The organism is Sediminispirochaeta bajacaliforniensis DSM 16054 (assembly GCF_000378205.1).
Lineage (GTDB): Bacteria > Spirochaetota > Spirochaetia > DSM-16054 > Sediminispirochaetaceae > Sediminispirochaeta > Sediminispirochaeta bajacaliforniensis.
The window spans coordinates 93,195-150,865 of sequence record NZ_KB899410.1 but is presented as its reverse complement, the minus strand read 5'-3'; the positions used below and the strand labels follow the sequence as shown (position 1 = coordinate 150,865).

Here is a 57,671-nt window from a genome sequence, read left to right as displayed (position 1 = left end):
AATTCCACCACCTGTCGATCGATCCCCGCCTTATCAGCCGATGCCGAAAGCCGCTCGGCAAAACGCCGACGTTCATCCCTTCCAATATAACGAATTGTTCCCGGATAAACCGCCCCCAAAGCCTCGGCAAGGTGCCGATTCTGTTCAGAGGCAGAGGCATCTTGATTATCATCGCATATAAGAAAAGGAATTTTTCGGTCGGCAAAGGCCGACGAAGTGATTCGACTCTCGAGCCACGGCCGTAGCGTCTCAGGCCCCCGTGCAGTCACCACCGCCGCCGTCAGCGCTGCCTCTCCCGGTTTTGCAGAAGCCGCTGCAGAAGGATAGTGCAAAAGCTTCTCGGGGCGCAGAAGCCCTGCGGCAATCCAGCACCTAAACCGATCGGCCACGGCAGAAACGGGAAAGCGTTCCCCGGTGCTTCGAACCAGAAAACCAATATGCTCCTCCACACTCCGGCAGCCCCGCAAGGCAAAGAAGAGCCTCGATTCGAAGGGCGAGGCCCGATACACGGAATTATCATTGAGATTGAGAAGCATCACCGTCGAAGAGGAGGCAGGAAATGCCTTACAGTGCGCAGGGAAATAGCGATCGCTCATAAGCAGGCCCGTCCTTTCCAGATCTCAGGCCAGGCACTAAGCAGTTCGCCACAGGAGCCTGCAAATCGTTGAAAGGCTGATTCGCCTTCATCTCCCAGGTGCTGGAATTCACGGGGAAGGCTGGGTGCAGAGGCGGGAAGCTCGTCGAGATAGCGGTCAAGGAAGGATCGAAGATCCTTCGCCCAGAACCCGGGGCTTCCACCGGAACGATCGAGGTCGGCCTCAAGTCTTGCGACCATGGCCCCCTCATGTTTCAGGTGAAGCTCCAAAAGGAGACGTTTCCATTGTCGCAACGAAAGGGACGCCGCCCCGGAAAGCCGAGAGCCCAGGGCCACAAGCCGCTCGCCAGCCTCGGGAGCCTTTAGTTCATCGGCAAAAAAAGAAAGCAAACGCTGCAAGACCGTTCCCGCTCCAATACCGGAAGCTCGGTGTTCCATCCGAAAGGAGGGATGGATTCCCCTCTTATGTTCGAAAGCGAAGGGGAGATGGGCAATGGGAGCATCGGGATAAGAGGCGCGAAGAAGGAAAGCCCATACCCCATCCTCATTTCGGATATGAGGGAAAAAGGGAGGCAGGATATCCGAGGCATCGAAACCGTAACACGAGGCAATAAAAAAGGGATGGGAGGTGTAGGAAAGCTCCGGAGCAAGAAGAAGGGCGACGGGATCGATAGCCGCCCTCCGATAACTGCGCCTGTTGGGCCATGCCCGTTTTCGAAGAAATGGCTGGGTATCGAAGATCGCAAGGGGAGATGAAAACCACCTGTCCCCGCAAATGCCGGCCATGGCCGCACGAACCGGGCCCTTCAGGTCCGCTGCTGACTCGCCATCCCCTTCCGCCATACCATCACCCCATTGAGGCGTCCGTCCCAAGACGTGGTCGAACAGTTCGAAACAGCGGGCCGCTCCGGAAACAAGCGGCCTCGAGACAGCATCGGGAAACGACTCTGTTCCCGAAGCGGCAAAGGCAAAGGGAAGCGGTGATGTTTCTTCCATAGTAAAACGAGGCTCTCGCAGTAAAAATCGAATATCATCGTCGAAAGAGAGGACTTTTTTTCCGACAGAGGAAAGGAGAATCGCATTACGGGCGGCCCCAGGCATTGCAGGAGCATGATGAAAGGGGCGAAGGCCGAGGGCAAAGGCTGATTGCTTCTGTACCGACCCTTCCGGGGAGAGATTTTGAGTCGTCTCATAGGAAAGCACAAGACCGCTTTGGGCGGCAAAGGAGTGAACAATCGATTCGTTGACACTCCGGATAGAAGCCTCCCGGCTATCGTCGTAGACGGTGATTGGGCCTATAGGAACACCTTCCGTCTCCGCCGATAGAGAGTCGAGTGCCCCGCGTAAAACCTCGGGACGCCCGCAGGTTAGCATGGCAAGGCTCTGATGGCTATGTGACGAAGATCCCATTGCTCTTATTAACACGGAGAATGGTAGGGGAAGTCAAGGGGAAAATAGTTATCCCTTCTATTAAAGTTTAGATAAGCTGTTTCTTCAATTCTTCGATTAGCGTTGTAGCATTATCTATTTATCTTTTTCTCACTCAATTACACCACCCGAATAAGTGCACCTTCTTTTTTTATTTGGCTTGAGAAATCCGTATGATAATCCAATCCAACCATATCCACTGGTCGTTTCACGCAGCTGAGGAGTTCACCGTACACCTGAAAAAACTTTTTCTTCTCAAGACCAATTATCGCTATATCCAAGTCAGATTCTTCTGTATAGCGCCCTGAAGCAATCGATATAACCAGATCACCACCAGGATTCAAAACACTATGGGAAAGCATGCTATTGAACCGAAGCCGTTAATAATGCAACAGAAACAGGTGTGGTTTCACCGGAATTCACTATAAAGGCATCGGAAATTCCAGCCCTTTCAATGACGAGGGGCTCAGCCTCTCCTGTTTCAGAGTAGCGACATTGCTCAAGCAGAAGCCGGTAGCGTTTGGGGGCAAGGGAAGACACGGTAAAGGACCCCTCAGATGGAACTGGATCATTAGTACCCCCAATAAAATTGGTATAGCGCACTAAAGGGCTTGGTAAAAGGGAGGAGTCATAGTAGATAGAGCCGCCATTCGCATCATCAGTAGTGATAGTTCCATTGTAAAGTAGCCCATCCATCACGTTCTCATCATAAAATTCCGCCCTAAAATAATACCCCGCTCCCGAATCACCAACATCCCCCTTGCTGCTGATTATCAGGGTCACCGAGCCATCACTTGTTACCGTCTCCGAATAGCATCCGCTGAAGATAAGGATAAGCAACGGGACCAGAAGCGGTATTAGATATCTATTTATTTTCATCAGCTTTCATTATTGCTCCTTTTTTCACATCCCCGACCGTAACTCCGGTAGTTCATAAAATCGGTGCACTCTTGCTACAGCCTAAGGCAACAGTCGGTCCGAATAGGGACCTCACATCTTTTTTATATAAACGCGGGTACCCTGATAAAAAGCCGGAGCACCCGCAAAACAGACGGAAAATACACAATTATTAGGAATAAAATAATAGCTCAACAGAAACTGATGATGTTTCCCCAGCATTGACCGTGAAAGCATCCGAAACACCGGCAGCATCTATGGAAGGAGACTCGCCTTCATAGTAAATATAGTATTCAAGAAGTAATCGATACTTTTTAGGCGCAAGAAAAGGCACCGTAAAAGAACCGGAACTTGCCTCGACTGCAAGATAATCGGCATAGATCATCGAAGGATTCGGTAAGGAGGAATTATATTTTATATAATATCCATATCCATCGTCAGAGATGGTTTCATTGGTAATAAGCTCGTCCATCACATCGGCATCGTAGAATTTTGCCACCAGATAATAGCCGTCTCCCGAATCACCGATATCACCTTTACTCGAGACCGTCAGGCTCACCGAGCCGTCGCTTGTTGTCGCTTCCGAATAGCATCCGCTAAGAAAAAGGATAAGCAGAGAGGCCAGAAGCGGTATCAGATATCTATAGCGTTTCATATTCGCTCCTTTTTCAGTTGCTTATTGAGGACTACTATAGGTCCAGTTAATCGTAACGCTTCCTGTCGTGTCTGCCGCGGGCAGGAGGTTCACCAAATCTTCGATCTGCGATGTGTTGATGGAAACATTGAACATCTGCTCCAGGGCTTCGACACCTTCGGGAGGAAGGGTGAAACCGTCGGTGGAGGAATTTTCACCGGCTGCCACACGGGCAACCTGATTGAGGCTGTTGGTGAGGGCCACAAGACCGGTAAAAACTTGAAGGTTTGAACCGTCGAAGGAGAAGCTCGTGCCTCTTACCGCAGCGGTGGAGACGGGGCTTCTCAGACGGAAATCCTGCTGGAGCCCCTCGGTGTGTTTTACCTCGGTTCTGACCCGACCGACCCGAAGGAAAAGATCGGTTTTGACTACACCCTCTTTTTCAATGAGCTCGTCGAGACGCATACGGGTAAGCTGCTTTACCTCGAGGGTCGCCGTGCCAACCTGTAAAAGTGCTTCGGAACGAAAGCCGGTAGAGATGGTCGCCCCCAGGGGAATCTCATCTCCGGCGGAAACAGCCTCCCAGCTTCCTCCATTCTTTTGCAGTTCGACCTTTCCGGAAACCTTTTCGACGACAGCGTTCTCCGCGGAGAAGGCCGTTACCGTAAAAAGCAACATAGAGAGCGAAAGTAGAATAATACGAACGATGGATTTCATCGATACCTCCTTTGTTACAGGCCGAGTGAACATTCGACGCGAAGAAGGGCCCGGGTATCCCCTTCATCGGGAACCCAGAGTCCGCCGGTAAACGACATGCCGAAATCCGAAGTGGGGCGAATGGTGAGACCACCCTCCAACTCGGTTCCTGTGTAGCTGTAGTCGTCGCTGGGAACAAGGTAGAATCGCCCCGCTGCAAGGAACTGAAGATTCTTTAAGGCCGGCGAGAATACATCCTGCCAGGGACGTATGGAATAGCCGATATCAAGCCTCAATAGATCCGCCTCATCCGGCGAATAGATCAGGCCGAGGGTCGGCTCGGAAACGGTAAAAAAATCCTCACCGGTGTACATCATACCAGCCGATATCCTTGAATTAAGAAGCTGCCGTGCATAGTAGTTCAGATCGGCAAGAACCATCATACCATCGAGATCGTCGGAGGTATTCCAGGCTTCAGTGGCGGAAAGGGTATAGTAGAGGTTGCCCACGATCGCACCGTCGGCTTTCGCCGTAGCGTGGATGCTGTTGAGTTTATCTTCATCGTCACTACGCACATCCTGCTGAAAAAGCCCTTCAACGGTTAGGTTCTGGCGAGGCAGGTAAGAAGGAAGCGAGGCAGTGACGATCTCGAACAAACGCTTCGGGGCGAAGTGGATATCGTCGTCATCGTCGTCGGAGACATCGGCACTGCTCATATTTACACTTGAGACGGGCTTCAGACGAAATCCTGTGTAGCCCATCCCTGTTTTTACGATATACTTTGAAAGGTCGAGGCCTGCGGAAAAGCCGTCGGCTACATGCGAAAGCACAAGACTCGTCGAATCGGAAAAGGGGAATCTGCCGGCCGAGAGATCAAGGACCTCGTTCCCGCCGAACAGCTGAGGCCGTTTCATCTTGAACACAAGAAGATCGCTTTCAAAGAGATAATCGACATCATCGCTGCTCTCTTCATCACTGTAGAGATAGTAACCGTTGAAAAGAAACGAATAACGGCTATTGTCCTCCCCGGACCAGAATTCCTCCATCCAAAAAGAAAGCTTCTCCCGTTTCTGCCACTGGTTATCTTCGTCCCCGCCGAATTCGTATCCTAGGCGGCTATAAGAGGTGACTCCCCAGTCGAAAGCGAAAAGTGAAGTGGTAAAGGGCAACAGAAATAGCATAGCAAAGAATGTACAACGGACAAAACGCTTCATGAACGCACCTCCAGCTTTTCAAGGGCGCGGCCGAGAATCCGCAGAGCTCCTTCACCGGAAAGCGGGGTTGCGGGATGTGCCTTCATTTGAATGATGCCGAGGAACCGAAGATCCCGTAGGGCATATCTGGGAGACGGATAGACCAAAGAGCCAAGACCTCTTGGAAGGTCAAGATTCTCCTGCAGGAGAAGGGCGAACTCCCCTACACTGATACTCTCTCCCACATCGACGAATTGACCCGATAGCGATGCCAGAGCCTCTTCCATAGTAGCAGGGGCCTGATTCCCGTCGGAAAGGCTTGCAAGAAGATAGGCGGCAGCGGCCGGGCTAAGTTGCGGTTCGGCAAGAATTTCGTCGATAATTTCATTCGACTGGCCGAAAAGCGCTGCCGCAGCGAAAAAAAACACAACGGCAAGAAAATGCTTCATAGCTCCTCCTAAGATGACAATTCTGGATATTATGGATATTCAAGAGATAAAAGAACAGTAACTCGTTACCAAGTATACTATTACCCTGCTTAGTATAGTACATTTATTGCATTGATTCCAAGCAAAATGAGCAAAATCAGTCTATACTTAGAGCCGATTATCCCTGTCTCGGAGGTCCATTCATGCGAAAGAATAGCGTCTTTCGACTTTACTATCTTATTCCGCTTATCGTTGCCGCTCTGGTAACATCTGTGATGTTACTGCCGCAGATGCAGAACGGCGACAGGCGCATTTTCGATCTTTTCATGCATCTCAAACCAGCTGTGAAAGAGGATAATTCGATTTTGCTCCTCGATATCGATGATCTCGCCATTGCCCAGGTGGGAACCTGGCCATGGAGCAGAAGTGTGGTAGCAGACGGGCTGATCCTTCTCAGCGAATTCGATGCCGAAGCGGCGGTTTTCGATATCGAGTATGTGGACAAAAGCCCCCTGGGAATCGACTCCCGCTATCTCGAGCAGAAGATTCCCGCCCTGTTTCAGGAAAACTTCTCGGTTCTCGGAGAAAACGTCACTGCCTTTTTTACGGCCCTGGTCAACGGCGATATTCCCCTCAATGGGGCCGAGAGCTATATCTCCGATCTGAAGGGCATCAACCAACAGGTCATGAAACTGCTGCTGGATGCGGTTCGTTCCATCTCCCGGGACAACGACGCATACCTCGGCCAGGCCCTCAACTTTTTTGGGAACGGCTGGATAACGGTAAATATGCTGCCCAACGAGGTTGAGCTGGCAAAGGTCAGCGACGACCTGAAAAACTATGTAAAAGAGCATGTGAGCCTGAAAAACATCCGTATAGAAGGAGCCTATACCCCCTCTTTGCAGGGCCCTTCAGTCCAGCCGGCGATTATGAAACTTCTATCGAAAGCGGCAGGGGCCGGTTTTCCCAATGTTGTGGTCGACAATGATGGTGTACGGCGGAGAATCGATCTCCTGGCGGAATACGATGGGAAGTATTTCGGTCAGCTCGCCTTTGTCCCCCTGCTGAAGCGGCTTGGAAATCCGCAGATCATCGCGAAGCCGGGAAGCATCACCCTCAAGGGGGAGAAAGAAAGTGTCACGATCCCCCTTGATGGCAAGGGAAGGATGCTTATTAATTGGCCGCCGAAAATTTTCGACGACAGTTTTCGACATCTCTCCTATAACAACCTGGTGGTACACGGCCGGCTGGAAGAGCAGATTGTTGCGAATCTGAAGATTATGGAAGAGGCGGGATATCTCGATTTCTACAAGGGCCAGGCGCCCCCCATGGATCTTTATCGCTATGCGGAACAGCTGAAGGAAGATCTGCTCGCCGAAGCGGGCAAGGAGGGTATACAAGACCGCTCAAAGGTCGACGAATATCGTGAAGTTCGCAAGCAGTTCTTTGAGGAATGTACGGCCCTCATAGCCGGAGACACAGAGCGTGCCATCATAGGTGAAATCGATCGGCTCCTTTCCTCCGGCCAGCTGAACGAAGAGCAGAAAAAGGAATACGAGGCGATCAAGGCGGAAGTTACGGACTCCTTTGCCGCAATAGCAACCGATATTTCAAAGCTATCGGCGATACGGGAGAGCCTTTCGAAAGAGCTTTCCGGGGCCTTCGTCATCATCGGTCACACCGGAATATCAACCACCGATATCGGCGTAAATCCCTTTGCGAAGGAATATATGAACGTCGGAACCCACGCGGCCGTCGTCAATACGATTCTTCAGAAGGATTTCCTTCGGGAGCTGCCTCTGTCCGCAGGGGTGGCCATAGCACTGCTTTTCACCCTGCTGCTTTCCCTTCTCATCAGGCGTCTCTCGCCGCTGCCTTCCATTCTCGTGGGGATCGCCTTCATACTCGGAACCTTCGGTGCGGGACTCATCCTCTTTCTTAGCCTCGGCTGGTATCTTCCGCTCCTAACGCCCTTGTTGATGATTTCCATCACCTTCCTCTCCATTTCCCTTATCAAGTTTTTGAAAACCGAGGGCGAAAAGAGCTTCTTGCGAACGGCCTTCGGTCATTACCTGTCGAACGAAGTAATCAATCAGCTGATTGATGAACCGGAACGGCTCAACCTCGGAGGAGAAAAGAAACGGCTCACTGCCATGTTCACCGATATCAGAGGATTTTCCACGATCAGCGAACAGCTTGATCCGACCGAACTGGTAACCCTGCTCAACAACTATCTGACCGGTATGAGCGATATTATTTTGGAACAGTTCGGAACCATTGACAAATACGAAGGAGACGCCATCATCGCCTTTTTCGGAGCGCCTGTTGATTATCAGGACCATGCGTGGAGGGCCTGTCACTCGGCGATACGGATGAAGCGGGTGGAAAAGGAGTTGAATAAACGTTTTCTTGATGAGAAGATGGCTCCAGGCCCCCTTATGACGAGGATCGGCATCAACACCGGAGAGATGGTTGTGGGTAATATGGGGACTCTCCAGAAAATGGACTACACCATCATGGGAAATGCCGTAAACCTTGCCGCGCGACTCGAAGGGGTAAACAAAAGATACGGTACATGGATTCTTATCAGCGAAGAAACGAGAAAGGGATTCAGAGAGGAATTTGTCGTCCGTAAACTCGACAGGGTACGGGTGGTCGGAATCAACACCCCGGTACGTCTCTACGAATTGGTTGAAGAAACAAGCCATATCGACGACAACATAGGAGAAGGGCTTGAACTATTCGACAGGGGGATGAACCTTTTCGAGGCCTGGGACTGGGAAGGGGCTAAAAACATGTTTTCCCGGGTTTTAAAGATGATTCCAGGCGACGGTCCTTCCCTCTTTTTTATCGATCGTGCGGAGAAATTCATGAAGACACCACCTCCGAAGGAGTGGGACGGGGTCTTTAATCTTACCCTGAAATAAGTGAGCATTATTGTGAAGCAGGAAAGTAAGGCATTACAGGAGGCGGCTAAACTGCTTAGTCGCCAGGTGGACAGTATGGCATTCAGCCGTCCCCCTGGGGCGGTGATCTACAATCCCCTCGACTATGCATGGGAGCCCTTTGCCGCCTATATCGACCGCTACGGAGGCGGGAAAAAAAAGACACTCTTTCTCGGAATGAATCCGGGTCCATGGGGAATGGCCCAGACCGGAGTACCCTTTGGAGAGGTTGAAACCGTTAAAAACTGGCTCGGCATCGACGGCAGGATAAAGAAACCGAGGGAGCAACATCCCAAACGGCCGATTGAGGGATTCGACTGCAGGCGAAGTGAGGTAAGCGGCCTCAGGCTCTGGGGTCTTATGAAAGAACGATTTAACGGTCCCGACGACTTCTTTCGGGATCATCTTATTGTAAACTACTGCCCGCTTATCTTTTTGGAGCCCTCAGGAAGAAATAAGACCCCGGACAAACTGCCGAAAGAGGAACGGAATCGGCTGCAGGAGGCGTGCGATATTCACCTGAAGCGGGTTATCGAGATTACCGGTGCCGAATATCTGATCGGCATCGGTAAATACGCGGAAAAGGCTTTCATACGAGTAGCAGGTGCAATGGGTAAAACGATAGCCTCGGTCCTTCATCCAAGCCCGGCAAGTCCCGCGGCAAATCGTGGCTGGGCCGGTCAGGCTAGCAAACACTTGGAGGCCATAGGGGTCTGGGTCTGTGAATAAGTAAGGAAATAGCGTATAGTGATGCACAATGAAATTCGAAGAGTTTAACTTACACGAAGATGTCCTTGCGGGCATCAAAGACGCGGGCTTTGAAGCATGTATGCCCGTACAGGAAGCAACCCTGAAAGAGACACTTCAGGGAAAAGACGTTACGGTCCAGTCGCAAACAGGATCGGGAAAAACCGCAGCCTTTCTCGTTACCATTTTTCAGCGGTGGTGCACCACAAAACCGGAAGAACGGCGGAGTACGATGATCATCTCCCCCACCAGGGAACTTGCCGTCCAGATTGAGGATGAGGCAAAACTTCTCGGAGCCCATATGGGTATGAATATCGGCTGTTTCTACGGCGGTGTCGGTTATAAACAACAGGAAGAGGCCCTGCAAAAGGGGGTCGATCTTTATATCGGGACCCCCGGACGGCTTATCGATTTCGGGCAAAACAGGAAGATTGATTTTACCACCATCGGAACCGTCGTGATCGATGAAGCCGATCGGCTGTTTGATATGGGATTCTACCCCGATATTCGCCGTATGCTGAAGATGATGGGCCCCCGGGAGAAGAGGATGACCCTGCTTTTCAGTGCTACCCTCGGAACCAAGGTGCTTAATGTTGCCTGGGAGCATATGAATATGCCGGTAGAAGTTTCCATCGAACCCGAGCATATTACGGTTCGGGAGATCACTCAGGAACTCTACCATGTGGAAGGGGGAAAGAAATTCTCTCTTATGTTGGGGTTGCTGAAAAAGTACGACCCGCCCAACGCCATCATTTTTACCAACATGAAGGTGACTGCCGTTGAGGTGGCAAAGCGTCTCTCGCGAAATGGTTATGCCGCCAAATTTCTCATGGGTGATCTGCCGCAGAAAAAACGGCTTTCCACCATAGACCGTGTCAAACATGGTGAAATCCGTTTTCTGGTGGCAACGGACGTTGCGGCAAGGGGCCTGCATGTGGACGACCTTGCAATGGTGATCAACTACGATATCCCCGAAGACCCCGAAAGCTATGTACATCGAATTGGAAGGACCGCACGGGCGGGAAAAAGCGGAAGGGCCATAACCCTGGCTTGCGAACGCTACGTCTATGGTCTCGAGCCCATAGAACAGCTGCTCGAACAAAAGATCCCTGTCGAATGGGCCGACGATACACTCTTTCTCGAGGACAAAAGTGCGGGGACTGATTTCCGATCCGAATACAGAAGAGCATCTTCTTCAGGGGCAAGGAGCAAGGGACGCACGTTCCAGCAGGGTACAAAGGGAAGGAGAAAGGAATCAGGAGGCCGCGATGCCCATCGAGGTCAGGAACCCTCGGCTCCCCGCCGAAATTCAGCCTCTCCGCAACGCAGTAACGAGGCCGGACGGCGAAGCAATCAGCCGAAGAAAAATAGTGGGTCCAAAAGCAGACCGAACACTCGAAAACCGGCCACGGCAGGCCGCCCCTCATCAGCCCCGTCGGAGAGAAAAGAGAGAAAGCCGCAGTACAAGAATCCGGACAGAAAGGCCCCGGTCGAAAAGCGGTTGGAAATGTACCGTCAGAAGTACGGAGAGGATTTCAAGGTAGTTTCTTCGACGTCGAACAGCAAAGAGGCTGGTAAAAAGAAGCAAAAAAAGAGCATCATCTCCCGCATTAAGCGGAAGCTCTTCAAAAAATAGCCGGGGGTGGTGGATGCGCTACAAGGTCATACTGAATCCGGTTGCAGGCAAGGGCCGGGCCCTTACTCTTGAGCCGGAGGTGGAAAAGGCCTTGAAGCGGCTTGGGTTTGACTTTTCCGTCTCCCTGACAGCGGGAGTTATGGACGCGGCATATCTTGCCGAATGCGCCTATGAGGAAGGCTTCGATGTCGTGATAGCGGCGGGAGGCGATGGGACCTGTAACGAGGTGATAAACGGTCTGATGAGGATCGTCGACCGAGGAGAAACGCCTCCGGCCTTCGGGGTCCTCCCTGTCGGACGGGGAAACGATTTTTCCTATGGTGCCGGTGTACCCGCCGATTTTCACGAGGCCTGTACAATGATTGCGACGCTTCCCCCCCGCCCCCTCGATGTGGGATGCATAGAAGGCGGGTTCTATCCCGAGGGGCGCTACTTCGGAAACGGTATCGGGATTGGGTTCGACACCATGGTCGGACTGGAAGCGGCCAAGCTAAAGCATGTCCACGGATTTGCCGCGTATGTAATCGGCGCCGTAAAGACCTTTCTTCGATTCCCCCCTCCTCCGAAGATTCGCCTCCTTTTTAACGATCAAGAAATCCAGACGCAGGCGAACCAGATAAGTATTCTCAATGGGAAACGAATGGGCGGGACCTTTTTTATGGCGCCGGACGGCATGAGCGATGATGGGCTTCTGGATCTTTGCATGACCAGCAAAGCGCTGACACGACTCGAAATGGCAGGTTTGATTATCAGATACATCAAAGGGACGCAAGCCGGCCACAGGGCGATCACGACCGAACGTTCAGCGGCATTTTCCATCACGGCACAGGAGGGAGGACTTGTATGTCATGCCGACGGCGAAACGATCTGCACCGACGGCCGTCATTTGGAAATTAAGCTCTTTCCCGGGGCCCTTTCCATCTTTGCTCCCCCTTCCTGCTTAGGAGAGCATCGGTGACAAAAGCGGCTCGAATTGTAGACCCTGTTCTTAAGACGATTCTTCGAGGATTATGCAGGATCGATGCAAGCCAGCTGGATATGGTGCCCTCGGCCGGTCCCCTTATCATCATGGTAAACCATATTAATTTTCTTGAAGTTCCGCTCATGCATCTCTATACCACTCCCCGCCCGGCCCTTGGGCTCGTCAAAAAAGAGACCTGGGATACCCCTTTCTTAGGATTTCTTGCGCGAATATGGGAGGCAATTCCAATCGATCGATCGGGAGTGGATCTGTCGGCATTAAAACAGGCAAGCGAGCACCTTAAAAACGGAGGAATCATCATGCTTGCCCCGGAGGGAACCAGAAGCAGCGACGGAGTGCTTCAAGAGGCCCATGCGGGAGTTATCTCTCTGGCGGTCAGGAACAAAAGTCCGATTCTTCCTGTGGCCCATTTTGGAGGCGAAGCCTTTTGGGATAACTGGAAACATCTTCGAAGAACGGATGTGACCTTCAAGGTCGGTGTACCGATCAAGGTCGATTTTCACGGACAGACCGTGACGGGAAGCAAACGGAAGGCAGCACTTAACGAACTCATGGCCAGCCTCGCTATGATGATGCCGGAGCACTACCACGGCTATTACGCCGAAGCGGTTACGCAATGCCGCCGCGACGGCTTTCATTGGCTCAGGGAGGTTCCCGCCAGTGAGTGAGCGGCAAAAGGAAGCGGCTATCTTTGATGTCGACCATACCCTTCTTCGCGGCTCCACCGGTGCCGCATTCCTCCTTGAGGCATTCAAGGCAGGAATCATTCCCCTTTCGCTTGTATTCCGGGTCCCAATTGAAATAGTGAAATATCGTTTCGGGATCTTTTCCTTTCAGGATATTGGGAAAAAAATGCTTCCGATTCGCGGTATGGCTATCGAAAAACTTGAACATATAGCTCGAGGACGTTATCGGCAACTCATACAGGCCCGGATCTTCTCACAGGCACTTCAAAGAATCGAGGAAGAACGCAATAAGGGTAGGATTATTATCCTTGCATCCAGCAGCCTCGACATACTGATTGCTCCCATCGTCGAGGCCACGAAGGCCGATCATTTCGTGGCGACAAGGCTCCAGGCCGATGAATCCGGTCTCTGCACCGGTGATTTTATCGAAGGACCGGCCTTCGGCAAAGGAAAACTTCACAAGGTGGACCGCTTGCTCCGGGAACTTGAGATACCGGTCGGTATCTGCTCCTTCTACAGCGACAGCATGTACGATCTCCCTTTACTGGACAAGGTAAAGGACCCCCAGGTCGTCAATCCGGACAGGGCCCTCAGAAGGATCGCCCGAAAGCGCTCCTGGCGAATCCATCGTTTTCGGGTATAATACGAAGATGGATAGCGAACAACGATTTCTTCTTGCTTTCGACGCAGGAGGAACGACGATACGGGCAATTATCTATAAAGAAAATGGGGATGAGCTTGCCAGAGCCTTCCGAACAACCAGCGAGATACGGAGTGAGCAAGGTGCTGTCGAGCACGATCCCGAGGAACTTTTCCAGGCCCTGCTGGCTGCCGGGCGGGAGGCCCTTAGCAAGGCTGCGATCCCTCCCGAAAAGATAGCGGGGGCAGGTATTACCGTTCAACGGGCCACCTTTTGCCTCTGGGATAAAAAAAGCGGAAAGCCGCAATGTAACTTTATCAGCTGGTCGGATGTCCGCGCCGGAGATAAGGCCTTCAAAATGAACCGATCATGCATCTGGAGCGGCATGAAAATTGCCGCTGCCGTTGGCGGGTTCATTACCAGAAGCCCAATGCTTACGGCAACCGGCATGCTCTCTTTCGTTACCGACCATGTTCTGGTGAGGCTCTGCTGGCTTTTTGAACAGCGTCCGGAACTGAGGCAGGCGGCAAAACGAGGTGACCTGCTTTTCGGGACCATCGAAACCTGGTTTCTCTATCGTCTTACCGGAAACAGGGTGCATGCCACCGATACCAGCAACGCTGCGGCGACCAGTCTCTACAACCCCTTTGAGATGAAATGGAACGCCATTTTCTGTAAGCTTTTTTCCATTCCTATGAGGATGCTGCCTGAAGTCAAAAACTCGGCGGACCAATTCGGCCTTACCGATCCATCCTGCTTCGGTGCGTCCATTCCCATAACCGCGCTTATAGGCGATCAAATGGCGGCCCTTTTCGGTCACGGGTGCTTCACCCCCGGCGATGTAAAAATCAGCCAGGGAAGCGGCAGCTTCGTGGATATCAACGTAGGCAGGCAGGGCAAGGTATCCCGCAGAGGGCTTTTTCCCCTGATCGCCTGGACCCTAAGGGGAAAACCGGTATATATGCTCGAAGGATCGGTAGCGACGGCGGGAAGGTTGATCGACTGGCTGGGAAACGGGATAGGGCTCTCCGACACACCCGCGGTGCTCAACGATTATGCCTCCCAGTGTGATGATACCGAAGGGGTTATCTTTGTGCCCACCGCTGCAGGCATTCGGTTTCCCTACTTTAATCCGAAGGCACGGGGGACCATCTTCGGGCTCTCCTTGTCGACACACCGCCGTCATGTTGCAAGGGCCGTACTAGAGGGAATCGCACACAGGGTTGTCGATATTCTCGAAGGAATCGAAAAGGATACCGGTATGTCGATTCGCCGGATCAAGGTAGACGGCGGAGTGAGCAGGAGCAACGTCCTTCTCCAGGCAATCGCCGATCTCTCCGGTCATGAAGTCGAACGCCCCGATGAGACCGATATGACAGCCCGGGGAACCGCTGCCCTTGCGGGGTTGGGGGCGGGGGTGTGGAAAAGCGAGGAAGAACTGGGAAGCATGAGGATGAGTTATGATCACTTTCATCCTCATTTCGACCATAACCAGCGGAGGGAAAAACGAAGACGCTGGAACGAGGCTCTCAAGACCCTTGTTAAGCTTTATCATTAGGAGATAACATGATTCGGACCGTTATATATGTGCTCTTCCTGACTCTCATTTTGATACTCAGTGCCATTTTCGTGGTATTCCCGGCCCTGCTGCTGCGGATTCTGGGCATGCATCGGGCATCGACTGCTTGGCTTTCTTCGATAGGTTCCTTTATCCACAGGCTTGTGATCTTCGCCACAGGTGCAAGGGTGACGGTCAAGGGGATGGAGAATTTTCCTGCACTCCGGCAGAGAGGCAGTCTGTGCCTTGTTGCAAACCACCAGAGCTATTTCGACATTCCCCTGGTTATAGGTTTTCTTCCCGGCATCACCGGTTTCATCGCAAAAAAAGAGGTCTTCAACGTCCCTTTCATCAATCTCTGGATGCTTGCCCTCGGTTGTATCAAGCTCGATCGTTCCAGCCCCCGCTCCTCGGTCAGAGCGATAGAGAAGGGCATCGACTCCATAAAAAAGGGCAAAGCGGTCATGATCTTTCCCGAAGGTACCCGCAGCAAAAGCGAAAAGGTCGGCCCCTTCAAGGCAGGCAGTCTCAAGCTGGCAACCAGGTCGGGTGCCATTATCGTTCCCCTCACCATCGAAGGAACCGCCGATATGTTCGAGGCTAAGGGGTGGATCACCCCCTCACGAGTAACCATCACCATTAACCCTCCAATTGATACGAAGAGCCTTTCGCAGGAGGAGAGCAGGGGCCTGGCTGAGCGGCTGAGACGTACCATTATCGATGCAGGAACGACGCTTGTCTGAAACCGCTCATAGTGCTACGTTTACATCATGGACAGCAAAAAGAAAATAAAGAGGACAATCCTGTGCATTATTCTGGCGGGATTATGCGTACACACACAACTACTTTTCGGTCAAACACAAAAGGGAAGCAGTGAAGGAGACTACAGACTTCCCGTCTTTTCCGCCCATATAGGTACCGATTTTTTCCTCTGGGACGATCCATTTCTCGTAACCGGCGGAGATATCAGGTTCCCGATTCAACAGGCCCTCTACGGCTCCTTTGGGGTCGATTTTGGTATTCATACAAGTAACGACGATAGTAAAACCACACCAGCCTTCCTCTTACCAATAAGAGTGGCACTTGTCTTCCCCTTCCCGGACAAGAAAAAGGTATCGTTTTCGCTGATAACAGGGCTCATGCCGGTTTTTCACTTCTACGATGGAGACTCTTCCTTTTATCTTGGCCCCTATGCAGGAGCACGGGCCCAGATTGCCGTTCACCCGGTTCTCAGCCTCTTCGCAGAGGTGCAGCAGGTCCTCCTGTTCGGCGGTGACGACTGGATCAACACCGGGACAAGGCTTGTAGGCGGTATCAGTTTTTAGCGGAAGAGCTGCCCGTTTTTTGGGGCAACATCAATACCCTTTTGGTATGAATATATATAGTGTTCCGAATTATCGTAAGGAACAAGGAATTGCATATATCACCAGGATTCGGAACACTATTCACGCCTATCGTACCCCAAAAGAGCCTATATCCACAGCAACAAAACCCTTGGTTGCGTCATCCACAAATCCTCCCGACATACCAACTCTCAACATGATGCCGAATGCATCGTTCAAACGTATTCCCATTCCCCAATCTGCATTCCAGTACCGATACTCCTCGGCATGGCGAATATCATCACGCTTTTGGAATGTGTAACCCATTGCCCCATGAAGCAAGGCAAAAATCGGTACACCCAAATCCTTGCTTCTCCAATTAATATGATATTTTCCCATCAGGCTGATGCCCGCTACATAACTTCCAGTACGCTCGGCTGTATACATCTCCCCCGGAAACATCCTTCGGTTGCGGAGACTTGGCTTGAACCCTGACGGTGCGGCTGCCGTATCATCGACATCTATAGAAAAATCAGTTCCGCCTTGCCATTCCAGCTCAAATGATACGGGATCAATGAAACATGGAATAACCACAGCTCCGGAGGTTTCGAAAATTTTAATTTCGCGCGATTCTTCAATGTTGGGGATCACGTAGTTGAATATTGAGTTAAAATATATCCCGCTTTGTGGGAAGATAAAAGAATCCAAGGTTAGAATGCTAAACTCACCAGTCAGCATAGGCACCGTCGTCATCTCGGAGTCTTCTTCGATATCGGTTGTGTCATGCCGGTAACCGACAATGAAGTCATAATACGGCGAAGGGGCAAAACCAATCTCTAACCGAGAGCTGGATCTCCTAAACTGAAAAGAGTATTGGTCCAGGCTATTCAAGAGATATATATTGTTTTCCGTACTTGCCGAATATGCAAGGTTCAAATAGAAATCCTTGCCAAGGGGCTGCAAAAACGATACGGCAAGTCCTGGCTGGGCATTCATGTCGAAACCAACGGTAAATTTTGAATTTGATGTAAAGAGCCCCCTGAATACAAAGGCGGCTGAAATTATGTCTTTGCTGTTTATTGAATCGCTGTAGGTTGATGCGGAGGAGTAGCCTATCATGATTTGATTTTCTTTTTTTTCCTGTTCCCCCAGTGCAAGGTTCAGGGCAGATCTCCCATCCTCCTGAATGAAACGGGACAGGCGAAGCGACTGATAATTTCCCCTATTATTGAGATCGGAAAGAAAATTCAGTAATGATCGAGTTTCAAGGTTTTGGTCCACCAAATCGCGAAGTTGGTCATGTACTTTCACACGAGTACCTTCGTCGCCTCCCTTAACGGTTATCAAATCCACAGGTGGAAGAGATGGTTTTTCTACTATGCCTTTCTCTTCTTTCTTGCCTATCTCAAGTATTCTCTGTTTAACACCTAAGAAATCCGATAGATGAGATCTCGCGGTTTCTTCCCCGATGGTGAGAATTTCTTCACTCTTAAGAAAGTCCCCGGCCTGATAGCCATCGAGATCGATATTGAGAACATAATCCGCTGCATCAAGCTGATGTCGAATATTCTGGTAGATCAGAATATCGATGGAACTTGATACAGCGGTAAAGGGAGAACGATTGATATCTTCAGCAGAGAATTGAGAGGTTCCTGATAATTGGATTGCAATAATAAAATCGGCGCCCAGTTCCTTGGCAACATCGATCGGCAGATTATCAACGATACCGCCATCGATCAGATAACGCCCATCCACATAATAGGGAGCAAAGATACCTGGAATTCCCATACTCGCTCGCATTGCATCGGGAAGGGAACCACTACTCAAAACGACCCGTTCTCCGGTCGCAACATCTGCGGCGACGGCCCTGAATTGCCGGGGAAGGGAATCAAAATTACTTGGCGTCGGTTCTGAAAGTGTCAGGATGTCGAAATATGACAGAATTTTATGATCGGATAACAGGCTGTTGGGAAGTTTTATTCCGTTTCGGTCAAAAATAAAAGAAGAAAAGTATCTGGATTTATCCATTCGTTCCCATATAGGTTCGTTGAAAGCATATGCATTGTCAAAAAAGAGATTCAACCAATTTGTATCATGGACAAGGGACTCAAGATCTGCTGAGGTATATCCTATAGAATAGAGCCCGCCGATTATGGATCCCATACTTGTCCCAACCACAATATCGATGGGAATTCCCAGTTCTTCTATAATCTTGATGACACCGATGTGAGCGATTCCAAGAGCTCCGCCGCCTTGGAGCACTAATGCTATGCGCGGTTCATCGTCTGTCCTTGCTTCTTCAGCGTTGATCTTTGCATGGGGAGCTAAGAGTAGAAAAACCAAGAGGACGATACGTCCAAGGACAGAAAAAAGTGAGCAAAAGTACATACCTGTATCCTTTTCCATCCATATACAATACCCGAGAGCCTGTTTACCTATTTCCCGGCAGTTATTACAATGCTTCATAATCAATGTGGGATCGTGATTTGAAAAGTCGTACCATGCCCAACTTTCGAATCGATGCTTATAGACCAGCCATGTAAATCAATAATGCTTTTAACTACAGCAAGCCCCAAGCCCATACCTTGTGTCCGCCTTGATGGTGAGCCACGATAAAAAGAATCAAAAATGAAAGGAATATCTTCCTCTGATATCCCGGGGCCGTTGTCGGCTATGGCAATACAGATATCCTTCGACGCTTCATAGGCAATAATTTTTACTACGCCATTTTTTCCCGTATATCGCAAAGCATTGTGCACAATATTGTCTAATGCCCGTTCCACAAGTTTCTCATTCATAGACAGCACTCTCTTTTCTTCGATATGTATATCCTCCGTTATTGTCTTCCCCAATAATTGTGCATCGGATTTCGATCGGCTGATAAAATCGGATAACCACTTCGTCAAATTCACTTTGCTGAAACTGAAATTCCGTGCATCGGTATCAATGGAGATAAAGTCCAATAAATCGTCCATCATTCCTTCTAACTGATCAACCTTCGAAGTAATTATTTCGATATAATCTTTTTCTCCGGTAGTAATACCGTGTTGACCGCTTTTCATAACTTCCGCATAGCCTTTTATGAGAGCTAAAGGAGTTTTAAAATCATGCGACAGGCCCATTATAAATTGCGAACGCCGAACATTTGCGGTTCTTATCGAGGAACGCATAAGATTAAAGGAATGGGCAAGCGACTGAATCTCCTCACTTCCTGTAACAGTGATTTTCTTGTCCAGACGGAAAGGAGAGATATTCCTTGTCTCATTGTCAAGTTTGACGATGGACATTACGATGGAACGAATGATGGAGGAATAAATAATAATGATGAAAAGTAATAATACAAAGAAGGCGGATAGAACATAATATTTAGCGCTCCCGAGGAAAGATAGTATGTCTTGTTTTTCTCGTTGCCGGATAAAAAATAAAAAGTCGTCATCAAAGTCTCTCATATAGTGTGATATTATTCCAATTGAATAGCGAAACCCCGGGCTATCTTTTAAGAGAAAGGGTTTAATACTTGTAAAGAAATCATCATCCTGAACAAGCGATGGAATCGTCGAAAAAATAATCGTGCCTGCATCATTGATCACCACAGTATTAATCCCAATATCTTCCATAAAGGTTTCATCGACTTTAAACTGATCCAGCCGACCTTCGTTCATGGCTTTCTGATATTCGCGCAAAGTCTCTTCACTTCTGTTTTCAAATTGTTTTTCTGAATATCCTTTCATAAGAATAAACATTAATGTGATGAGAATGGTTATAAGAACTGTGCTTGACAACATAATCTGATATTGGGTTTTAATTGTCATCTTTTAACTCGTTTCAGCGTCAGGAAAACAAAAGCCATATCCTCTCCCAAAGGAGGTTTTTAGATAGATGGGTGAAGATGGATCTTCTTCTATCTTCCTTCTGAGTCTTTGAATGTATACGGCCACGACCGTCAAGTCTCCAAATTCGTTTTTCCATACATCCTTATGAATAACTTCAGGCTTTGCGTATTTACCAGCCCTGTTTATAAGATAAGCAAGAAGTCTACATTCCAGATTTGACAAAGGGATAGGATTGCCGTCCTTTTTGAGAACAAAATCGTCAGGAAAAAATTCAAAAGGGCCAAACGCAATTATCGTTTCGTTGTTAGTTTCCAGCCCTTTGGCACGTCGCAAGAATGCCCGAATTCTGGCAACCAAAACTTCGGAGGAAAATGGTTTTGTGATGAAATCATCCGCTCCAAAGCCCAAGCCTGCAACAGCATCGGTGTCGCTTCTCCTTGCCGTGATAATCAGTATCGGGACACTTGTCAATTTTCTTGCATGGCTGATGAACATGAAACCATCCATTCCCGGTAAGTTTATATCTACGAGGATTATATCAACGCTATTTTTTTTAAGATAATCCAATCCCTCTTCAGCTGTTCCGAAGTCAAGAGTATGAAAGCCTTCATTTCTTAAAAAGATGCTAATGAGAGCCGCCATCTCATTGTTATCTTCTATTGTCATAACAGTCTGCTTCATGCAGAAAAGTATAATCGCTAATAAAATACAATAACAACAAAATATAACAAATGTTCATAAGAGATTTAAACGATTTATATGGGAAAGCATTTTCTCCTCCCCTTATATTAAGGAAGATTTTATTGGGGAGTCATTATGAAACCGCTCTATGAGCCTAAAGCATTACATAAAACTATACAAACCAGGAGACTATGCCTCATTCTTCTCCTCGGTTTTTTTTCTTCCGGCAGCCTCTGGCCACTCGAAAATGTCAATGAAATTCAGGCAGCAACAGAATCGGATACCATTGTAAAGGTAACGTATAAAGGGCTGAAGAGAACAAAAGAAGAAACGATAAAGGATATTACCGGAATCGGCATCGGACAAACAATCGATACGATCAATACCAAAGGAATAGAGCAAAAACTCATGGGGAGCGGTTTATTCAGTGAAGTTTCAGTTTCAATTAACCACATAACCAATACCGAATATGAATTAGTCATCATAGTTTCGGAAAAATTGACACTTGTGCCTATACCTTTCCTTTACTTTTCCGACTCTTCAATGGTCGTGGGAGGGATGCTTTTTGATTCAAATCTCTTTGGCAAAGCGAAGAATTTTGTGGCAGGCGGCTTATTTTCTGAAACAGAGAAAACGGCATTTGCTAATTTCATCGATCCACATTATTTTAACAGAACTCTTCTTGTAGCTTTATCAGGTTTTGTTTCAACCAACGATAATAAAGAGTTTACCTATGTGGATGACGACTCGTTTGCAGACTACGACAGCATAGAAGCAAGCGGCGGCATCTCGCTCTCTTACAGAAGGAACCAATGGTTTATACCGACTATTGATGTGACAACAGCATACTACCATGCCGCTAATTTTGATGATATTCCTGGAGTGGAAGACGAACTTTTCATGATAGCTCCAGGGGTAAGTATTACCTTTCACAACATGAAGCATGGCGGCAGTAGCCCCACAGGAATCTCTGTTTCTATTGCCTACCATCACGGTTTTTCCATTGTCGGTTCCGAAGAATATGATTCGATAACAATGCATACGAACTGGTCAACCACTCTCTTAGACGATAATAAATTCCAATTAGGTTTATCTGGTGAATATAGTGATCGTTCGTTGCAAGTGATGGATAATTTATCGGAAAAAGGGAGAGGGTATCAAATACTGCCGAAGGATGTGTATGCTTCGAAATATGCAGCCGGTTATGGTGCATACAGTATACCTGTTATAAAGGCTGCGTGGGGTACCCTTGAAACGGATTTCCTTTATGAGTTTGGTTTTCTTGAGGCAGGCCTGAAAGGAAGCTCTCAATCAGAATATTATCACGGCCCCGGCTATTCATTTAATCTTCATTTGAACAAGGTTGCTATTCCAGCTATAGGTATGTGTTTCGCATACAACATCAGGACGGAAACCCCTGTAATGAGTTTTTCGCTCGGATTTTCGATGTAACGTGCAAAGACATTAGATAAGGAGAAGCCTATGAACATTTCTACATTAAAAATAACAGCACTTTTGCTTTCACTCGTTGTTTTCTTTAGCTCGTGCACGGGAAAAGATGATGCAACCGAAACTCAGGAAAGCATGGAAAGTATACAGAAGCAGAACGGGATTCCCGTCATAATACGAACGATCGAACCTGAGGTGTTTTCGGTATATCGCAAATATCCGACGACCCTTCGGGCGCTGTCCGAGTCAACGGCCTACTCTCTGCTGAACGATGTCGTAAGAGAGATCAAGTTTGAAGTCGGAGATCATGTTAGCCGTGATCAGATCGTCCTTTCTTTTTCCCGGGATAATGCTTCGTTTTTGCAGGCCGAGGCCAATTTTAAGAATGCCGAGACAACGTATAAGCGAAGTTCCGCTCTCTTTGAAAACGCAGGACTGTCAAAACAGGAATTCGATAACGTACGAACCCAATACGAGGTTGCACGTGCCGCATACAAATCCGCAGCCGATATGGTGGATGTAAAGGCTCCGATAAGCGGCTATATATCGAGCATTGATGTCCGGGAAACAGAAAACGTTAGCCAGGGGACGGCACTTTTTACCGTTACAGCTTCCGACGGCTTTGAGGCTCGGCTTTACGCCACTAGAGACGAAGTGTCTGATATTCATGTAGGCACCCGGGCTCGTATCCAAGAGGGAGCATCGACCATAGAAGGCAGTGTGACCCAGGTTCCCCTCATCATGGATAGCAGCAGGCAGGCTTTCCCCGTTGTGGTGAATTTCCCCGGTGTCGTGACAGGCCTGGTAAGCGGGATGAGCAGTGATGTCGCTTTAGAGACCTACCGCAATGAAGAAGCTGTCGTCGTCTCACGAACCGATCTGGTAAGAATCAATGGCGGATGGGGAGTCTTTATTGTACAGGATGGTCAGGCCGAACTCCAGCCGGTAGAGACAGGTAAGGAGAACGGACTGGAAATCGAAGTCGTTTCAGGACTCTTACCGGGTGATGCCATGATTTCGGAAGTAAGAGACGGCCTGAGCTCGGGTGACAAGGTTTTAGTTGTTCCGAGCCTTTCTGATTAGGGGAAACACATGCATATTGTTGATATTTCCATAAAACGGCCGGTTCTTACCATTACGTTAATTGCGGCCTTCATAGTATTTGGGATCCTTGCATACCTGCGTATTTCCGTTAGCCTTTTTCCCGATATCAAGGCTCCGTATGTCACGATCCAGACGGTGTACCCAGGGGCCAGCCCCCAGGTTATTGAGTCTCAGATTACCGAACGTATCGAAGACCAGATTTCTGCTATTGCCAATCTGGAATCGATTACCTCCTATTCGATGGACAGCGTGTCCCTTGTGACCGTTGAATTTACCTATGGCAAGGACGAAAATCTTGCTCTCCAGGAAGTAAAAGACAAGGTGGAAGTCATTATTTCTGAGCTTCCCGACGATGCAGAACGTCCGGCTATCTCAAAGGTCGATATTGCGTCTTCGATGCCGGTTATGAATATCGTTCTTGAAGGAGATATGACGCCGACAGAGCTCTATACCTACGCCAGCACCACGGGTTCTTCCGGTTTGGCACAGGTAAGCGGGGTTGGTAGTGTAGAAGTATCCGGTGGACAAGAACGTGAAATACACGTCGAGCTTGATCGGACAGCGACCTTTTCCCGTTCGATACCCCTGACGCAAATTGTATCGATGCTTGCTGCTGCAAATGTGGAACTCCCCGGTGGCAGCTTGAAGATGAACAAGGAAGATTTCCCTGTCCGCTTCAAGGGAGAGTTCAACGAACTTGACGCTATCCGTGATCTTGATGTCGAATCCGGAGTAGGAACATTTAAGCTTCGCCAGCTTGCAGACGTTGTCGATTCTCATGCCGAAGTGAAGGAGCGAACCGTTCTTTTTGATAAAAAGGACAATATTCGAAACGATAATGCGCTACTCATCCAGATCATAAAAAACCCGACGGCAAACACGATCGATGTCGTTGACGGAGTTATGAAACGGATCAAGAGCCTGGAGGCTGAATCAAGCGGCAGGGTTTCTTTCAAGGTCGTCAAGGAAGACGCAAGCTTCGTCCGCGATACGGTAAACGATACACTGAGCAATGTATACCTCGGCATACTCTTCACCGGTTTGGTTCTACTCATCTTTCTCCACGATCTGCGATCGATGCTAATTGTCGCCATTTCCATGCCTTTTTCGATCATATCGACGTTTCTCATCATGAATGCAATGGGAATCAGTCTTAATATTCTCTCTCTCATGGGCTTATCCAGTGCTACCGGTACCTTGGTTGCCAATTCGGTTGTGGTTCTGGAGAATATTTTTCGCTATAAAGAACTAGGACATAATCGCCTTGAGTCTGCATCTCGTGGGACCAAGGAAGTGATGATGGCGGTCTTTGCTTCCACCCTGACAAACATTGCAGTATTTGTTCCGCTGGCCAATATGTCCGGGACCATGGGAGCAACCTTGTCCAATTTCGCATACACCATTGTCATTGCCACATTATTTTCAATCTTCGTTTCTTTTACGCTGACCCCTCTCATGGCCTCTCGAATGCTGCCGGAAAAGGTAAAGAAAGAGGGGCGCATCGGTAGCTTCCTGGAAAACTTTTTTACGAGTTGGGAACGTTTTTACGCCGCAACCTTGAGGGTGATCCTAAAAAATCGTTTTCGTAGTGCACTTGTCGTTGCAGCAACCATCGCTCTTTTCATGTTTGCCCTATCCAAGGGCTCAGGGGTTAATTTCGAGCTTATGCCGACAACCGACGGAGGTAAAATCGGTATCAACGTTGAATTACCCCAGGGAAGCGAGTTGGAGAGCACCGCGACAACGTTGAAAGCTATAGAAGACCGGCTCGCCGAATATCCTGAAGTTGAAACCCTTCTGACAACACTGGGGAGTACGGGATCGCTTGATCAGGACGTAAACCTGGCAAGGATGGAAGTATTCCTTAACCCGAAATCAGAACGGAGTGCAAGTAACTCGGCAATTGCGGCCCGTGCTATACGGGATCTTGCAGACATTCCCGGGGCGGAAATCCGGGTCTCCCCGATATCCGAAATTTCCGTAGATGCCGCCGGTTCCCCCATAGATCTCTATCTTCGCGGTAGCGATACCGATACGCTGCTTGATCTTGCAGAAAGAATGAGAGAGGCAATCACCCAGGTACCAGGAACGATGAATACCATGCTGAGTTCGAAACAAGGAAAGACGGAAATCATCTTTGAGCCCGACCGCAAGCGTATCGCCGCCGACGGACTTACGGTACAGTCCGTTGCCATGTCCCTCCGTATGGCAGTAGATGGCTATGTTGCCACTACCTACAAAACAGGCGGGGAAGAATACGATGTGCGTGTCATGCTCAAAGACTCGGAGCTCCTCGATATCGAAGATCTGAAAAACATTCCGGTTGTAAGCGCAGGCGGGGTAAAACCCCTTTCACGCTATGCGGACATTTATTTTTCAAACGGATACAACCAAATCATGAGAACCGACAAGGTCCGCACGATAGAGATTTCCGCCGGGCTTCTGCCTGGATATTCTCAGGGAGCTGTTCTGAATCAAGTTATGGCCGCTGTTGGAGCAATCGACCTTCCTGCCGGATATTCGGTCAGGGCAGCTGGAACATCCGAAAGCCTCAACGATACGGTCACCGATCTTGTTACCGTCTTTTTTATCGCAATCATTCTGACCTATATGCTTCTTTCCGCCATTCTTGAAAGTTTTGTACAGCCATTGTTTATTCTTGCAACGGTTCCCCTTTCTATTATCGGAATCATCGGTGCAAGTCTCGCGACTGGTGCGGTGCTAAACTTTGTCGCCATGCTCGGCGTTATCATGCTGATCGGTATCGTGGTTAATAATGCCATCCTTATTCTCGATTATTACAACCAGCTTAAACGGAGTGGCAAAAGTTCCCATGATGCCCTAATCGAGGCCTGTCCGACGAAGCTCAAGCCTATCCTGATGAGTAACATAGCTATCATTCTCGGAATGCTTCCCATGGCACTCGGTATCGGAGCATCTGGTGCAGAGATGCGTCAGCCCATGGGTATCGTCATTATCGGCGGTATCATTTCCTCTACGCTGATGACCCTTTGGGTTATCCCCTCCCTGGAATTGTTGCTCAGTCGTCATCATCTGAAATCAAAGAGGGTAAAGGAGTGAAGATGTTTTATCGGCTTCGATCTAAATTAAGCATGGCAGTGTTGCTATTCATGTCATGTTCCATAGCCATGGCACATGCCGGCGAGTATGACCTTGCCGCCTATCTTGCGAGGGTGGAAAGGGAAAATCTCAATCTAAGACTTTCCCGCAATGATCTCGATACGGCACATGAGACCACGGCCCAGGCGCGTTCGGCTTTGCTCCCCTCCATTGCGGCACAAGGCGGTTATACCCGTAATCTTGCTGACATCGATCAATCCACGGCCGTGGCTGCCGACGTTCCCCCGGGTACTAATACGACAGGGGGAACTGCGCCCCTGATTTATGAAGACCAGGATTCCAATTACGACAACGAATATCTTATGGCACTGTCCGTCACTCAGAAAATTTTTGCCCCCGATGCCATTGCCTCGCTTATGCAGGCGAAAAAAGGTGAAGAAATCAGCCGCACGACATATGAGGCAACCCGGCGAAACATTCTGAATTCGGCAAAAAAATTGTATGCACAGACGCAATTGGCAAACCAGGTCCTGGAGGTCATGGAAGCGGCGGAACAAACGGCAAAAGAAAATTACCAGAATGCCGAGCGCCGTTTTGAAGCCGGACTTTCGGCAGAGCTTGATCTGCTTATGGCTGAAAGTACCTGGAAGTCCAGTATTCCGGAAACTGCCGAGGCCCGCCGTAATGCACAAATTGCGCTTATCTCTTTTAAGACACTGGCGGGGATTCCCAATGATGAGGAGGTCGTGCTGACGGAAAATAATGACGAAATCCCGACTCTTCCCGAACAATACGATTTACGTGATGTCCTTGCAAAGCGACCCGATTATGAGGCGACTTTGTTATCAAAAGAAGTCGCGGACATAGCCCAAAAGGCAGCAATGGCTTCCTTTCTCCCATCCGTTGATGCCAGCCTTACCTATGCGAAAGGCTTATATCGAGGCTATACCTCCAGCAGCGATAGTTCTGATTACGATTCATTTCAACTTGGAGTGACCGTCACCGTTCCTCTGTCTACCGGTGGTTATCGTTTATCTATGACAAAATCGGCAAAACTTGCACAGAATGAGGCAAATATTGCTATAGCCCAGAAATACAACGATATAGAGCAGGAGTTACTCAGTTTGCGGCTGACGCTGGAAGAGGCCTACCAGCGTATTGAATCAGCCGGGGCGTCTGAAAGTGTTGCCCAAAGGGCATTAGCGATGGCGCAAACTTCCTACGCAAATGGACTAGGCACACAATATGCCGTCAACGACGCCCTCGATCAATACCAGCAGGCTCGTCTCGGGGTATATCATGCCCTCTTTGAATATCGGGCGGCATATTATGACTGGGAGCTGGCTACCGGCAAAAATTATTGACCGGCCAAGGTTCAAGACCACAAAAAGGGCTGCCCGGAATTTCCCCGGACAGCCCTTTTTCTACCGAACAGGCTTCACTTACTGAACGACAGGATATCCCTGGTTCGCCCAGCCGGAGGGGGCGTTCGACCCCATTCCCATACCGCCTTTCAGGCTGACGGCATCGTAGCCGAGCACTCTGAGAGCGGCAACGGTCTGACCGGCGGTCTGACCTGTGTAGCAATAGACAATCAACTTCTTATCGGCGGGGAGGCTGGCAAAACTCTCCTGCATGCCCTTTCCCCATGGAATGTTGATGGCGGTGTCGATATGCCCTTTGGCGTAATCGGCGGCACTTCTGACGGAAACGAACTGCACCTGATCATCACCGGAATCGAGAAACTTTTTGGCATTCTCTTCACTGATGATGTTGTTGGTATACATGGTACCCTTGGTGTTTGCAAGATCGGCAAAGTAGTTTTCGACCATCGTTTTGACGGCAGGATCGTAGCTGGCGCCGCTTTTGCCGGAAAAGTCGTTTGCAGTGGTTTCAAGGTATGCATCAACCCCTTCCACCTTGGAGATGCCGAGATTAAAACCGAGATTAACCGACCGGGCCTTCACACCGGCGAAGTTAAGTACGGCAACGGTCTGACCGGCGGTCTGGCCGGTATAGCAGTAGACCATTACAGGCTTGTCGGTGGGGAGGTTTCCCAAAACCTTTCCCAGTTCGGGTCCCCAGGGAGCGTTGATAGCGCCCTTTACATGCCCCTTGGCATAATCGGCGGCCTGACGAATGTCGAGAACAAGCATGTCGTCACCGGCTTTTACCATATTGATAAAATCGGCCTGGCCGATCTTGTAGATATGATCCGGCATATTGGCAAAATAGTCATAGACAAGCTGGTCGATATCGACGCTACTTGCAGCGGCCGCAGGAGCGGCTTTTTCTTGTTGCCCTTCGGCAAAGACTGCAGTTGCAAGACAAATCATCAATGCAACCGTAAGCACCTTTTTCATGGCTTTCATACACACTCTCCTCAAGAATAGTTGTTTTACTATGAACCGTCCTGACTATTCAGGGCGGGAAGTTCCGATTTTTCCGGCATTTGCACGGGAAGCGACGGTTTACTATACCATTCAACCCAGGCCCCGTCGTAAAGTTTCAGATTGCGATACCCTGCATTGTAGAGGGCAACATAGCTCTGGGCCCCACGGATGGAGGTCTTACAGAACATGATCACCGTCTTGGAGGGATCGATCTCTTTTTCCAGATAATCGATTCTGATTTGCTGGACCGGACGATAGGTATTGTCGGAAAAGTTGTTATTCTCGTAATCGATATGGACGGAACCGGGAATGGTACCCGCTTCTACCTCTTCGGTGGTCCGGGTATCGAGAATCACGGTATTGGGATCGGGATTGTTTACCTGCGCCTTCACATCGGCCAGGCTGGCAATCATGGAAGTATCGAGGTCCTTCGCGGTATAGGAACTCGAAGCCGGCGTAGTTCTCCCGGAACTCATTGCCGAACCGGCAGCCTTCATCGCGGCAAGCCCCCCGCTAATCACTTTTACCTTTTCAGGATCATGGCCATAGGCAACCATGGTCCACCACAGCCTGGCAGCATCCATATTCTTGCTGTCGTCGTAGACAACGACGGTGGAATCATTGCTTATTCCACGACTCTGCATCACCTTCTCGAACTGTGCCTTGTCGGCAACAAGATTAGGATAGGGCGTGTTTACGACGATATCGGCTCTGCCAATATTGACCGCCCCATCTGCATGTTCTTTGTTATATTTGACTCCTGTCTGAGCGTCCACAAGAACAACACCGCCCTTCTGCACCATGGCGAGAGCATCCTTCGCATCAATAATCTGGGAACCGCTTTTTGCGAAATGGGGTCCGCCACAGGAAATGAACCCAACGGCCGCAACGATCGCAAGAACGGCTATCGGCATCTTCCGACGAAACTTCATTAATCCTCCCTCTCCGGCCTTCTATTACAAACCGGCTATATTTTTTAATTACTATGATATAGTACAAGTATGCTGAATTTACCTCGAAAAATAGTACCTTGCAAGTCTTTTATATACATATTTTCCTATTTTTTTGTGAATCTATTCCTGTTAACGCACTATCCCTTTGTTCATAGTGACGAAGCGTGGCTAAGCGGCCTCAGCAGGAATTGGCTCATTTCGCACTCGATCACCGTTACCGAACCATTTTTTGATCTCGTTCCAAGGTCTCCCCATGCCATAAAACTGCTTTTTCACCTTTTGCAGGCAAGCGTTTTCAGCATCTTCGGCTACGGCATCTACCAGGCACGAATGATATCCCTCTCTTTTGGGGCAGCCTCGTTGCTTCTGTTTCAGCAAGTGATCAAAAGATTTCTCGGTTCGGATGCAGGGCAAAAAGAAAACGACACCATTGCCTTTCTTTTTATGGTGCTCCTCTCCCTTGACCCGCAATTCATAGCCTCATCCCACTTTGCCAGACAGGAAATCGCCTTGCTGTTCTTCCTCCTTCTCGGCCTCAAACTTATTCTTTCACAGGAGAATGGGAATAGAAGACGAGACGGCTTCCGTACAGGGCTGAACATGGGGGCCGTCGTTACCCTGGCAATAGGCTTTCATCCCGCCGCATTTCTGGTTGCGGCGGCACTTTTCGGAGCGATTCTTTCCCGTAATCGGCCGCTATCGAAGGCCATAGGCTTTGTAACAGGCTGTACGGTTGGGGAAGTGCTGTTTATGGGAATCAGTCTTATTATGAATCCCGGCTTCATCCATGATTATCAGAGTTTCGGCACAAGTGTCGGGGTCATGGTACCCTGGTATATAAAAGTCATCAGGTTTCCCCATTACTACGAAAAGCTATGGCATAGCTATTCGGGTACCTATTTCATCCCTATGATGAAACCACTGCTACTACTTCACACCTTAGCTTTTGCGATCTGTGCAGTGAAGGCTTCTACCGGTTCGCGGCAGGCGCTTTTGGCCATTCTCTCACTTCTCGGCTTCAATACGGCCCTCCTTTTTATCGGGAAATACGGCCCTCCCCTCTTTGCTATAGAGTTGCCCCTGTTCTATCTTGCCTGGGTCGCTGCCGCTCGCCATACCCCACTCTTTCACAGGTGTAATAGCGCACGATCCAAAGTATTTCGCCGTGCCGGTCTTATCGCCATGCTGAGCCTGATCGGACTGTCGGCCGGGCTCTCCCTTACAAACATCCTTCAGGAGTATCGAACGGGAGAAAGCTATGCTCTTTACCGCCGCAATATCGAAACCCTCGTCAAGAAGGAAGAGGCAAGAAGGAGTTCAGACGGAAGGAAGATCCGGCTGCTTGCGAATTTGAACGCCGAATACGCTCTGCCGGAGGCAAGCTTTCTCGATTATCGGAACATCATCCATCTCCGTGAAACCGGACTCGACTTTTCGGAGTACATACGAAGCAGGGGCATCACCCATATCCTCTATTCCCAGGAGCTTGATTTCATCTACGAAAAACGACCGGTATGGAATATCCTCTACGGGAATGTGGCGGCCTACTATGGGGACATGAAGGGCTTTATCGCTGCACACTGCGCCCCGGTCGGCTCCTTCACCTCCCCCGGCTACGGCATGCGCATCGTCTCACAGCGGGGAAAAAGGCCGTGGAAGATTACCCTCTATCGGGTTGAAAACGACGCCTCAGTTCTCTCATCAGAGTCGATGCTTCTGCCGTCTCCAGTTCACGTAAGGGCTGCCCGGTTGGAGCAAGAGGCTCTATCCGGGCACCATCCGGATTAGGGTGCATGAAAATGATTATTTTTGCAATGCGGGCTGCTTCCCTGATATCATGGGTAACGAAGAGGATACTTTTTCCGCTCTTGTGCCAAAGTTCGACAAGTAGTTCCTGGAGCGTTTCGCGACTGAAGGCATCGAGGCTGACGAAAGGCTCATCAAAGAGCAATAGATCCGCATCGGAGGCAAGGGCTCTGGCAAGAAGCGCCCGCTGTTTCATACCGCCGGAAAGCTGACGAGGAAAATCATCTTTTCGTTCTGCAAGACCGACCATTCCAAGGGCCGTTGCAGCACGAGAGAAGGCCTCTTCCCTTAATAGAGGATTCGGCCCGACCATAAGAGGCAGAGCGGTATTTGCAAGGACGCTTTTCCAGGGAAAAAGCTGATCGGCATCCTGGTGGATGAGGAAACGACTGCGTCCGGGGGACAATACGGGAAGGCCCCCGAACAGAACCGTCCCTGAAGCAGGACGAAGAAGGCCGGAGGCAAGCCGCAGGAGGGTACTTTTTCCGCAACCGCTGGGGCCGAGCAGCACCGCAAGGCTCCCCAGCTCCAAGGAAAACCTGCAGGAGTCGAGTATCGGTATGCCGAAGGAAAAAGAGACATCCCGAAATTCGAGGCCTTGTTCCATCATCCCTCCACCTTCCCCCAGCGGCAGTCGGTAAAACGACGAAGGCTACCGAAAAGGAAACGGTCTACGGCGGCCCCCGACAACATGACCAGCAATAAACCGGCGTAGAGTCCGGCCGTATCCATATAGACTCGACGCTCAAATATGTACCAGCCGAGACCGCCGAGGAAACCGGCGGCTCCGAAAACCATTTCGGCGGCAATAAGGGCCCGCCAGCAGCGCGCCCAGGCAGTTTTCAGGCCGGAAAGAAGCGAAGGGAAAATGGCGGGAAGTACGAGATGGAACAGCCTCTGGGCCATGGTCATTTCCCAATTGGCGGCCATCTCGCGATAGCGCGGGGAAATTTCATCGATGCCGGACTGCAGATTCAGATATACCGGCCAGAGGGCACTGTGAACCATCACCAGGAGCACCGCCGGGGTACCGGTCCCCGCCCAGAGAACGACCAGAGGAAGGAGGGCGATGCCGGGAAGGGGATGCAGAAGCGCATTCAGAAGCCCGACTCCCTGCCGTGCCCGTTTCCCCAGGGAGGCAAGAAATGCCAAAAGCGCCGCTCCTGCGGTCCCTATGAGCGCCCCAAGGGCAACAAGGAGAAGGGAAAAAAGCAGTTGGGCGGGAAGGAGACCAGAAAAGGTATCCCGAACCAGGGCCTTCCCAATGGAAAACAGGGAAGGAACCAAAATCGGAGAGACCAGCCCACTGACGGAAAGCAACTGCCACAGGATAAGGACAGCCGCAATCACAAAGAAGATCACCGATCGCCTCCGCCCGCCCCGGTACCGCTATCCAGAACCGCCGTGGTCCAAAAAAGCTCCCCGCCTGAGTTGAAATCGGCGGGAAGATAACCGGTATCCTTCATAAAAGAGACAAATTCCTCGATGCCCACCACATCACGTGAATAATCCAGATCCTTGGAACCGAGCATATCCAGGACATCGTCGCTGTCCATCTGATAGATAGGAGCAAGGAGAGCAGCACTCTTTTCCGGATTGCTGTGCAGGTACGCCATTCCCCGATCAACTGCATCCATGAAGGCTGCCAACACCTTCGGCCGCTCTTCGGCAAGCTCTTTGGTGGCAACGGTGACGATGAAGGTAAAGGGACCGCCGAAGCATTCTCTGCCCGATACAACCTGTTTCATCCCCGGCTCTTCGAGCTCCAGAAAGAGGTAGGGCGGGGAGGTAAAATGTGCTGCGATCTCCCTGCGGGCCAGGAGGGCCTGCATGCCGTCGGGATGGTTCATGGTGACCAGCTGACGATCGAAATGGGCGGCATCGCCGGTCAGACGCCGGGAAGCCATGGCAAGAAGGATGTGCTGGATGCTTCCCGGCTGCGGCAGAGCAATCCTGTCAGAGGAGTCAAAATCGGAGATATTATTAAGATCTTCCCGCCAGGTGACAAGGCCCAAAGGCGACTGATTTAAACCTCCGGCGATCTTCCAATCCATGCCCCCTGCCCGGCTGATAAGGAAGGGGGGGATGCCGATAAAGGCGGCGTCCACCCTACCGGCGACGGCTGCCTCGCGGATCGTTGCGGTATTGCCGAGGCGCAGCCACTGGAGGTCCACGGGATGATCGAGCTCCGCAAGGGCTTCTTCCACAAATCCGAGCTCCCTGGCGATGGTGACCGGTGCATAGGCTAAGCCGTACTGTTCGGCAACCCGCAGGGGCTGTTCATCATGGCTGCAGGAAGAGAGGGATAGGGCAAGGGGCAAAAGAAACATGCAAAGCCGGGCACACCTCATGAGACCTCCGAATCGGGTAAAGGGTCGGGATGGAGCGCGAAACTGCGTAAATCCTGCATGAGATTCTCCCCCGAATCGCCGATAACTTCAAGCGCATCATATGCACCCTCTACGCTCCTGTTTACCTGGGCGGCACTCTCTCCCCGGACCACGGCCCAGGCGGCCCGGCCCGTGGAGTTTTCAAGCTCACCTATCCTTCGGCCGGGGGCCAGGAGATACCCTCCGCCTATCACCCCCTCCACGGCACAAATTTTCGAAAGCTCACCGATGCTTCGTACCACCCCTTTCCGCGCAAAGGCAAGGATCACCGAAGCAAAGCCCTCCGGGGGCCATGAAGCTCCGGCACGCACCAGAGCATCATGGTTTTGCGGCGACAGGCTTCCCTTCATGGCCAGATCAATCTGAAGATCAAGGATATCGACCCCGGTAAGGGCGGGGATCAGCAGCTCCTCATAGGCCCCCCCGATCCGGCATGCAAGCTCATTAATCTTTATCCCTTCATCACCAACCAGAAGCTGAACATAGATGGGCCCGGAGGGAATAGGAAAGCCCCTGACAAAGCGGTCGCATAGCTCAAACACCTCCTGGCCGAGGGCTGCATGGCAGGAGGGGTAACGATGTGCAGGACAAATGCCGATATGGGGACCGGAGGAGAGTGTGGCCCGATCCGTGAGGAGAAGAGGAACAAGGCGCCCCTCTTCCACCCAGCCGCTGAAGGTCACCTCGTCCGCAGGGTAAAATGCCTCCACCATGGCCTTTGCTTCCCTGCTGCAGGCAAGCGTTGCCGGCAGCCTTTGATAAAGTTCTTCTTTGCTTTCGACCCGAACAACCCCTCGCTGGCCCTGACTGTCCACCGGTTTGAGTACTGCGGGAAAACCTGGCAAAACGGTGGGGACAGAGCCGGTATCAGCAGCGGAAGCGGATTTGTCGCCGACAAGGCTCCAGGGAAGCGTCGGCAGACCCAACGCCTCCAGGCGCTGCTTCATCACCCGCTTGTTGGTAACCGCAAGGGCGATTTCCGGTATCAAGGCCCCCGGCAGCAAAAAGTGGTCGGCAACAAGGGAGACGGTAAGCACCGGCTGGTCCGTTCCTGCGGTGGCCACACCCCGAATGGGGATACCCTTCCACAAAGCATCGAGGCATGCCGCTATGCTTTGTTCTCCGTCGAAGGTATCGGCGGAAAGAAAATAGTCGGCAGCCGAAACGCCGGGAGCCGAACTGTCCCTGTCGCTTACCGCAACGATGAGGGAACGCTCCTTGGCCCGGCGAATCAGCCCCAGCTGCCCTCCCCCGGCACCTACGACAAGAAGAGCCCGCTTCGAAGAGCAAAGAGGGTCCCTTCGCCAGGGCAACAGATAGCTTGCCAGGGATAAGGTTCCCCGGACAAGGGAGGATGCAGGATGACGGCTTGTTCCCGGGGCTGAGGAGTGGGCGTTTTCGTTCTTCGTTTCAGCCTTTCTTTCGGTCTCTGTCTCAGCATTCCCCCCAGCCGTAAGAAGAAGACTTTCGGCTTTACGGGAGTGGCGTACAAGCTCCACCGAAAGATAACGGCAGGCCACCGGTGCGAGAAACAGCGACAGGGCACAGCTCCTGGAGAAGAGGCGAAAACTCGACGGTATCAGCTTCTTTCTGCCGGAGGCAAGGTGAAAGAGGGTGCTGCGCAGGCTGCTGCCGAGGTTCCGCAAGGAACTCCTTCTTCCCGTTTCGGGAACACCGAAAACAAGATCGGCCCCGCCCTCTTTTACGGCAAGAAGCTTCTCCACATCCCCGGGTCTGTGGCCGAAGTCGTCGTCTAGGGTAAGAAACCACGATCCCCGTCCACGGAGGATCCCTTCCAGCGTCGCCCGCTGCTGTCCCGATCGTATGGGAAGCTCGCAAAGCACATCCACGATTCCCTCCCCGATGAGGGAAGCAAGAAGATCCCGGCTTTCGTCGCTGCTGCCGTCGAGAACAACGATTATCTCCCACTCGAGGCCAAGGCGCTGCAGAACGTCTGTGATGCTGAGGCAAAGGGGCACAAGGGTTGCGGCCCCATTATAGGAAGGAATAACAACGCTAATCATGGAAACATATTCCAGACCAAAAAGCCGGCAAAAATCAAGAGCCCTCCGGCGATGTGACGCAAACCGATGCGCTCCCGAAGGATAATGGCACTCCCGAATATAACCAGAGGATAGGTAAGCCCCGTTGCCCCATACGCCCTGGTAAGGGAAAGGGAAGCAAGGGCCCTGGTATAAAGAAAGGGAACAGCAGCCACCACCACAAGTCCGCATATAAGGAAAGGGTTCGCCGCTTTTCTCAAAAAACGTCTCACAGCGGCAATAGGTAACACATTCTTCAAAGCATCGGAATCAGGCAGGGTACGATCCGCCCCAGCCTTCGTCAAAAGCTGGCCGACCGCCGATAGCACAACCGTCAGCGCCAAAAGCAGATTCATTCCTGCCCCTTCTTGCCAGCCGTACCGATCAGGGCAACCCCGGCAGTCACCAGGATCATGCCCGCAAGCGTTCCCCAGCTTAAGTCTTCACCGAGAAAAAGTGCGGCGGCAAGGGGCACCAGGCAGTAGCCGAGACTCATCACCGGATAGGCAAAGGAAAGGGAAAGATAGCGCACGATCAGTACCCAACTGACGCCTCGTGCGCCGAGGAAACAGTAGAGGGCAAGGGTATAGATGTTGAACGGCGAGGCACCGGATGCAATAGCGCGCCCGGAAAGGGCGGCGGAGAGCTGTCCGGCTGTCAGCAGAAGAAGCGGAACGGCCAAGGCAATTCCATGAGACCGGTGAGAGGAGTGAGCTAACGACGCTCCTCTATTGCTCCTCGTCATCACCCCGGCCCTCTCGATAACGATCGGGAACGTGGATAATCTCCCGGGGCTTGGAGCCGTTCTGGGGTCCGACGATTCCCCGCTCTTCCATCTCTTCCACGAGTCGTGCGGCACGATTGTAGCCGATCTTCAGTCTGCGCTGCAGGTAACTGGCGCTCGCCTTTCCTGCTGTGGTAACGATCTCCAGGGCCTTGTCCATGAGCGGATCATCGATTCCACCACCGTCGAAGAGGGTATCCGAATCCTCGTCGTCGATAAAAATTTCGTCGTCGATATATTCGGGCTCGCCGAGGGTCCGTACATAGGCTGCAATGCGCTCGACCTCCTCTTCGCTTAGATAAGCACCCTGAATTCGGGAAGGCACAGGATCCCATGCGCTGGTAAAAAGCATGTCGCCGCGCCCCAGCAGCTTCTCGGCGCCCACGGCGTCTATGATGATTCGGGAATCGAACTTGCCCGCCACCATAAAGGCAATCCGACTTGGAATGTTGGCCTTGATCAATCCGGTGATGACATCGATGGAGGGACGCTGGGTTGCCAGCACAAGATGAATACCCACCGCCCGGCTCATGGCAGCAAGACGTGCAAGGGTTGATTCAAGCTCCTTTCCCGTCGTGGCCATGAGGTCGGCAAACTCGTCGATGATCACCACGAGATAGGGAAGCGGTCTGGTGGCCAGACGCTTCTTTTTCACCTTTCGATTGTAGGAACGAATATCCCGGACACCGAGGGAATCGAGCAGGGCATAACGGCGCTCCATTTCATACAGGCAATACTGGAGTGCCTGAAAGGCCTTCTTCGGCTCGGTGATGACCGGTGTCAGGAGGTGAGGAATGTCGTTGTAGAGCTTCAACTCGACGATCTTCGGGTCGATGAGGATCATGTTGACCTCATCGGGGCTCCGCTTGTACAAAATCGAACAGATAATTGAATTAACGCAGACCGATTTTCCCGAACCGGTGGCTCCCGCAATCAGAAGGTGGGGAGTCTGTACCAAATCGACGATCTGGGTTTCTCCGGTGATATCCTTGCCGAGGATGATGGGAACCTCTTTGTCGGAGTTTTCAAAGATCTCGTCCTCGATCATTTCCTTGAAACTGACCAGGGCCCGTTTCCGGTTCGGAACCTCGATTCCTACCGCATGTTTGCCCGGTATGGGCGCAACGATTCTGACCCGGCTGGCTGCCAGACGCAGGGCGATGTTGTCGGCAAGGTTGACGATCTTCGAAAGCTTGACCCCAGGCGCAGGAAGAATCTCAAACATGGTGATAACCGGTCCTTTCCTGATACCGGTCACCTCGGCCTGGATCTTGAACTCCCGCAAGGTATCTTTAAGGATTTCGGCGGACTCCCGGGTAGCCTCGTCGATCACCCAATATTTGCTGTCGGGATATTCATCGAGAAGATCATCCCGGGGCACCTCATATCGCATGATATTCCGTGCCACTGCCTGGTGGGAGGCTGGAACGGGGAGGATTTCCTCTTGCACATCGTGTTCCTCTTCTTCCTCGTCATCCTCATATTCCGCATCCTCGGGACCAAGGACCTCCTCGTCCTCATCGTCGTCTTCTTCATCAAGGTCGATATCATCTATCTCCTCGTCATCTTCGAAACATACTTCGTCGGAACGGAGAGAAGCAAAGTTGAGATCGACGGGAGCTTCCTCCTCGGCATCTTCCTCAGGTTCCGATGAAACAGGCAAATCATTCGGCGGATCGTTCGAGTCGGCAGGAGGCTCCTCCTCATACTCCTGATCCTCGGCACCTTCATCTTCCAACACAAGCTCATCTGTGGGAACCGGGGTTTCGGAAATCTCAGGCAGTGGGGAAGTATCAAACCCCTTAAGCCGTCTTCGCTCAAACTCCTCCCACCAGGCATCGTCGTCTTCCGCCTCCGCTTCAGGTTCATCGGAAGAGGGCTGAGGAAGCGCAATCATACCCTTCTTGCGGGGATCCTTTTTTTCCCGATCCGAATTTTCCGTGGTACGGCCGGAGAATAACTGTTGGGCGACAAGGTAAATGACGATGAGTTCGGCAAGCAGAAGGAGAAAAAGGATAAAGGAACTTCCCCCCGAGCCAAAACGAGAAAGAAAAGCATCCGCAGCCGCGGAACGGGGTGCCGGTTCGATGAGCTGCAGCCAAAATCCTGCGGTAACCATCGGCACCACGCCGGCGGTTGCAACGAAGAGGGGAAGTGGCGCAAATCCCTTCCGAAGTAAAAGGGCCGCACAAAAAAAGAGATAAGCGGGGATATACCAGGCCGCAATCCTGAAACCGGCGACAAGGAGCTCGCCGGAAAAGATAAACCAACCAGAGACCCCTGATGTGGAAAGGGCCATGGAAACAGATAGATAAGCGGCCGCAAGTATGAGGACAATGGCTGTTGCCATAGTAGGCTTAGAAAAACGCAAGATTATTCTTCCTTTCCGTTCAAATAGTTCGCGCTTCTAGTATCGGCGGAAACGGCCGGGGCCTGAGTCCGCTATAGAAGAATGAACCCCAGTATACCGGCGGGAATGAGATAGAAGGAAAAGTAGTAAAGCTTTCCCCGCCGAATCAATCGCAAAAGCAAAACAAGACTCGCCATGCCGACGATAAAGGCCGAGAGGAAACCGGCAATGAGCGATGAGGGGGGGACCGTCGCCAGCAGAGATCCGACGTCGCGAAGTTCGAGTAGCAAAGCCCCGGCAATAGCTGGCAAGCTGATAAGAAAGGAAAACTCCCCGGCGCTTTCCCGATTCATGCCGGAGGCCAGGGCTGCCGAGATGGTAATCCCCGAACGGCTGATACCGGGAAGAACTCCAAGCCCCTGGGCAAAACCGGTAAAAAGCCCGTGCCGAAGCTTGATCCCTTCATAATCGACATTTCCGGAAAAGCGTTTCGCGCCAAGCAATATGAGACCGGTAACGACAAGAAGGGCAGCCACGGCCCTTGGAAACCGGCCGACATCCAGGCCTTCGAGGAAAAGGCCGAGGACTCCGGTTACCAGTGTGGCTGCAAGGATGATAAGAATCAAATGCAAATTCTGATTATCTTCTTCATTCCGTTTGCCTGTGATCAGATGGCCGAGAGCAAGGAACAGCCTTCCTACCCTTGCACGGAAAACCCATATGACAACAAAGAGGGTTGCAACATGAAGAATAACATCAAACAGTATCGGAACATCTTCAAGGTCCATGAAGTATTTCATAAGAGCAAGATGTCCTGAGCTTGAAACAGGAAGGAATTCGGTTACCCCTTGTAATGCACCCAAAAAAAGTGCCTGTACTATACTCATATCCTAGCTCCTTCTTGTATTGTCAGCGTTTCGGGAAAAAGGTATCGACCGGCCAGAGAGGCCCCTCCGGAGAGTCGGCCCGGTAAAGATAGCGATAAATGGTGGTTGAGACAAGGAGCTTTCTTCCGTAATACTGGGTTTCGGCAAAGGGGATGGTCTCGGCAAACAGATCATCGGGAAGATCACTATTCGAACTACGCCAGCGTCTGAGTCGTGTTAATCCCCCATTATAAGCAAAAAGCGCTTCGGAAATATTATCCGTACGCCCGGCAAGGTGAGCAAGGTACCAAGCGCCAATGGAAAGATTCAGACGGGGATCATGAAGATCCTCATTCGAGGGAATCTTCAGCCCCATTCTGCCGGCAACATCCCTCGCTGTAGCGGGCATCAACTGGCTCAAACCGACGGCTCCTACATGACTGTAGATATCGGGAGTAAAATGGCTTTCTTCCCGAACCAGGGCATAAAAGAGATTCTCCTCAAGGCCTTCTCGTTCCGTCACCTCATGCACATAGGCCCGAAAGGGACGGGGATAAAGGATACGAAGCTCTTCATTGCCGCTTATCCCTCGCTCATTTGCAAAACGATCGAAACGGCGGATTGCTTCAAGATGATGCCCCTCACGGGAAAGTCCCTTCACCGTGTCGATGATGAGACCCCGGGAAGGAAGAAAACCGCAAGACTCCAGGCGAGACAGTTCCTTTTCGGCTTCGAGAGAAAAACCGTGATCGAGCAGTCCCCGCACAACTCGCATGCAACAGGGGAACGCGGGTTCTCCCTGTACAGCCTCATCCCGAGCCTCGGCTGCCGGATAGAAAAAGGCGTAATCCGTCCCCTCTTCATCGGGAAAACGCTCCAAAGCCGAAGCAGCAAGAATACGATAATAGCGCGCCGTTGTCCCGGAAGGAGGCAGATCGAGGATACGCCGAAAAAGCGCTTCTTGCATTCCGTCCTCGGGCAAAAGAGCAAGCTGGCGACCTCTGGCGGCCAGATAGTAGTACCGTGAAGCCGAAGCAGCGGGAAGATCCCTGCCAAAGGAACGGGCAATCGTATCGATCAGGGGCCACTCTCTTTGCCGGAGCAGTTCATCGAGAAGCGAATCAAGCGTATCATCGAAATAACGGGGATCAACCATATTGCCGAGGAGTTGAGGAATGGCGGATGCGGCACTCTGAGGATCAGCGTGAACCAGAGAATCGAAGCGGTACCACACCATACGCTGCATATGCAGGGAATCGAAGGAGGTCACCTCGGTCGCACTATCCACCGCCTCGTCGAACAGAGAAAACGCGTCATCGTATTGTCCGGCTCTTCTTGCCAGAAAGCCGGCGGCCTCCAGGAGCGCGGCTTTACGCTCCGGAACATGCTCTACAAAAGGAAGAAGCTCAAGCGTATGATCGAACAGGAGCCCCGCGTCGCTACCGTAACCACAACTTCTGACAGCCGATAGATACAGGGGAGTTCCGGCGATCGTTGCACCGGCATCGCGAATCGCTATAAGAAATGTCGAAAGAACCTCTTTTCTGCTGTCTCCGTTCAAAGCCAGCAAAAGATCGGCAATCGCTTGTATCGCCCTATCCCGAGAGAGGTGAAGAGGGCCGCCGCTATTGATAATCGCGGTCAACCGTTCCCCTGTCAGCTCCCCGTCATTCGAAACGAAGGACTGAAGCAGGGAGGAAGCCTCCTGTCCCGTCTCATATTGCGCCAGAGCCCAGGTGAGAGAGAGGCTTTGGCACGATGCAGGGTCAGCATCATGGGGACGAGTCTGCCCCATGGAAGCAAGAATATCCATCCAAAGGCCCAGTGAGGATCTGGCCTCATTGATCATTGTGAGCAGCCGAAGATCGGGATCGATTTTCTCTCCGGCGGAAAGCGACACAAGCTTGTGCAAAAGAGCACGCGCCTGCTCGCCGTTTTTCCCGGCCGCAGAGGCTTTTTGCGCTTGATCAAAATACAGCAGTCCAAGCCGATACCGTGCTTCCCGCCGGAATTCGGGAGAGGCGAGGTTAGAAGCCTTTATGAAGAAATTTTCCGCATTGATCTGTTCCCCACAACGCAGCTGGTCCATCGCCACAAAAAAAAGAGCGTCTCCCTTCGCCTCGCCGGATAGCCGAACAGACGCCGTTTCGATATCTCTCGACGGATAAAGGGCGGAGGTCCACAGTATAAAAAAAAGAAAAAGGAAAAGGAGAAAAAGTAGACTATTTCGTCGGAATAAATATTTTTTGCTCGGCAAAGATAATATCTGGATTTTTGATGTTGTTTTCTTCCGCAATTTGTCCATAAAGCCACGGGGTACTATAAAAGGAAGAGGATATATCCCAGAGTGTATCACCCCAGCGGATTCTGTACCAGACCCCTTCAACCTCCACCCTCACCGTTTCCCTCTCGGGAACAGGCGCCTGCTCGACCGTCGCCTGCGGCACGGGAACAGACGCGGGAGGAGATTCCGCAACGGGGGTTGTCTGCTCCACTTCGCTTCCCGACGCCCGAAGAGGAAGGGCTTTTTCTCCCGGGAGGTAGTTCATCAGGCAATAGATGAGAAGCCCGATAAAGGCAAGGGAAAGGATCACAAGCAGGGTGATAAGCAGGGGGCGAATCCGGCTTCTCCGGGGTGCTTCTTCTTCGGTGGGATAATCATCGGATGCTTCGAAGAAAAAATCTTCGGAGGGAGGAACATCCTCGTCCGAATCACCATCCAATTCGTCAAAGGAAAAATCCGGTTCAAATCCCTCGGAAGGTTCCTGTGAAAGATCGAAATCAGGAATGTCGTATGCCGAGGGAGTCCCGTTATCGTCGATCCGTACCGAAAGTGTCCGTTTTTCCCCGGACTGCCCCTCACTCGCCTCGGCCGTAAGGTTCCCATCATCGTCGATTCCCACGACCAGTTCGATTTCAGGATTCCCTTTTGCCGCGGCCGGAATATTTTCGATCAACAGGCTGCCTATATAACTGGCACTCTCGATCTCTTCCCTGCCACGATACAGATCGATCTGGACATTGGTTTGTCGATCATTTACCGTCGTCAAAACCAAACGCTTTTTAGCTCGTTTCCCCTCTTTCATGATGGGATAAAACGAACCGTCAGCGATCTTTATTCCAATCCTGGAATCTGCCACTGTTTTTCTCCTCTTCATTTCAAGCCTATAACCGCCGTGAAAGCTTGTCAATAAAAAGGGCTTCCTTGACGCAGGACCAATTGCAAACCATAATACTGGTCATGGAAACCAATCTGTTTCTGCTGCTCCCCGTTGCGGTCGTAGCAATAGCAATCGTTATACTTTTCGTCATAAGCGCAGGCAAAAATAAGGGGAACGGAGACAAAAAGAACAAAAAGTTCAAAGGCAAAGATTCTAATGCAATCATTAGGGAGGCAAACAAACGCCTCAGCCAGAATCCAAAAGATGCGGAAGCACTTCTCGCCCTTGCCGAGGCACACTTTAACGACGGAAGATTCGACAAGGCGCTTCGCACCTATAATATTCTGATCGATCTCTGTGCAACCAACAAGGAATTGGACGAATTCGAGATCAACCTTCGTTATGCCATCTCCGCAATGAAACTTCAAAATTTCGAAGAGGCATATAAAAGCTTTTTGATCTGTAAGACGATGAATCCGGACGTTTTCGAGGTAAACTTCAACCTCGGGTATCTCGAGTTTAGGAAAGGGAATTTCGAGAAGGCGGTTGCGCTGCTTCAATCTGCGCGGCAAAAAGATCCGGAACACGGTTCCATGCTCAAATATCTCGGTCATTCCCTTTTTAAAATTACAAAATACAAGGATGCTGCAGGCGCCTTACGCAAGGCACTGGAAATTGAACCGGAAGATAAGGAGAGCCTCTTTGTCCTTGGCCAGGTCTATCATAACCTTGGCCAAAACGATCAGGCCCTTCGAATCTTCAGCCATCTTCGTCCGGATCCGAATCTCGGTCCCAATGCGGCCCTCTACGCAGGAACCATTCATGTCGCTTCGGGGCAGTTCGATAAGGCTGTTCTCGATTTCGAAATTGGCCTACGCCATAATAATATAAAGAAAGAGACGGCCCTGGAGTTGAAATACCGACTTGCCGCCTCCTATGCGAAAAAGCAGGATATGGGAAGGGCCTTGAAACTCCTTCAGGAAATTCAGAAAACGGCACCGGGCTACCGTGATGTTCCTGCCCTGCTGGAAAAGTACGCGGAGCTTAATTCAAACCGAAATCTTCAAACCTATCTTATCGCTCCGACCAGTGATTTTGTTACCCTCTGCAGAAAATTAACGAACACCATCTTTCCCGGAGCAAAGGTCCAGATTACCGATATCTCGGTTACGGGAAATGACTATGCCGATATCCTTGCGGAAATAAGTACCAGGAAGTGGGAGGATGTGGTACTGTTTCGATATGTAAGAACAAACAGCCAGGTGGGAGAACTGATCCTCCGGGATCTCTATGCACGCATCAAGGAACTGAGAGCAGGTAGAGGATTCTGCCTCTCGGCGGGAGAATTTACCGAAGGCGCAAAGCAGTTTGTCGAAGCCCGTCTCATCGACCTTGTGGAAAAGGAGGGGCTTATGCGAAAGATGAAGGAGATCGATCGTTAAATACCAGAAGGTTTCGCTCGCCTTTCAGCAGATTGTCGGAATCGGGAATTCCGACAATGCGAAGTTCTCCTTTCGGTCGTTTTTTTAGTTCCGAAAGCTGGTTCTGAAGCAGCTTTCGGGTTCCGGCATAGATAACGGCAGATCCTCCCGGAACCAGCCGGCCTGCAAGGATGGGAAGGGCCTCGTTGACGGGGCGGAAGGCTCTGCACGTTGCAAGCTGCCATCGGGACCCGAGGGTTTCGGCATCTACCTGGAGAATGCGGACCCGATCGGCAACCCCGAGCAGGGCGACTGCATTCTGCAGGAATCCGGCCTTACGCCCCGAACGTTCCACAAGGGTGTATTGATACCGGGGCAGCGCAAGGGCAAGGGGAATGCCGGGAAACCCTCCGCCGCTGCCGATATCCACAACACCGCTTCCTGCCTCCGGCAGCAGGCCGGAGGCTTCGAGCAGGGGCAAAGGAGCCAGTGAATCGTAGAGATGACGGAAGACAAGCTCATCGACCGATTCCATCTTCACCAGTCCTACCTTGCGATTCCAGAACAACAGCTCCTTCAGATAGACCTCACACCTTTCCGCCATTGAAGCATCGAAGGACCATGCCACGGCATCAAGCGCCTGTTTGATAAGCTCCCTCACCGCCTTCTCCTGAGCATCACCATGAGAACGGCTATATCCGAGGAACGGACACCGGAGATCCGCGAGGCCTGTCCCACCGAAAGGGGCCGTATCTGTTTCAGTTTTTCCCGTGACTCATTGCTGATACCTTCGATGGTATTCCAGTTAAAATCCGCAGGGATCTTGAGCCCCTCCATACGCTGAAAGCGCTCCACCTGCTCGTCCTGCCGCCTGATGTAACCTTCATAACGAATATCAAGGGCGGCACGACGGAGCCACTTGTCGGGAAACGCCTCCAACTCGGGCTGCAGCGGCACAAGCATATCGATAGAAACCTCAGGAACCTTCAAAAGATCAAGAAATTTCTTGCCCTCCTGCCCCGAAAGTTCGAGATCCGCAGCTTCTGAAGAGCGTAAACGCCTTGAGGCAAGGAGCTCTTTTATCGCCGCTTCCCCTTCAAGCCGCTTATTAAGGGCCTCCATTGCGTCATCGTTCTGTAATCCAATACGATGGCCGAGCGGCAAAAGCCGACGATCCGCGGTATCATGGCGGAGATTGAGGCGATATTCGGCACGACTGGTAAACATCCTGTAGGGTTCCTCGGTACCAAGGGTAACGAGATCGTCGATAAGAACCCCGGCATAGGCCTCGGCCCGGGAAAGTACCAAAAGGTCTTCTCCACGCATCAAGAGTGAGGCATTGATACCGGCAAGGAGCCCCTGACAGGCGGCCTCTTCGTAGCCCGAGGTGCCATTTGTCTGACCGGCAATAAAGAGGCCCGCCACCGCCTTTGTCTGGAGGCTGGGGAAAAGCTGGCGAGGATCGATATAATCATACTCAACGGCATAGCCGGGCCGCATAATAACCGCACGCTCTAATCCCGGAACGGAATGGATAAACTGTTCCTGGACCCATTCGGGGAGGCTCGAAGAGATCCCGTTGAGGTACATCTCCTCGGTATGAAGCCCTTCAGGTTCTACAAATATCTGATGCCGCTGGCGATCTGGGAAGCGAACCACCTTGTCTTCGATGGAGGGGCAATAACGAGGGCCTTTACCGACGATCTTTCCTCCATAAAGGGGGCTTGTTCCCAAATTTTCAGAAATCAGCGAGTGGGTTTTCTCGTTCGTATAGGTAATCCAGCAGCTACGTTCCGGTCGATCTATCGTATCATGGGAAAAGCTGAAAGGAAGCATCAGCTCATCCCCTTTCTGTTCCTCCATTTTATCGTAATCGAGGGAGGAGGCAGAGACCCTGGCGGGAGTTCCCGTTTTCATCCGTCCAAGGTGAAAGCCCTTTGCCCGCAGAGCGCTGCCCAGTCCGATGGCGGCAGGCTCTCCAAGGCGCCCGGAGGGAGCTTCCCAGCTGCCGATAAAGACTTTTCCCTCCATAAAGGTCCCGGTGGTCAAGACCACCGAGCGAGCGGAAATCTCTTGTCCGCGATCGGTCCTCACCCCGGCGATCCTTGCCCCACCTGAGGGAATATCCCCTTCGATGATCAAATCCGTCACCGTATCCTGGTAGAGATCGAGGCAGGGCTGTTTTTCAAGTGTCTCTTTCGCAAGAAGGTTGTAGGCAAATTTATCCGCCTGGGCTCTGGGAGCCTGAACAGCAGGGCCTCGGCGCTGGTTGAGAATACGGAATTGGATCATCGTTGCATCGATAAGATGCCCCATCTCACCGCCCAGGGCATCAATCTCACGAACAATGTTGCCCTTGGAAAGCCCGCCTACCGCGGGGTTACAGCTCAATCGGCCTATGGCATCGAGGCTCTGGGTGATGAGCAGAGTACGGTGGGAAAGACGGGCAAGGGCAAGGGCGGCCTCTATGCCGGCGTGTCCCCCGCCGATGACGACAGCATCGTAGTCACGAACCATGTAATGAAGACTCCTATCTCATTTTCCGAGGCAAAAGCCGGAAAAGATTGATTCAAGAATATCGGCAGAGGTCACCTCACCGGTAATTTCGCCCAGGGCATCCACGGCATCTTTGAGATCCATGGCAAGTTCATCCCAGGATCGGCTGCCAACCCCTTCCAATACAGTCTGTAAGGCAGAGGAACAGCGGTCGAGGAGCCGTTTCTGCCGAATCGAATCAACCACAGGCTCCCCTGAAGTCAGGGGAGCCTTGGCGCTCAGGCATTTCGCCATTTTCTTCTGCAAGCGGTCGAGGCCCTCTCCAGTTACGGCACTGACAGCGATTACTCCATCGCCCCAGACCTGGCAGCCAAGATCGCTTCTCGTCATCACAAAGATGTAGCGACACTCTCCCTCAGCACTTGTCTGATCGGCAAGCAGGGAGCGTTCATCAGGAGAAGGGCCTGTCGTTCCGTCAATCAGATAAAGGACAAGATCGGCGGCATCTACTACCTTTCCGCTTCTCCTTATTCCCTCGACCTCAACAGGATGACCAGCATCGCGCAGGCCGGCGGTATCGTAGAGGCAGACCGGGATCCCCGCTATAGTGGTCCATGCCTCAATATAGTCCCTGGTCGTACCGTGGATGTCAGATACGATGGAGCGGTCCTCCTTGAGAAAAAGATTAAAGAGTGAACTCTTGCCGGCGTTCGTTCTACCGGCAATGGCAACCTTTGCCCCTTCTCGGTAGAGACGCCCCTCCTGAAAGGTAGCGGACAAAGCCTCAATAGAGTGAAGTACCTCTGATAGAGGGGCAAAATCGGGTTCAGGAGCATCAAGGAGCTCTTCTTCAGGGTAATCGAGGAGGACCTCCACCGATGCAAGCACTTCGACAATCCTCTTTTTCAGGGCATCGATCGATCGAAAAAGCGATCCGGATAAGCGGTCCATGGCCATGGCATGGGCTGCGGAAGACTTTGCGTCGATAATCTCCGCCACCGCCTCGGCCTCGGTCAAATCAATCTTTCCGTTCAAAAAGGCCCGAAGGGTAAATTCCCCGGGAGCCGCTTCACTGAAGCCAACCTCGTAGAGGCGGGAAAGAAGGCGCTGTATTCCCGAAGGTGAACCATGGGTATAGATTTCAACACTCTCCTCTCCCGTATACCCCCTCGGAGCATGGAACACCCCAAGGACCACCTGTTCTATGGGAAGGCCCGAGGCATCAAGTACGTGGCCATAGATAAGAGAGTAGCTTTTCGCCCCGGAAAGAGCCGCCGGACGGGAAAAGGTTCGGGCCAGGAGATCGAGACAGCCCTCCCCCGAGGTTCGCACAACAGCAATGGCGCTTCGTCCCCAGGGGGTCGCAAGAGCAGCAATGGGGCGATCGGTATCATAGGAAAGGTCTTTCATCTCCAGTGAGTATATCCCGGAGGAATGCGATTCGCCAAGAGATAGGATGATCTTGTTGACGCCATTATATACATACGTATATAATGGTTCATCTACCCAATACAGAGATGTACGCGAAAGGAAAAGGAGACAGGCAATGGATGGATGTAACGAAATTCCTTTCTTAATGAGGCTTACCCCACCGACGGAAATCAAGGGTTTCGACTGCCTGCTGGAAGGATATCAAAACTACCAGACACTCGTAGCCGCCCTTGATACTGGTATATGCGACTACCTCGACAAAAGGGGGCAAAGCGATAAAGAAGAGATTGCAAAGGGAACCGGTATCAACGGGATGTTTATCAGGCCGTTTCTCGCTACCCTTGTTGATATAGGAATCCTTACCGTTGAAGATGAGATATACGCTAATACCAAGGCTGCAACGGAGTTTCTCGTAAGCAGCAGCCCCTTTTTTCAAGGCGATCAACTGAGAACTACAGGTAAGGGCCAGTGGAACAAGCTCTCCAAAGCTATCAGGCGCAAAGAACCGGAGATGAACGGTTTCTCCTCCGGCCCAAGTGGTGCTTTTATCAACGCACTTGCGCAACGCAGTCTTCAGGGAGAACTCCAGACTATTGTTCGAACAATTATACAATGGGACGGTTTTCACAATGCAAAGAAGGTTCTGGACCTTGGGGGCGGTCATGGATTGCATACCATAGCGCTTTGCCAGGAAAACCTGTCTTTGCATGGCCTTGTTTTCGACAAACCGCATATCATTGAAACGACACAACGATACATCAGTCAATACAAAATGGATAACCGCATAACGGCAGAAGGTGGCGACATCTGTATCGATACCTTTGGTTCCGGCTATGATATTGTTCTCATCTCTCATCTTCTCTATAAATTTCGCAAAAATCTCGAACCGATTTTCAATAAGGTGTATGACGCACTCAAACCCGGAGGACTATTAGTTACCAACCACTGGTTCTGCGCCCCAGGATGCAAGCCGGGAAGCCATGGAGTCGGAGAACTGGCAAAGGCACTTCAAAGCTTCGGACATCCCCTTTGTCATGTCGAAGAATTCAATGCCTTGTTCGAGGAAAAAGGATTTCGAGTCATTGCTTCATCTGATGTCCCGACCCCTTACGGGAATTCACGTCTTCATTTAGCGGTAAAGGACCAGGACCTTCCCTGCAAGAGGACGGCGGAAGAACGTGCGTGCTGTTGCCGATCATAGTGAACGACGTAAAACACAGAGAGGACCAGATGGAAACAAAAAAGAGAAAGACGATTCTGGAGGAGACGATAGAGACGATACGGTCGCAACTTGGGAGCGAGATGGACTCGATTACCGTTGAAAGGGCGGTAATAGGCCTCTTTTTTTCAGGCGTAAGACTTTCAACCGGAGACGGAGGCATTTGCTTTACCCCGGTTAAGGAGATTCCGGAGGCGGTCTGTTGCCCCAGCTCGGCTCGGGCAATCCCGGGGGCCGGTAAACTAACACATCAGCCGGTGAGCTACTATCTTGACGAAATGGATCAGAACGCCCCTTTAAAAAAGGCCCTTGGGATTGCCGTCCTCAATGCCCTTTCCACAAGCTGCTGGCATAGGAAAACACCAAAAGAATACGGCTTCGATCTTAGTATAGACCCTTTGGAAGGGGCCGCCATCCCGGAAGAGGCCCATGTCGTTGTCATAGGAGCCCTTGTACCCTATATCAAGATGTTGAAGGCAAGAGGAAAGCCTTTTTGTATCCTGGAAAAAGATGCACGTACGCTAAAGGCCGACGAGATGCGCTACTATGTTCCCCCGGAACACGCAAACGAGGAGATCTCAAAGGCTGACTGGCTCATTATCACCGGTACAACCCTGATTAACGATACCCTTGAGGACATTCTCGATCACTGTCGTTCCGATGCAAACATCACCCTCGTAGGGCCGACGGCAAGCATGCTACCGGATGCCTTTTTCCGTCGGGGAGTCGATAGTATCGGCGGTATCACCGTCACCGATCCCGATAAACTTCTGGATACATTGATAGAGGCAGGTTCGGGATATCATTTCTACGGGAAATCGGCCGAACGCCTCGTTATCAGACGCTATACAGTCGCAATACAATGAAAAGGAGTTTCCTATGAAAGAGAAAGTTCAGGGGGATAATCGATATAAAATCTTGATTCTGTCTCTGACATTTTTTTTACTTGCCGTTTGTACCCAAAAGGGAGCAGAGGCCCAGGCACTTACAAAAACGGTTGTGGATATGGGTGGAAATGAAGTCACCGTGCCCAAGAACGTCAATAGAATTGTCATCACCTGTTATGGGGGTGCCACCCATGAAATTGCAGCCCTCGGCGGAGTTGAAAAAATAGTAGGGCAACCATCAATGTTACGTTTTCCGACCCTTGTCCGTATGTATCCCGGTTTCAAAAAAACCGTCGATCCCGGTTCGTTTAATAACGTAAACATCGAAGAGATCCTTAACCTGAAACCGGATGTTGTTATTGCAAGCCTCACAGCAGAACAGGGGAATCGAAAAATAGTCGAGGCAGGAATTCCGGTTATCAGGGTTTATACCGGCAGAGCCAATGACCCATCGGACAGTAAACGAGAATTCTTGATGATTGGAGAATTAGTGAATAACAAACAGCAGGCTGAAGAACTGGTTGAATTCTGGGATCGGCAACTACAGATAATACAAGAGAGGACCGGGGATATACCGCAGGGGATGCGAAAACGAGTTTACTATCTTCTCGGTTCCCTGACGCATACCAACGGGAGTGCATGGTGGGGCCAGACGCTGATCAACAGCGCCGGCGGCATCAACGTAGCACATGACATCGGGAAGCTTAGAGATATCAACGTTGAACAGCTGCTCGGCTGGAACCCGGATGTAATGATCCTGAGTAGCAATGAGGGCCAATTCGTTCCTGTAGAAGAGGTCATGAACAACGGTCAATTACAGGGAGTCAGGGCCGTTACCGACGGCGCCGTATATCTCTGTCCCGTCGGCACCTTCTGGTGGGACAGACCAGCCCCCGAGGCCATTCTCGGTATTACCTGGCTGGCCAAAACCCTTTATCCGGAACGCTTCGGGGATGTCGACATAGAAAAACTTTCCCAAGATTTCTATTACCGATTTTATGGCTATAGGCTGAGTCATGACGAGTTTGCATCGTTCATCACTCCCCAGAAGTGACCACAGGATATTATTGAGACACGTACCGCGTGAAAACTATTATGCAGACATCCATAAATCGTAAGAAAATCGTGTGGGCTTTACTTGTCATCCTGCCCATCGTACTCTTCTTTTTTTCTCTGACGCTGGGACGCTATCCGATATCGTTCACGACCTGCATCAAGATACTTGCTTCACCCATTTTCCCGATACATAAAAGCTGGTCGGTAACGGATGCCACCGTCGTTCTTCAGATACGGCTGCCCCGAACATTTCTGGCCATGTGTGTAGGCGGCGCTCTTTCCATCAGTGGGGCAGCCTTTCAAGGAATCTTTAGGAACCCGCTGGTTAGCCCGGATATCCTCGGCGTATCGGCAGCTGCGGGATTCGGAGCGGCCCTGGCCATATTGATATCGGGAGATCCGGCCTTGGTGCGCCTTCTTGCCTTTAGTTTCGGGCTTACGGGGGTGATGACCACCTACTTTTTAAGCAGAGTCTATAAAACGACCCCTGTCGTCATGCTTGTCCTTTCGGGCGTTGTCGTCTCTGCTTTTTTCAGTGCCTTGATTTCGGTTGCAAAGTATGTTGCAGACCCATATTCCAAATTACCTGCCATAACTTTCTGGCTGATGGGAGGATTGAATAGCGTTAGTGCTCACGATATAGTGTGGACCCTTCCCCCTCTTGTTCTGGGCATAACACTATTGCTTCTTGTCCGTTGGAGAATCAATATTCTTTCCTTCGGTGATGAAGAAGCAAGTTCCCTGGGCATCAATACGGAACTATTGAAAGCAATCGTGATCTTCTCGGTTACCCTAATGACCGCCGCCTCCGTATGCATCAGCGGTATTATAGGCTGGGTTGGCCTTGTGATACCGCACATCGGAAGAATGCTGGTCGGCCCCGACCACAAGGTGCTGCTGCCGGTAACGTTGATCATAGGCGCATGCTATTTGCTGGCGATGGATGATATTGCCCGTACCGTTTCATCGGCCGAGATTCCACTCGGTATTCTCACCGCCATCATCGGTTCTCCCTTTTTCGGCTATCTGATTCGCAAGACAAGAGGTGGCTGGTCTTAGCACATGCTTCAGTACATGCCAAAAGCAACAAGATCTAAGGAGAAGGCATGAACCCTAAACTAGGTTTATACAAAGGCAGATTTGATTATGGGCATCGGACCATTTTTGAAGACCTTAATTTCGAAATCGACAAAGGGGATATTCTCTGTCTTCTCGGAGCAAATGGATGCGGAAAGACGACCCTACTACGCTGTCTCAGGGGGTTCCTACCACTAGAATCAGGATCTTGCCGTATAGACGGAACGGAGATCTCGACGATGGGAACATCAAGTCTGGCTCAGAAAATCGGCTTTGTGTTTCAAGATAACGGGGCCCCTTTCCCCTACCCCGTTATTGAAGTTGTTAAAATGGGCAGGGCACCGCATTTGAAGATGTTTTCATCCCCCGGTGCACACGATACAGCAATAGCCGAACAGGCCCTGGAGACTGTCGGGATTCCCCACCTTCGGGATAGGGAATTCACCCATATAAGCGGCGGGAAACGACAGCTCGTCGCCATCGCCAGAACAATAGCCCAAGGACCGGACATCATCCTGATGGACGAGCCGACATCGGCCCTTGATTTCCGAAATCAAACCTTGGTTCTACAGGTAATTGATAAGCTTGCCCGTGCAGGATTGACCATCATCTTGACAACCCACCACCCGAACCATCCGCTCCTCCATGCCTGTAAGGTGGCCATGATGAACAATGGGAACTTTATTGCCTTCGGTTCCGCCGAAAGCGTTATTACGGAATCCAACCTGCGAAAAACCTATGGCATCGACGTTCATATTCTGACTTCGCAGTGCCATGAAGGTGAGATCCCGGTACGATTCTGCGTGCCGGGACAAGATGGAGAAACCTAGGATTAATTCATCGAAGGCTATCTCCGCTTCGCTCTTCCCACTGTTTCTCATTTAGCCCCTTGATGAGAAGCCACAAGGTAAATGCCAGTTCTCCCGGAATGGAGAGTATCACCACAATCCTGGCAAGCATGTCATCATACTGAGGCACCACAATATGCCCATAACTTTGGGCGAGATAGCCTATGGCGGCAATAAGAAGCAGAATTCCCAGAATTTTCGGCCAAAATCCCGACATGCAAACAAGGTACCCAAGCAGCAGCAGATGGAAACCGAAGAGTAGCCCCCAGATCATAATCACAAAAGCATTTATATCCATGAAAAGAAGGACAAGGGCGTTCTGCTGGCCGGGATCGAAGGCCGAAAGGTAGCTCTGCCCGCTCAGCAACAGCAAGGCAGGGACAGCGGTAAAAAGCGTGACGGCCTGTAGAATGGATTGGGCGAAGCGGGCAAAAGAAGAAGCCAAGGCAAGCGGCCTGCTTACCGGCCGAAGCAGAACATAGAGCAGGGCACTCACCACAATCTCGATCAATACAATAGCGGTTTCGGCTACCATACCAAGACGAAATAAAGGCTGCGAGGAGACCAAATTGCCGATTGTTCCGGCAGGATCTCCGGGAACAACAACACCGCTTCTTCCCATAAAAAAGGCAAAGGGCCCAAGAAAAAAGATTACCAGATATAAGACACCGGTAATCCTGGCATATCTCCGGGGAGAAGTCTGGGGATACGAACTTGTCACTATAGTTCCTCCTGTTCTCTAAGGTTTTGATCTATCGTTATGACAACATTGCCTTTCTTGTCCAGGGAATAACGACTGTCTATGACCGTCCTGATTTTTCCCGACAGTATCAAAAATGATATCATAACGCTCACCACGATCAGCAAAGTCTTCTTTGGTGTAATCAACGACCTTATCAGCCCCCAGCGATCGTACCAATTCCGTATTCACGGTATTGGATATGTAGTGTCAGGAATATTGGTGATACAAGGATCTTAATTCCTTTTCTCATCGTCCATTGCATATATAAGCATACAAAATATCAGGAAGCGGTGGAAAAGTAAGGTTTTTTCCAGGGGAAACGACAGATCACCACCAATATTCGTGACACTAGTAAAACATTAGTAATTTAGTAATATTAATGCCATAGTTTTACTACAAAAAATCTATTATTTTATTACATAGCAACATCACGCGGAGAAGGCCAATGGCGACCTTTACTAAATGCCAACCCCATGCCGTTAATATCCAAAGGAAAAGCGAAAAGCATCGATGAACCAGTGAAAGGCTATCGCAGCCATCAGCCCCCATTTAAATTGAATCAGAGCCATGGGAAGGCCGAATACGATGCTGGTTCCCCCAAAAAGGAAAAGTGCACTCAGAGGCTGCTTCAGAAAAAGATCCGGCAAATGGTTCAAGCTATGCGGAACTACCGCCAACACAAGAGAAATCGCGATAACTGATCGGGGATGCCGAGAATAGCGGAGTAGGTAAAGACAGAAAGAGAGAATAAAAAGCCGAAATACAATCTCTTCGTGAATTGCAGGGCTCAATGCAAAAAAGGCCGCCATAAGAGGGGGCTGCCAGATAGAGGCGCCCCGCTGTAGGTAGAAAAACAGGTTGTTGAGCAGGGCAAACGGCAAGGCCAAGAGCACCCCAAGAAGGAGGTCCCTAAGCAGATGATGCCACGAACGGGGAAGAATTGTGATCTTTCGAGTATTCGGTCGAGACAAAACCAGCAGTGAGGCGCAAATTGTAAGCGCTACGGCAGCGACTTCCAACAGAGTCCCCAATATGCTGGGATCATGACAATAATGGGAAAAGCCGCTTAGCCCCCCAAGGAGGGCCCCCGATAGAATCCATTCCTTTTTCAAAGCATGTCCCAGTCGGATAAGTACCAAACAAGCCCCAAAGGCAAGCAGCAATTCCGTTACATCCCATATTCGCGTGGTACGATTAGCCCCCTGCAACGGGAGCATGAGATTAAGAGCGTATAACACAAAATATGAAATCGAAAGAAGCAAGAGCATGGTCCTGTTTTTCATCAGCGATAACTATACGTCACGAAGGCAAAAAAGGCCACGGATTGACCACCGGCGGTAAGCCATTTATAGTCAAAGTGTTTTGAGCATGAGGAGGTTCCATGAAAATAGCGGTTATCGATGGACAAGGCGGGGGCGTGGGAAAGGCTATTGTACAGGCGCTAAAACCACATCTTGCTGAAATCGACGAATTGCTTGCACTTGGAACCAATGCAACGGCAACCGTTACCATGCTGAAATCGGGAGCTTCGATAGGGGCAACCGGAGAGAATGCAATCATCTACAACGCCCCACGGGTCGACATTATCGCCGGTCCCATCGGTATCATCATTGCAAATGCATTGTACGGAGAAATCAGCCCGAAAATCGCAAGTGCTGTTGCGGAGAGTTCGGCTACAAAGGTTTTGATTCCCATCGATCGATGCAGGCTTATCATTCCCGGAGCCTCGTCCCGGACCTTACAGACCAATATAAAAGATGCCGTGGAGCAGATCATCACCTTGATGTCGGAAGACCCAAGTTAGGCCTTGGCTATCACCAGGATTCGTAACAGCAGAAAAGATTAATTGACAGAATCTCACCGAAAATGATAGCCTGCATGGACGGAATGAATCCGTAAAGAGGGCACACGGCCTTCGGCCCATCCGATGAACGGACGGCACTCATCATAAAATTTTTTCTATCAACGGTACCAAGAAGGACCTCACGGGAGATGAACTCCTTACGATTATGCTTAAGGAGAGAGGTATGTCTTGGGAAATTTTCACCGCCTCTCCGGCTACTGCGCCGGGGGAGAAGCGGGAAGAATGACAATACAGGATAAATATAACAAGCTGCTGGAACATATTTCCGCCTATGGAAGGGTCGCGATCGCCTTTTCCGGCGGTGTCGATAGTACCTTCCTGTGCCGGGCGGCAATGGAAGCATCGTGCCTGCGACCCATTGCCATAAGCCTTATATCACCCTTTATCCCCCAACGTGAGGTGGAGGAGGCAAAGGATCTTGCAAAAAAAATCGGTATCGAACATGTCTGCATCCAAGCCAAGCTGCTTTCAGAAACGGTCGCTGCCAATCCCAAGGATCGCTGTTACCACTGTAAAACAATCGTCTTTACCGCGCTTCTCCAAACAGCGGCCGACTACGGCATCGACACTATCCTGGATGGTTCAAATGCCGACGACCGCTACGACTATCGTCCGGGTATGCGAGCCCTGGCAGAACTTGGAATCCACAGCCCGCTTTTGGAGATTGGGCTCGACAAGAACGAGATACGTGAACTTTCGAAAATTCTGCACCTCCCGACTTGGGACAAACCATCCTTTGCCTGCCTGGCATCTCGTATCCCCTATGGAGATCGAATCGACACGGAAAAACTCAAAAAGATCGAGGAAGCGGAGGCGTTCCTGCGGAAAATCGGCTTTCACCAATATAGGGTACGGGTTCACGGCGACATTGCACGTATCGAGGTGGCCCCGGATGAGCGACTACAGTTCTTCAATGAAGAGCGGCTGGACGAGATTTCAACAGCCTTGAAGCGGATTGGGTTTCTTTACGTCGCTTTCGAGTTATCGGGCTATCGGAGCGGCAGCATGAATAGGACCATCGATAACGAACATGACAATATAAAGTACTAAGGAGTGTTACACATGAAAACCCTACATTTTGACTGTTTCGCCGGGATTTCCGGTGATATGACCTTGGGAGCCTTTGTCGATCTGGGAGTCGATCCCCGGCGCATACGAAGCGAGCTGGAGAAACTCGGTGTGGATCACTGGAGTCTCGATTTTCACCGTGACGAACGCTGCGGCATCACTGGCACCCATGCCGTGGTGAAAGACCTGAATGATCACCACGAGCATGGCCATGAGCATCACGACCATGAGCATCACGACCATGAGCATCACGACCATGAGCATCACGACCATGAGCATCAC

51 protein-coding genes and 2 pseudogenes (1 of these 53 only partly in view) are annotated in these 57,671 nt (G+C 50.9%); 23 read left to right on the top strand and 30 right to left on the bottom strand.

Features of this window, described 5'->3' with window-relative positions; translation table 11 throughout:
- The 8 genes from F459_RS0106285 to F459_RS0106250 all read right to left on the bottom strand — a co-directional run.
- On the bottom strand, nucleotides 1-596 hold the start of the coding sequence (locus F459_RS0106285) for a hypothetical protein (protein ID WP_020611891.1). It extends 1,135 nt beyond the left edge of the window; 596 of the gene's 1,731 nt are visible here — the first part of the coding sequence; the start codon lies at nucleotides 594-596; its stop codon lies beyond the left edge, outside the window.
- Entirely contained in the window at nucleotides 593-2,005 is a 1,413-nt protein-coding gene (locus F459_RS0106280) for a hypothetical protein (protein WP_245540101.1), read from the bottom strand. The genes F459_RS0106285 and F459_RS0106280 overlap by 4 nt, the downstream gene beginning before the upstream one ends.
- Nucleotides 2,006-2,142: 137 nt before the next feature.
- The gene (locus F459_RS22115) at nucleotides 2,143-2,367 is read right to left on the bottom strand and encodes a nucleotidyltransferase domain-containing protein (RefSeq protein ID WP_154651639.1); all 225 of its coding nucleotides are present in this window, start codon (nucleotides 2,365-2,367) and stop codon (nucleotides 2,143-2,145) included.
- A 19-nt stretch (nucleotides 2,368-2,386) separates the two neighbouring features.
- Nucleotides 2,387-2,902, bottom strand: coding sequence for a hypothetical protein (locus tag F459_RS0106270; RefSeq protein ID WP_020611888.1), 516 nt, complete (start codon nucleotides 2,900-2,902; stop codon nucleotides 2,387-2,389).
- Nucleotides 2,903-3,092: 190 nt separating this feature from the next.
- Complete coding sequence (locus F459_RS0106265) at nucleotides 3,093-3,575, bottom strand: hypothetical protein (protein WP_020611887.1); 483 nt, start codon at nucleotides 3,573-3,575, stop codon at nucleotides 3,093-3,095.
- A 21-nt stretch (nucleotides 3,576-3,596) separates the two neighbouring features.
- Nucleotides 3,597-4,271 (bottom strand): FecR family protein, encoded by a 675-nt coding sequence (locus F459_RS0106260; protein WP_020611886.1) that lies wholly within the window; start codon nucleotides 4,269-4,271, stop codon nucleotides 3,597-3,599.
- A gap of 14 nt (nucleotides 4,272-4,285) precedes the next feature.
- On the bottom strand, nucleotides 4,286-5,464 hold the full coding sequence (locus tag F459_RS0106255; protein ID WP_020611885.1) for a hypothetical protein: 1,179 nt from the start codon (nucleotides 5,462-5,464) through the stop codon (nucleotides 4,286-4,288).
- Nucleotides 5,461-5,892, bottom strand: a complete 432-nt coding sequence (locus tag F459_RS0106250; RefSeq protein WP_020611884.1) for a hypothetical protein — start codon at nucleotides 5,890-5,892, stop codon at nucleotides 5,461-5,463. The genes F459_RS0106255 and F459_RS0106250 overlap by 4 nt, the downstream gene beginning before the upstream one ends.
- Nucleotides 5,893-6,074: 182 nt before the next feature.
- Between F459_RS0106250 and F459_RS0106245 the strand changes: the two genes are divergently transcribed.
- From F459_RS0106245 to F459_RS23910, 9 genes are read left to right on the top strand one after another with little or no spacing between them, the layout of a single operon-like run.
- Nucleotides 6,075-8,798, top strand: coding sequence for a CHASE2 domain-containing protein (locus F459_RS0106245; protein ID WP_020611883.1), 2,724 nt, complete (start codon nucleotides 6,075-6,077; stop codon nucleotides 8,796-8,798).
- Nucleotides 8,799-9,545, top strand: a complete 747-nt coding sequence (locus tag F459_RS0106240; RefSeq protein WP_020611882.1) for a uracil-DNA glycosylase family protein — start codon at nucleotides 8,799-8,801, stop codon at nucleotides 9,543-9,545.
- Nucleotides 9,546-9,573: 28 nt separating this feature from the next.
- A complete protein-coding gene (locus tag F459_RS0106235) occupies nucleotides 9,574-11,199 on the top strand; it encodes a DEAD/DEAH box helicase (RefSeq protein ID WP_020611881.1) in 1,626 nt (541 codons plus the stop codon).
- A gap of 13 nt (nucleotides 11,200-11,212) precedes the next feature.
- Nucleotides 11,213-12,157: a diacylglycerol/lipid kinase family protein gene (locus F459_RS0106230; RefSeq protein ID WP_020611880.1), complete on the top strand. Its 945-nt coding sequence runs from the start codon at nucleotides 11,213-11,215 to the stop codon at nucleotides 12,155-12,157.
- On the top strand, nucleotides 12,154-12,849 hold the full coding sequence (locus F459_RS0106225; protein WP_020611879.1) for a lysophospholipid acyltransferase family protein: 696 nt from the start codon (nucleotides 12,154-12,156) through the stop codon (nucleotides 12,847-12,849). The genes F459_RS0106230 and F459_RS0106225 overlap by 4 nt, the downstream gene beginning before the upstream one ends.
- Nucleotides 12,842-13,510: an HAD family hydrolase gene (locus F459_RS0106220; protein ID WP_020611878.1), complete on the top strand. Its 669-nt coding sequence runs from the start codon at nucleotides 12,842-12,844 to the stop codon at nucleotides 13,508-13,510. Before F459_RS0106225 ends, F459_RS0106220 begins: the two co-directional genes overlap by 8 nt.
- Nucleotides 13,511-13,517: 7 nt before the next feature.
- Nucleotides 13,518-15,065 carry a glycerol kinase 5 gene (locus F459_RS0106215; RefSeq protein WP_020611877.1) on the top strand — a complete coding sequence of 516 codons (1,548 nt, stop codon included), beginning with the start codon at nucleotides 13,518-13,520 and terminating at the stop codon, nucleotides 15,063-15,065.
- Nucleotides 15,066-15,073: 8 nt separating this feature from the next.
- Nucleotides 15,074-15,808 (top strand): lysophospholipid acyltransferase family protein, encoded by a 735-nt coding sequence (locus F459_RS0106210; RefSeq protein WP_020611876.1) that lies wholly within the window; start codon nucleotides 15,074-15,076, stop codon nucleotides 15,806-15,808.
- Nucleotides 15,809-15,835: 27 nt separating this feature from the next.
- Entirely contained in the window at nucleotides 15,836-16,390 is a 555-nt protein-coding gene (locus F459_RS23910) for a hypothetical protein (RefSeq protein ID WP_154651638.1), read from the top strand.
- Between the two features lie 126 nt (nucleotides 16,391-16,516).
- On the opposite strand, the gene F459_RS0106190 is transcribed toward F459_RS23910, so the two are convergent.
- The 3 genes from F459_RS0106190 to F459_RS0106180 all read right to left on the bottom strand — a co-directional run bounded on the left by F459_RS0106190 (nucleotide 16,517) and on the right by F459_RS0106180 (nucleotide 20,901).
- Nucleotides 16,517-18,793 carry a patatin-like phospholipase family protein gene (locus F459_RS0106190; protein WP_245540100.1) on the bottom strand — a complete coding sequence of 759 codons (2,277 nt, stop codon included), beginning with the start codon at nucleotides 18,791-18,793 and terminating at the stop codon, nucleotides 16,517-16,519.
- Nucleotides 18,794-18,855: 62 nt separating this feature from the next.
- Nucleotides 18,856-20,199 carry a HAMP domain-containing sensor histidine kinase gene (locus tag F459_RS0106185; RefSeq protein ID WP_020611871.1) on the bottom strand — a complete coding sequence of 448 codons (1,344 nt, stop codon included), beginning with the start codon at nucleotides 20,197-20,199 and terminating at the stop codon, nucleotides 18,856-18,858.
- 3 nt (nucleotides 20,200-20,202) lie between these two features.
- The gene (locus F459_RS0106180) at nucleotides 20,203-20,901 is read right to left on the bottom strand and encodes a response regulator transcription factor (RefSeq protein WP_026294918.1); all 699 of its coding nucleotides are present in this window, start codon (nucleotides 20,899-20,901) and stop codon (nucleotides 20,203-20,205) included.
- 135 nt (nucleotides 20,902-21,036) lie between these two features.
- On the opposite strand from F459_RS0106180, the gene F459_RS0106175 reads away from it, so the two are divergent.
- Genes F459_RS0106175 through F459_RS0106160 form a run of 4 tightly spaced genes read left to right on the top strand, consistent with a single transcriptional unit; the run spans nucleotide 21,037 to nucleotide 27,899 of the window.
- The gene (locus tag F459_RS0106175) at nucleotides 21,037-22,353 is read left to right on the top strand and encodes a POTRA domain-containing protein (RefSeq protein WP_020611869.1); all 1,317 of its coding nucleotides are present in this window, start codon (nucleotides 21,037-21,039) and stop codon (nucleotides 22,351-22,353) included.
- 30 nt (nucleotides 22,354-22,383) lie between these two features.
- Nucleotides 22,384-23,433 carry an efflux RND transporter periplasmic adaptor subunit gene (locus F459_RS0106170; protein WP_020611868.1) on the top strand — a complete coding sequence of 350 codons (1,050 nt, stop codon included), beginning with the start codon at nucleotides 22,384-22,386 and terminating at the stop codon, nucleotides 23,431-23,433.
- Between the two features lie 9 nt (nucleotides 23,434-23,442).
- On the top strand, nucleotides 23,443-26,535 hold the full coding sequence (locus F459_RS0106165; protein WP_020611867.1) for an efflux RND transporter permease subunit: 3,093 nt from the start codon (nucleotides 23,443-23,445) through the stop codon (nucleotides 26,533-26,535).
- Between the two features lie 32 nt (nucleotides 26,536-26,567).
- Nucleotides 26,568-27,899, top strand: a complete 1,332-nt coding sequence (locus F459_RS0106160) for a TolC family protein (RefSeq protein ID WP_245540099.1) — start codon at nucleotides 26,568-26,570, stop codon at nucleotides 27,897-27,899.
- 78 nt (nucleotides 27,900-27,977) lie between these two features.
- On the opposite strand, the gene F459_RS0106155 is transcribed toward F459_RS0106160, so the two are convergent.
- Together F459_RS0106155 and F459_RS0106150 are read right to left on the bottom strand one after the other, a co-directional pair.
- Nucleotides 27,978-28,907, bottom strand: a complete 930-nt coding sequence (locus F459_RS0106155) for a rhodanese-like domain-containing protein (protein WP_020611865.1) — start codon at nucleotides 28,905-28,907, stop codon at nucleotides 27,978-27,980.
- A gap of 29 nt (nucleotides 28,908-28,936) precedes the next feature.
- Nucleotides 28,937-29,860 (bottom strand): sulfurtransferase, encoded by a 924-nt coding sequence (locus F459_RS0106150; RefSeq protein WP_020611864.1) that lies wholly within the window; start codon nucleotides 29,858-29,860, stop codon nucleotides 28,937-28,939.
- Nucleotides 29,861-29,995: 135 nt separating this feature from the next.
- On the opposite strand from F459_RS0106150, the gene F459_RS0106145 reads away from it, so the two are divergent.
- Nucleotides 29,996-31,669 carry an ArnT family glycosyltransferase gene (locus F459_RS0106145; protein ID WP_245540098.1) on the top strand — a complete coding sequence of 558 codons (1,674 nt, stop codon included), beginning with the start codon at nucleotides 29,996-29,998 and terminating at the stop codon, nucleotides 31,667-31,669.
- A 154-nt stretch (nucleotides 31,670-31,823) separates the two neighbouring features.
- On the opposite strand, the pseudogene F459_RS24375 reads toward F459_RS0106145, so the two are convergent.
- The 10 genes and pseudogenes from F459_RS24375 to F459_RS0106095 all read right to left on the bottom strand — a co-directional run.
- Nucleotides 31,824-32,294: pseudogene (locus F459_RS24375) on the bottom strand (ATP-binding cassette domain-containing protein); the annotation flags it as partial.
- Nucleotides 32,294-33,049 carry an ABC transporter permease gene (locus F459_RS0106135; RefSeq protein WP_020611861.1) on the bottom strand — a complete coding sequence of 252 codons (756 nt, stop codon included), beginning with the start codon at nucleotides 33,047-33,049 and terminating at the stop codon, nucleotides 32,294-32,296. The pseudogene F459_RS24375 and the gene F459_RS0106135, both read right to left, overlap by 1 nt.
- Nucleotides 33,046-34,038 carry an ABC transporter substrate-binding protein gene (locus F459_RS0106130; protein ID WP_020611860.1) on the bottom strand — a complete coding sequence of 331 codons (993 nt, stop codon included), beginning with the start codon at nucleotides 34,036-34,038 and terminating at the stop codon, nucleotides 33,046-33,048. The genes F459_RS0106135 and F459_RS0106130 overlap by 4 nt, the downstream gene beginning before the upstream one ends.
- A complete protein-coding gene (locus F459_RS0106125; RefSeq protein ID WP_020611859.1) occupies nucleotides 34,035-36,101 on the bottom strand; it encodes a glycosyltransferase in 2,067 nt (688 codons plus the stop codon). The genes F459_RS0106130 and F459_RS0106125 overlap by 4 nt, the downstream gene beginning before the upstream one ends.
- Entirely contained in the window at nucleotides 36,098-36,475 is a 378-nt protein-coding gene (locus F459_RS0106120) for an EamA family transporter (RefSeq protein WP_020611858.1), read from the bottom strand. The genes F459_RS0106125 and F459_RS0106120 overlap by 4 nt, the downstream gene beginning before the upstream one ends.
- On the bottom strand, nucleotides 36,472-36,801 hold the full coding sequence (locus F459_RS0106115) for a DMT family transporter (protein ID WP_020611857.1): 330 nt from the start codon (nucleotides 36,799-36,801) through the stop codon (nucleotides 36,472-36,474). The genes F459_RS0106120 and F459_RS0106115 overlap by 4 nt, the downstream gene beginning before the upstream one ends.
- A 46-nt stretch (nucleotides 36,802-36,847) precedes the next feature.
- Complete coding sequence (locus F459_RS22105) at nucleotides 36,848-39,253, bottom strand: DNA translocase FtsK (RefSeq protein ID WP_020611856.1); 2,406 nt, start codon at nucleotides 39,251-39,253, stop codon at nucleotides 36,848-36,850.
- Between the two features lie 92 nt (nucleotides 39,254-39,345).
- Nucleotides 39,346-40,140 (bottom strand): undecaprenyl-diphosphate phosphatase, encoded by a 795-nt coding sequence (locus F459_RS0106105; protein ID WP_020611855.1) that lies wholly within the window; start codon nucleotides 40,138-40,140, stop codon nucleotides 39,346-39,348.
- 22 nt (nucleotides 40,141-40,162) lie between these two features.
- Nucleotides 40,163-42,424, bottom strand: coding sequence for a flagellar assembly lytic transglycosylase (locus F459_RS0106100; protein ID WP_407636023.1), 2,262 nt, complete (start codon nucleotides 42,422-42,424; stop codon nucleotides 40,163-40,165).
- Nucleotides 42,342-43,259 carry an Hsp70 family protein gene (locus tag F459_RS0106095; protein ID WP_020611853.1) on the bottom strand — a complete coding sequence of 306 codons (918 nt, stop codon included), beginning with the start codon at nucleotides 43,257-43,259 and terminating at the stop codon, nucleotides 42,342-42,344. The genes F459_RS0106100 and F459_RS0106095 overlap by 83 nt, the downstream gene beginning before the upstream one ends.
- A 101-nt stretch (nucleotides 43,260-43,360) precedes the next feature.
- On the opposite strand from F459_RS0106095, the gene F459_RS0106090 reads away from it, so the two are divergent.
- Nucleotides 43,361-44,722, top strand: coding sequence for a tetratricopeptide repeat protein (locus F459_RS0106090; protein WP_020611852.1), 1,362 nt, complete (start codon nucleotides 43,361-43,363; stop codon nucleotides 44,720-44,722).
- Here the strand turns inward: F459_RS0106090 and rsmG are convergent.
- Genes rsmG through mnmE form a run of 3 tightly spaced genes read right to left on the bottom strand, consistent with a single transcriptional unit; the run spans nucleotide 44,691 to nucleotide 48,607 of the window.
- A complete protein-coding gene (gene rsmG, locus F459_RS0106085) occupies nucleotides 44,691-45,362 on the bottom strand; it encodes a 16S rRNA (guanine(527)-N(7))-methyltransferase RsmG (RefSeq protein WP_020611851.1) in 672 nt (223 codons plus the stop codon). The genes F459_RS0106090 and rsmG overlap by 32 nt on opposite strands.
- A complete protein-coding gene (gene mnmG, locus F459_RS0106080) occupies nucleotides 45,359-47,218 on the bottom strand; it encodes a tRNA uridine-5-carboxymethylaminomethyl(34) synthesis enzyme MnmG (RefSeq protein ID WP_020611850.1) in 1,860 nt (619 codons plus the stop codon). Before mnmG ends, rsmG begins: the two co-directional genes overlap by 4 nt.
- 18 nt (nucleotides 47,219-47,236) lie before the next feature.
- Nucleotides 47,237-48,607: a tRNA uridine-5-carboxymethylaminomethyl(34) synthesis GTPase MnmE gene (gene mnmE / locus F459_RS0106075; RefSeq protein ID WP_020611849.1), complete on the bottom strand. Its 1,371-nt coding sequence runs from the start codon at nucleotides 48,605-48,607 to the stop codon at nucleotides 47,237-47,239.
- A 136-nt stretch (nucleotides 48,608-48,743) separates the two neighbouring features.
- Between mnmE and F459_RS0106070 the strand changes: the two genes are divergently transcribed.
- The 5 genes from F459_RS0106070 to F459_RS0106050 are packed head-to-tail and all read left to right on the top strand — an operon-like array spanning nucleotide 48,744 to nucleotide 53,697.
- The gene (locus tag F459_RS0106070) at nucleotides 48,744-49,829 is read left to right on the top strand and encodes a methyltransferase (protein ID WP_020611848.1); all 1,086 of its coding nucleotides are present in this window, start codon (nucleotides 48,744-48,746) and stop codon (nucleotides 49,827-49,829) included.
- Between the two features lie 29 nt (nucleotides 49,830-49,858).
- Complete coding sequence (locus F459_RS0106065; protein WP_020611847.1) at nucleotides 49,859-50,713, top strand: DUF364 domain-containing protein; 855 nt, start codon at nucleotides 49,859-49,861, stop codon at nucleotides 50,711-50,713.
- A 13-nt stretch (nucleotides 50,714-50,726) separates the two neighbouring features.
- Nucleotides 50,727-51,788 carry an ABC transporter substrate-binding protein gene (locus tag F459_RS0106060; RefSeq protein WP_020611846.1) on the top strand — a complete coding sequence of 354 codons (1,062 nt, stop codon included), beginning with the start codon at nucleotides 50,727-50,729 and terminating at the stop codon, nucleotides 51,786-51,788.
- A 41-nt stretch (nucleotides 51,789-51,829) separates the two neighbouring features.
- A complete protein-coding gene (locus tag F459_RS0106055) occupies nucleotides 51,830-52,849 on the top strand; it encodes a FecCD family ABC transporter permease (RefSeq protein WP_020611845.1) in 1,020 nt (339 codons plus the stop codon).
- Between the two features lie 47 nt (nucleotides 52,850-52,896).
- Nucleotides 52,897-53,697 carry an ABC transporter ATP-binding protein gene (locus F459_RS0106050; protein WP_020611844.1) on the top strand — a complete coding sequence of 267 codons (801 nt, stop codon included), beginning with the start codon at nucleotides 52,897-52,899 and terminating at the stop codon, nucleotides 53,695-53,697.
- A gap of 7 nt (nucleotides 53,698-53,704) precedes the next feature.
- On the opposite strand, the gene F459_RS0106045 is transcribed toward F459_RS0106050, so the two are convergent.
- From F459_RS0106045 to F459_RS0106035, 4 genes and pseudogenes are all read right to left on the bottom strand, one after another.
- Entirely contained in the window at nucleotides 53,705-54,436 is a 732-nt protein-coding gene (locus tag F459_RS0106045; protein WP_020611843.1) for a DUF4386 domain-containing protein, read from the bottom strand.
- Complete coding sequence (locus F459_RS24510) at nucleotides 54,436-54,561, bottom strand: hypothetical protein (protein WP_281167831.1); 126 nt, start codon at nucleotides 54,559-54,561, stop codon at nucleotides 54,436-54,438. The genes F459_RS0106045 and F459_RS24510 overlap by 1 nt, the downstream gene beginning before the upstream one ends.
- Before the next feature lies 1 nt (nucleotide 54,562).
- A pseudogene (locus tag F459_RS24640) lies at nucleotides 54,563-54,646 on the bottom strand (hypothetical protein); the annotation flags it as partial.
- A 290-nt stretch (nucleotides 54,647-54,936) separates the two neighbouring features.
- Entirely contained in the window at nucleotides 54,937-55,740 is an 804-nt protein-coding gene (locus F459_RS0106035) for a CPBP family glutamic-type intramembrane protease (RefSeq protein ID WP_154651636.1), read from the bottom strand.
- A 98-nt stretch (nucleotides 55,741-55,838) separates the two neighbouring features.
- On the opposite strand from F459_RS0106035, the gene F459_RS0106030 reads away from it, so the two are divergent.
- From F459_RS0106030 to larC, 3 genes are all read left to right on the top strand, one after another.
- Nucleotides 55,839-56,261 (top strand): DUF3842 family protein, encoded by a 423-nt coding sequence (locus F459_RS0106030; protein WP_020611840.1) that lies wholly within the window; start codon nucleotides 55,839-55,841, stop codon nucleotides 56,259-56,261.
- A gap of 228 nt (nucleotides 56,262-56,489) precedes the next feature.
- A complete protein-coding gene (gene larE, locus F459_RS0106025) occupies nucleotides 56,490-57,371 on the top strand; it encodes an ATP-dependent sacrificial sulfur transferase LarE (protein ID WP_020611839.1) in 882 nt (293 codons plus the stop codon).
- Nucleotides 57,372-57,383: 12 nt separating this feature from the next.
- Nucleotides 57,384-57,671, top strand: a 288-nt coding sequence (gene larC, locus F459_RS23535) for a nickel insertion protein (RefSeq protein WP_245540096.1), incomplete at its 3' end; no start/stop codon positions are given.

Excerpts from the sequence above, each read along its gene's own strand:
- F459_RS0106165 (WP_020611867.1), top strand. The coding sequence starts at position 23,443 with ATGCATATTGTTGATATTTCCATAAAACGGCCGGTTCTTACCATTACG.
- F459_RS0106055 (WP_020611845.1), top strand. The coding sequence starts at position 51,830 with ATGCAGACATCCATAAATCGTAAGAAAATCGTGTGGGCTTTACTTGTC.
- F459_RS24510 (WP_281167831.1), bottom strand. The coding sequence starts at position 54,561 with ATGATATCATTTTTGATACTGTCGGGAAAAATCAGGACGGTCATAGAC.
- mnmE (WP_020611849.1), bottom strand. The coding sequence starts at position 48,607 with ATGAAAGACCTTTCCTATGATACCGATCGCCCCATTGCTGCTCTTGCG.
- F459_RS0106105 (WP_020611855.1), bottom strand. The coding sequence starts at position 40,140 with ATGAGTATAGTACAGGCACTTTTTTTGGGTGCATTACAAGGGGTAACC.
- mnmG (WP_020611850.1), bottom strand. The coding sequence starts at position 47,218 with ATGGTTCGTGACTACGATGCTGTCGTCATCGGCGGGGGACACGCCGGC.
- F459_RS0106065 (WP_020611847.1), top strand. The coding sequence starts at position 49,859 with ATGGAAACAAAAAAGAGAAAGACGATTCTGGAGGAGACGATAGAGACG.
- F459_RS0106250 (WP_020611884.1), bottom strand. The coding sequence starts at position 5,892 with ATGAAGCATTTTCTTGCCGTTGTGTTTTTTTTCGCTGCGGCAGCGCTT.
- F459_RS0106170 (WP_020611868.1), top strand. The coding sequence starts at position 22,384 with ATGAACATTTCTACATTAAAAATAACAGCACTTTTGCTTTCACTCGTT.
- F459_RS0106130 (WP_020611860.1), bottom strand. The coding sequence starts at position 34,038 with ATGAGGTGTGCCCGGCTTTGCATGTTTCTTTTGCCCCTTGCCCTATCC.
- F459_RS0106190 (WP_245540100.1), bottom strand. The coding sequence starts at position 18,793 with ATGGAAAAGGATACAGGTATGTACTTTTGCTCACTTTTTTCTGTCCTT.
- F459_RS0106160 (WP_245540099.1), top strand. The coding sequence starts at position 26,568 with ATGGCAGTGTTGCTATTCATGTCATGTTCCATAGCCATGGCACATGCC.
- F459_RS23910 (WP_154651638.1), top strand. The coding sequence starts at position 15,836 with ATGGACAGCAAAAAGAAAATAAAGAGGACAATCCTGTGCATTATTCTG.
- F459_RS0106185 (WP_020611871.1), bottom strand. The coding sequence starts at position 20,199 with ATGACAATTAAAACCCAATATCAGATTATGTTGTCAAGCACAGTTCTT.
- F459_RS0106030 (WP_020611840.1), top strand. The coding sequence starts at position 55,839 with ATGAAAATAGCGGTTATCGATGGACAAGGCGGGGGCGTGGGAAAGGCT.
- F459_RS0106060 (WP_020611846.1), top strand. The coding sequence starts at position 50,727 with ATGAAAGAGAAAGTTCAGGGGGATAATCGATATAAAATCTTGATTCTG.
- F459_RS0106090 (WP_020611852.1), top strand. The coding sequence starts at position 43,361 with ATGGAAACCAATCTGTTTCTGCTGCTCCCCGTTGCGGTCGTAGCAATA.
- F459_RS0106050 (WP_020611844.1), top strand. The coding sequence starts at position 52,897 with ATGAACCCTAAACTAGGTTTATACAAAGGCAGATTTGATTATGGGCAT.
- F459_RS0106155 (WP_020611865.1), bottom strand. The coding sequence starts at position 28,907 with ATGAAAGCCATGAAAAAGGTGCTTACGGTTGCATTGATGATTTGTCTT.
- F459_RS0106120 (WP_020611858.1), bottom strand. The coding sequence starts at position 36,475 with ATGAATCTGCTTTTGGCGCTGACGGTTGTGCTATCGGCGGTCGGCCAG.
- F459_RS22105 (WP_020611856.1), bottom strand. The coding sequence starts at position 39,253 with ATGGCAACAGCCATTGTCCTCATACTTGCGGCCGCTTATCTATCTGTT.
- F459_RS0106255 (WP_020611885.1), bottom strand. The coding sequence starts at position 5,464 with ATGAAGCGTTTTGTCCGTTGTACATTCTTTGCTATGCTATTTCTGTTG.
- F459_RS0106125 (WP_020611859.1), bottom strand. The coding sequence starts at position 36,101 with ATGATTAGCGTTGTTATTCCTTCCTATAATGGGGCCGCAACCCTTGTG.
- F459_RS0106215 (WP_020611877.1), top strand. The coding sequence starts at position 13,518 with ATGGATAGCGAACAACGATTTCTTCTTGCTTTCGACGCAGGAGGAACG.
- F459_RS0106280 (WP_245540101.1), bottom strand. The coding sequence starts at position 2,005 with ATGGGATCTTCGTCACATAGCCATCAGAGCCTTGCCATGCTAACCTGC.
- F459_RS0106265 (WP_020611887.1), bottom strand. The coding sequence starts at position 3,575 with ATGAAACGCTATAGATATCTGATACCGCTTCTGGCCTCTCTGCTTATC.
- F459_RS0106100 (WP_407636023.1), bottom strand. The coding sequence starts at position 42,424 with ATGGACAAATTGCGGAAGAAAACAACATCAAAAATCCAGATATTATCT.
- F459_RS0106260 (WP_020611886.1), bottom strand. The coding sequence starts at position 4,271 with ATGAAATCCATCGTTCGTATTATTCTACTTTCGCTCTCTATGTTGCTT.
- F459_RS0106070 (WP_020611848.1), top strand. The coding sequence starts at position 48,744 with ATGGATGGATGTAACGAAATTCCTTTCTTAATGAGGCTTACCCCACCG.
- F459_RS0106230 (WP_020611880.1), top strand. The coding sequence starts at position 11,213 with ATGCGCTACAAGGTCATACTGAATCCGGTTGCAGGCAAGGGCCGGGCC.
- F459_RS0106210 (WP_020611876.1), top strand. The coding sequence starts at position 15,074 with ATGATTCGGACCGTTATATATGTGCTCTTCCTGACTCTCATTTTGATA.
- F459_RS0106150 (WP_020611864.1), bottom strand. The coding sequence starts at position 29,860 with ATGAAGTTTCGTCGGAAGATGCCGATAGCCGTTCTTGCGATCGTTGCG.
- F459_RS0106245 (WP_020611883.1), top strand. The coding sequence starts at position 6,075 with ATGCGAAAGAATAGCGTCTTTCGACTTTACTATCTTATTCCGCTTATC.
- F459_RS0106270 (WP_020611888.1), bottom strand. The coding sequence starts at position 2,902 with ATGAAAATAAATAGATATCTAATACCGCTTCTGGTCCCGTTGCTTATC.
- F459_RS0106180 (WP_026294918.1), bottom strand. The coding sequence starts at position 20,901 with ATGAAGCAGACTGTTATGACAATAGAAGATAACAATGAGATGGCGGCT.
- F459_RS0106235 (WP_020611881.1), top strand. The coding sequence starts at position 9,574 with ATGAAATTCGAAGAGTTTAACTTACACGAAGATGTCCTTGCGGGCATC.
- F459_RS0106175 (WP_020611869.1), top strand. The coding sequence starts at position 21,037 with ATGAAACCGCTCTATGAGCCTAAAGCATTACATAAAACTATACAAACC.
- F459_RS0106035 (WP_154651636.1), bottom strand. The coding sequence starts at position 55,740 with ATGAAAAACAGGACCATGCTCTTGCTTCTTTCGATTTCATATTTTGTG.